This window comes from Pontibacter locisalis, from assembly GCF_042684605.1.
In the GTDB taxonomy this organism is placed as follows: domain Bacteria; phylum Bacteroidota; class Bacteroidia; order Cytophagales; family Hymenobacteraceae; genus Pontibacter; species Pontibacter locisalis.
In genome coordinates, this window is sequence record NZ_JBHULU010000012.1 from 59,904 (window position 1) to 114,001 (window position 54,098).

44 protein-coding genes and 1 tRNA gene are annotated in these 54,098 nt (G+C 44.0%); 15 read left to right on the top strand and 30 right to left on the bottom strand.

Translation table 11 applies throughout. From position 1 onward, the window contains the following. The coding region (locus ACFSRY_RS08320; protein ID WP_377505293.1) for a hypothetical protein at window positions 1-786 on the bottom strand (786 nt) is incomplete at its 3' end. 122 nt (window positions 787-908) lie between these two features. Between ACFSRY_RS08320 and ACFSRY_RS08325 the strand changes: the two genes are divergently transcribed. Both ACFSRY_RS08325 and chrA read left to right on the top strand, forming a co-directional pair. After that, window positions 909-1,892, top strand: a complete 984-nt coding sequence (locus tag ACFSRY_RS08325; protein ID WP_377505296.1) for an isopenicillin N synthase family dioxygenase — start codon at window positions 909-911, stop codon at window positions 1,890-1,892. A 67-nt stretch (window positions 1,893-1,959) separates the two neighbouring features. Next, window positions 1,960-3,132: a chromate efflux transporter gene (gene chrA / locus ACFSRY_RS08330; RefSeq protein WP_377505299.1), complete on the top strand. Its 1,173-nt coding sequence runs from the start codon at window positions 1,960-1,962 to the stop codon at window positions 3,130-3,132. 57 nt (window positions 3,133-3,189) lie between these two features. On the opposite strand, the gene rfbA is transcribed toward chrA, so the two are convergent. The 5 genes from rfbA to prmC form a co-directional block, all read right to left on the bottom strand. Further along, window positions 3,190-4,050: a glucose-1-phosphate thymidylyltransferase RfbA gene (gene rfbA / locus ACFSRY_RS08335; protein ID WP_377505302.1), complete on the bottom strand. Its 861-nt coding sequence runs from the start codon at window positions 4,048-4,050 to the stop codon at window positions 3,190-3,192. A 105-nt stretch (window positions 4,051-4,155) separates the two neighbouring features. After that, window positions 4,156-5,205 (bottom strand): dTDP-glucose 4,6-dehydratase, encoded by a 1,050-nt coding sequence (rfbB, locus tag ACFSRY_RS08340; protein ID WP_377505305.1) that lies wholly within the window; start codon window positions 5,203-5,205, stop codon window positions 4,156-4,158. Beyond that, window positions 5,202-6,245, bottom strand: a complete 1,044-nt coding sequence (gene galE / locus ACFSRY_RS08345; protein WP_377505308.1) for a UDP-glucose 4-epimerase GalE — start codon at window positions 6,243-6,245, stop codon at window positions 5,202-5,204. Before galE ends, rfbB begins: the two co-directional genes overlap by 4 nt. A 31-nt stretch (window positions 6,246-6,276) precedes the next feature. After that, window positions 6,277-6,861 (bottom strand): acyltransferase, encoded by a 585-nt coding sequence (locus tag ACFSRY_RS08350; protein WP_377505311.1) that lies wholly within the window; start codon window positions 6,859-6,861, stop codon window positions 6,277-6,279. 87 nt (window positions 6,862-6,948) lie between these two features. Further along, window positions 6,949-7,803, bottom strand: coding sequence for a peptide chain release factor N(5)-glutamine methyltransferase (gene prmC, locus ACFSRY_RS08355; RefSeq protein WP_377505314.1), 855 nt, complete (start codon window positions 7,801-7,803; stop codon window positions 6,949-6,951). Between the two features lie 168 nt (window positions 7,804-7,971). Between prmC and ribD the strand changes: the two genes are divergently transcribed. Together ribD and ACFSRY_RS08365 are read left to right on the top strand one after the other, a co-directional pair. Beyond that, window positions 7,972-9,009, top strand: a complete 1,038-nt coding sequence (gene ribD / locus ACFSRY_RS08360) for a bifunctional diaminohydroxyphosphoribosylaminopyrimidine deaminase/5-amino-6-(5-phosphoribosylamino)uracil reductase RibD (protein WP_377505318.1) — start codon at window positions 7,972-7,974, stop codon at window positions 9,007-9,009. A gap of 56 nt (window positions 9,010-9,065) precedes the next feature. After that, on the top strand, window positions 9,066-9,548 hold the full coding sequence (locus tag ACFSRY_RS08365; RefSeq protein ID WP_377505321.1) for a GAF domain-containing protein: 483 nt from the start codon (window positions 9,066-9,068) through the stop codon (window positions 9,546-9,548). Between the two features lie 139 nt (window positions 9,549-9,687). Here ACFSRY_RS08365 and ACFSRY_RS08370 read toward each other — a convergent pair whose 3' ends face one another. The 4 genes from ACFSRY_RS08370 to ACFSRY_RS08385 form a co-directional block, all read right to left on the bottom strand. Then, window positions 9,688-10,371, bottom strand: coding sequence for a phosphatidylserine decarboxylase family protein (locus tag ACFSRY_RS08370; protein ID WP_377505324.1), 684 nt, complete (start codon window positions 10,369-10,371; stop codon window positions 9,688-9,690). Between the two features lie 121 nt (window positions 10,372-10,492). Continuing rightward, window positions 10,493-11,767 carry a Glu/Leu/Phe/Val family dehydrogenase gene (locus ACFSRY_RS08375; RefSeq protein ID WP_377506189.1) on the bottom strand — a complete coding sequence of 425 codons (1,275 nt, stop codon included), beginning with the start codon at window positions 11,765-11,767 and terminating at the stop codon, window positions 10,493-10,495. Between the two features lie 96 nt (window positions 11,768-11,863). Further along, window positions 11,864-12,691 (bottom strand): phosphatidate cytidylyltransferase, encoded by an 828-nt coding sequence (locus ACFSRY_RS08380; protein ID WP_377505327.1) that lies wholly within the window; start codon window positions 12,689-12,691, stop codon window positions 11,864-11,866. A gap of 68 nt (window positions 12,692-12,759) precedes the next feature. Next, window positions 12,760-13,734, bottom strand: coding sequence for a CPBP family intramembrane glutamic endopeptidase (locus ACFSRY_RS08385; RefSeq protein ID WP_377505330.1), 975 nt, complete (start codon window positions 13,732-13,734; stop codon window positions 12,760-12,762). A gap of 53 nt (window positions 13,735-13,787) precedes the next feature. Between ACFSRY_RS08385 and dusB the strand changes: the two genes are divergently transcribed. Then, window positions 13,788-14,777: a tRNA dihydrouridine synthase DusB gene (gene dusB, locus ACFSRY_RS08390; RefSeq protein WP_377505333.1), complete on the top strand. Its 990-nt coding sequence runs from the start codon at window positions 13,788-13,790 to the stop codon at window positions 14,775-14,777. Window positions 14,778-14,839: 62 nt separating this feature from the next. Next, window positions 14,840-15,823, top strand: coding sequence for a DMT family transporter (locus ACFSRY_RS08395; RefSeq protein WP_377505337.1), 984 nt, complete (start codon window positions 14,840-14,842; stop codon window positions 15,821-15,823). A gap of 71 nt (window positions 15,824-15,894) precedes the next feature. Here ACFSRY_RS08395 and ACFSRY_RS08400 read toward each other — a convergent pair whose 3' ends face one another. After that, window positions 15,895-23,772 (bottom strand): T9SS type A sorting domain-containing protein, encoded by a 7,878-nt coding sequence (locus ACFSRY_RS08400; RefSeq protein ID WP_377505340.1) that lies wholly within the window; start codon window positions 23,770-23,772, stop codon window positions 15,895-15,897. Window positions 23,773-24,415: 643 nt separating this feature from the next. On the opposite strand from ACFSRY_RS08400, the gene ACFSRY_RS08405 reads away from it, so the two are divergent. Then, complete coding sequence (locus ACFSRY_RS08405) at window positions 24,416-26,344, top strand: Na+/H+ antiporter NhaC family protein (RefSeq protein WP_377505343.1); 1,929 nt, start codon at window positions 24,416-24,418, stop codon at window positions 26,342-26,344. Between the two features lie 40 nt (window positions 26,345-26,384). On the opposite strand, the gene ACFSRY_RS08410 is transcribed toward ACFSRY_RS08405, so the two are convergent. Both ACFSRY_RS08410 and ACFSRY_RS08415 read right to left on the bottom strand, forming a co-directional pair. Further along, entirely contained in the window at window positions 26,385-27,323 is a 939-nt protein-coding gene (locus ACFSRY_RS08410) for a GNAT family N-acetyltransferase (RefSeq protein ID WP_377505346.1), read from the bottom strand. A gap of 93 nt (window positions 27,324-27,416) precedes the next feature. After that, complete coding sequence (locus tag ACFSRY_RS08415; RefSeq protein WP_377505349.1) at window positions 27,417-28,592, bottom strand: sensor histidine kinase; 1,176 nt, start codon at window positions 28,590-28,592, stop codon at window positions 27,417-27,419. A 113-nt stretch (window positions 28,593-28,705) separates the two neighbouring features. Between ACFSRY_RS08415 and hemA the strand changes: the two genes are divergently transcribed. Beyond that, a complete protein-coding gene (gene hemA / locus ACFSRY_RS08420; protein WP_377505352.1) occupies window positions 28,706-29,980 on the top strand; it encodes a glutamyl-tRNA reductase in 1,275 nt (424 codons plus the stop codon). Between the two features lie 141 nt (window positions 29,981-30,121). Here the strand turns inward: hemA and ACFSRY_RS08425 are convergent, their stop codons facing one another. Beyond that, window positions 30,122-30,430, bottom strand: coding sequence for an ArsR/SmtB family transcription factor (locus tag ACFSRY_RS08425; RefSeq protein WP_187068257.1), 309 nt, complete (start codon window positions 30,428-30,430; stop codon window positions 30,122-30,124). Window positions 30,431-30,551: 121 nt separating this feature from the next. Between ACFSRY_RS08425 and ACFSRY_RS08430 the strand changes: the two genes are divergently transcribed. The 3 genes from ACFSRY_RS08430 to ACFSRY_RS08440 all read left to right on the top strand — a co-directional run bounded on the left by ACFSRY_RS08430 (window position 30,552) and on the right by ACFSRY_RS08440 (window position 34,095). After that, window positions 30,552-31,622, top strand: coding sequence for an anhydro-N-acetylmuramic acid kinase (locus ACFSRY_RS08430; protein ID WP_377505356.1), 1,071 nt, complete (start codon window positions 30,552-30,554; stop codon window positions 31,620-31,622). A gap of 66 nt (window positions 31,623-31,688) precedes the next feature. After that, window positions 31,689-32,915, top strand: coding sequence for a Glu/Leu/Phe/Val dehydrogenase dimerization domain-containing protein (locus ACFSRY_RS08435; protein ID WP_377505359.1), 1,227 nt, complete (start codon window positions 31,689-31,691; stop codon window positions 32,913-32,915). A gap of 10 nt (window positions 32,916-32,925) precedes the next feature. Beyond that, complete coding sequence (locus tag ACFSRY_RS08440; protein ID WP_377505362.1) at window positions 32,926-34,095, top strand: mechanosensitive ion channel family protein; 1,170 nt, start codon at window positions 32,926-32,928, stop codon at window positions 34,093-34,095. 348 nt (window positions 34,096-34,443) lie between these two features. Here ACFSRY_RS08440 and ACFSRY_RS08445 read toward each other — a convergent pair whose 3' ends face one another. Then, complete coding sequence (locus ACFSRY_RS08445; RefSeq protein WP_377505365.1) at window positions 34,444-36,960, bottom strand: AsmA-like C-terminal region-containing protein; 2,517 nt, start codon at window positions 36,958-36,960, stop codon at window positions 34,444-34,446. Window positions 36,961-37,147: 187 nt separating this feature from the next. Between ACFSRY_RS08445 and ACFSRY_RS08450 the strand changes: the two genes are divergently transcribed. Continuing rightward, a tRNA-Val gene (locus ACFSRY_RS08450) sits at window positions 37,148-37,222 on the top strand. Window positions 37,223-37,400: 178 nt separating this feature from the next. Here the strand turns inward: ACFSRY_RS08450 and coaE are convergent. From coaE to ACFSRY_RS08490, 8 genes are all read right to left on the bottom strand, one after another. Continuing rightward, window positions 37,401-38,000, bottom strand: coding sequence for a dephospho-CoA kinase (coaE, locus tag ACFSRY_RS08455; RefSeq protein WP_377505368.1), 600 nt, complete (start codon window positions 37,998-38,000; stop codon window positions 37,401-37,403). 4 nt (window positions 38,001-38,004) lie between these two features. Continuing rightward, on the bottom strand, window positions 38,005-38,883 hold the full coding sequence (locus ACFSRY_RS08460) for a hypothetical protein (RefSeq protein ID WP_377505371.1): 879 nt from the start codon (window positions 38,881-38,883) through the stop codon (window positions 38,005-38,007). Window positions 38,884-38,984: 101 nt separating this feature from the next. Further along, complete coding sequence (gene yajC, locus ACFSRY_RS08465) at window positions 38,985-39,293, bottom strand: preprotein translocase subunit YajC (protein WP_377505374.1); 309 nt, start codon at window positions 39,291-39,293, stop codon at window positions 38,985-38,987. A gap of 33 nt (window positions 39,294-39,326) precedes the next feature. Beyond that, window positions 39,327-39,863, bottom strand: a complete 537-nt coding sequence (locus tag ACFSRY_RS08470; protein WP_377505377.1) for a DUF1573 domain-containing protein — start codon at window positions 39,861-39,863, stop codon at window positions 39,327-39,329. An 18-nt stretch (window positions 39,864-39,881) separates the two neighbouring features. Beyond that, window positions 39,882-40,880: an isocitrate/isopropylmalate dehydrogenase family protein gene (locus ACFSRY_RS08475; RefSeq protein ID WP_377505380.1), complete on the bottom strand. Its 999-nt coding sequence runs from the start codon at window positions 40,878-40,880 to the stop codon at window positions 39,882-39,884. A 2-nt stretch (window positions 40,881-40,882) separates the two neighbouring features. Then, window positions 40,883-41,188 carry a YtxH domain-containing protein gene (locus tag ACFSRY_RS08480; protein ID WP_377505383.1) on the bottom strand — a complete coding sequence of 102 codons (306 nt, stop codon included), beginning with the start codon at window positions 41,186-41,188 and terminating at the stop codon, window positions 40,883-40,885. 85 nt (window positions 41,189-41,273) lie between these two features. Further along, the gene (nusB, locus tag ACFSRY_RS08485; RefSeq protein ID WP_377505386.1) at window positions 41,274-42,446 is read right to left on the bottom strand and encodes a transcription antitermination factor NusB; all 1,173 of its coding nucleotides are present in this window, start codon (window positions 42,444-42,446) and stop codon (window positions 41,274-41,276) included. 219 nt (window positions 42,447-42,665) lie between these two features. Beyond that, a complete protein-coding gene (locus ACFSRY_RS08490) occupies window positions 42,666-43,763 on the bottom strand; it encodes a Glu/Leu/Phe/Val family dehydrogenase (protein ID WP_377505389.1) in 1,098 nt (365 codons plus the stop codon). A gap of 151 nt (window positions 43,764-43,914) precedes the next feature. Here ACFSRY_RS08490 and ACFSRY_RS08495 point away from each other — a divergent pair, with 151 nt between their 5' ends. Together ACFSRY_RS08495 and ACFSRY_RS08500 are read left to right on the top strand one after the other, a co-directional pair. Further along, on the top strand, window positions 43,915-45,699 hold the full coding sequence (locus tag ACFSRY_RS08495; RefSeq protein ID WP_377505392.1) for an ABC transporter ATP-binding protein: 1,785 nt from the start codon (window positions 43,915-43,917) through the stop codon (window positions 45,697-45,699). Between the two features lie 135 nt (window positions 45,700-45,834). Further along, the gene (locus ACFSRY_RS08500) at window positions 45,835-46,245 is read left to right on the top strand and encodes a hypothetical protein (protein ID WP_377505395.1); all 411 of its coding nucleotides are present in this window, start codon (window positions 45,835-45,837) and stop codon (window positions 46,243-46,245) included. A 139-nt stretch (window positions 46,246-46,384) separates the two neighbouring features. Here ACFSRY_RS08500 and ACFSRY_RS08505 read toward each other — a convergent pair whose 3' ends face one another. From ACFSRY_RS08505 to ACFSRY_RS08535, 7 genes are all read right to left on the bottom strand, one after another. Next, window positions 46,385-46,996: a TetR/AcrR family transcriptional regulator gene (locus ACFSRY_RS08505; RefSeq protein WP_377505398.1), complete on the bottom strand. Its 612-nt coding sequence runs from the start codon at window positions 46,994-46,996 to the stop codon at window positions 46,385-46,387. A gap of 76 nt (window positions 46,997-47,072) precedes the next feature. After that, a complete protein-coding gene (locus tag ACFSRY_RS08510; RefSeq protein ID WP_377505401.1) occupies window positions 47,073-47,594 on the bottom strand; it encodes a GyrI-like domain-containing protein in 522 nt (173 codons plus the stop codon). Beyond that, on the bottom strand, window positions 47,591-49,360 hold the full coding sequence (locus tag ACFSRY_RS08515; protein ID WP_377505404.1) for an ABC transporter ATP-binding protein: 1,770 nt from the start codon (window positions 49,358-49,360) through the stop codon (window positions 47,591-47,593). The genes ACFSRY_RS08510 and ACFSRY_RS08515 overlap by 4 nt, the downstream gene beginning before the upstream one ends. 227 nt (window positions 49,361-49,587) lie before the next feature. Beyond that, window positions 49,588-50,871, bottom strand: coding sequence for a cystathionine gamma-synthase family protein (locus ACFSRY_RS08520; protein WP_377505407.1), 1,284 nt, complete (start codon window positions 50,869-50,871; stop codon window positions 49,588-49,590). 17 nt (window positions 50,872-50,888) lie between these two features. Continuing rightward, entirely contained in the window at window positions 50,889-51,641 is a 753-nt protein-coding gene (gene truA, locus ACFSRY_RS08525; RefSeq protein WP_377505410.1) for a tRNA pseudouridine(38-40) synthase TruA, read from the bottom strand. Between the two features lie 82 nt (window positions 51,642-51,723). Further along, a complete protein-coding gene (locus tag ACFSRY_RS08530) occupies window positions 51,724-52,140 on the bottom strand; it encodes a hypothetical protein (RefSeq protein WP_377505413.1) in 417 nt (138 codons plus the stop codon). Between the two features lie 151 nt (window positions 52,141-52,291). After that, entirely contained in the window at window positions 52,292-53,491 is a 1,200-nt protein-coding gene (locus tag ACFSRY_RS08535; RefSeq protein WP_377505416.1) for an acetyl-CoA C-acyltransferase, read from the bottom strand. Window positions 53,492-53,557: 66 nt separating this feature from the next. Here ACFSRY_RS08535 and ACFSRY_RS08540 point away from each other — a divergent pair, with 66 nt between their 5' ends. Continuing rightward, a complete protein-coding gene (locus ACFSRY_RS08540; RefSeq protein WP_377505419.1) occupies window positions 53,558-54,049 on the top strand; it encodes a DUF4293 domain-containing protein in 492 nt (163 codons plus the stop codon). Window positions 54,050-54,098: the final 49 nt, after the last annotated feature.

Here is a 54,098-nt window from a genome sequence, read left to right on the forward strand (position 1 = left end):
CAGGTTTCCTTCACTGTCCACAAGTTCCAACTTAATTGTGTTCTCACCCATTGGCAGACCCTCCATAATATAAGGCAGCCATCTGTCCAGCATAAACTCTGTACCATTAATAGTGGCACGCACTTTATTGCCGGTAGGAGAAAGTTCAGTATTAACAAGATAGAAGTCCAGCATCACTTGCTTAGTATCCTTGCCTACATACTCTCCTTTCGGGCGGCTGTAAAACATGTGCGGAGCATCCATGTTGAACTCCATTTTCTCAGATGGGTTTCCTGCCGTTACCATCCGTAGGTCATATGCATCTTTATGCTTCAGGCTTTCATGGTAAGACCTTGATAAGAATGAAAGAATTACGTGGTCGCCCTCCGCCAGTTCTTTGGTAAACTCAGTATTATAATGAGCGGTGTATGGTTCATTATCTACAATATTATGGATATGCTGCCCTTCCGAAGAATTTGCCATGTGTTCTGCATGTTCGGCGGGAGTCATTTTACTGAGCTCATAATTAGCTAGATCATAATCAAACTGAACAGGACCAGCCGCTACTTTACCACCTGCTTGTGGCGTGTTTAAAGTAAGCCTCGCATCTGGGAACTTTGGGGAGTCGTCAAAGCCGTAAACTTTGATTCCGTCCTTACTCATAACTTCCCCTGTAGGCATTGGCTCTTCGGCTCTTGCAGACTCAGCAGGTGTATCTGCTCCCATATCCTGTGCTTGGCGGGTAGAGTCGCAGGCTGTAGATCCAAAAACAAGGGCCGAGGCCAAAACTAAGTACGTTTTTTTCATGATTTAAATGTTTAGTTGCAATCCAGCTAATTTAGCGATTTTATTTTTTTCGTATATTGCACGCGTCGCGTGGGCCACTAAGACTACGTGAAGATTTCTAAAAAGTATACAGCTAGAATTATATGAGCGACATTTTGTTTGATGAGGTTCCTTCCCTGGACTTGGCTGATTTTACATCAGGAGATAAGGAAAGAAGAGCTCGATTTGTAAAGCAACTCGGCGACGCGTACCAAAACATAGGTTTTATCGCATTACGCAACCACGGTCTTAGCGACGACCTGACTGAAAAGCTATATGCTGCTACTAAAAAATTTTTCGCTTTGCCTGATGAGGTAAAGGAGAAGTATGAGCATCCTGAACTTGCAGGCCAGCGCGGCTATGTAGGCAAAGGAAAAGAAAAAGCAAAAGGCTTTAACACCGGTGACCTGAAAGAGTTCTACCACGTTGGTCAGGAGCTTAGCGACATCCCGGACAGTGATCCAATCAAAGAAGAGTATCCGGAGAACATATTCCCTGCTGAGGTTCCTGAATTTAAGGAAGTAACTTTGGAAGCTTACAGGAAACTTGAAGCTGCAGGAAAAGAAGTTTTACGCGCCATTGCTATTCACCTAGGCCTGGAGGAGAATTATTTCGACGAAAAGGTAAAGTATGGCAACAGCATTCTGCGCCCTATCCACTACTTCCCAATCGAAAACCCGGATAGCGTACCAGCTGATGCAGTACGTGCAGCAGAACATGGTGATATTAACCTGATCACTCTATTGATGGGTGCCAGTGCTGATGGTCTGCAGGTATTGCGCCGCGATGGCCAGTGGATTCCGATTACAGCTTTGCCAGAGCAGGTGGTGGTAAATGTTGGAGACATGCTTGCCCGCTTAACAAACAACAAGCTGAAGTCTACTATTCACCGGGTGGTTAACCCGCCGCGCGAGTTAATGCATACTTCACGTTTTTCTATTCCGTTCTTCATGCACCCTCGTTCCGAAATGGACCTTACCTGCCTGGAGAGCTGCATTGATGAAAAGAACCCAAAAGCATATCCTGATGCTACAGCAGGTGAATACCTGAATGAGCGCCTGGTGGAGCTTGGACTGAAAAAAGCATAAATACAAGCAAGAATAATAAAAAAGAGAGATAGCGTAAAAGCTGTCTCTCTTTTTTTATTTTTATGCCATGAGTTTGCGCTACTATATCTTTTTAAAAGACGTACTGATGTTGGCCTTAACAGCTTTTGGAGGCCCGCAAGCGCACATTGCTATGATGTTTAAACTCTTGGTAGATAAGCGCCGCTACCTCACAGAGAAAGAGCTGATAGAGTTAAACGCTCTTTGCTCCATTCTACCAGGCCCAACTTCTACGCAAACAATTACAGCAATCGGCTTTAAAATAGGAGGACCAAACCTGGCCTATCTTACTTTGCTGGTTTGGATTACTCCAGCGGCCACCATAATGGCCATAGCCGCACTAACTATTTCTTACTTACAGGACCAGGGAATTTCATTAAAGTTCCTAAACATTATTCAGCCGATGGCAGTCGGATTTGTTGCTTACGCTGCCTATATGATCAGCTCTAAGGTTGTGAACACAAAAACTGGCATTGTGCTGATGGTTATCTCTGCCATACTTGCCTATTTCTTCAGCTCACCTTGGGTATTTCCTCTGTTGCTTATAGCTGGCGGTGCTATCACGGCATTAAGATTCAGACAGCACCCCATGGAGAAGGACAAAAAAATAAAGATTGAGTGGGCAAACTTTATACTTTATGTAGGCGTGCTGATCACGGCAGCCGTTCTTGGTGGCGCTACCTCGTCTTTGCCTGTCAGGCTTTTTGAGAACTTCTACCGTAACGGTAGCCTTGTTTTTGGTGGAGGCCAGGTACTCATCCCGCTGCTTTACGCAGAATTTGTTGATTTCAAGCATTACCTGACCGGCGAAGAATTTTTGTCAGGTTATGCGATTGTGCAAGCGTTGCCCGGTCCTACTTTCTCGTTTGCTTCTTTCGTAGGCAATCTTGCCATGCGAAAGTTTGGAATTCCCGGACAGCTGCTCGGGTCCTTTGTAGCCACGGTTGGCATTTTCCTCCCAGGCACCTTCCTGATCTTCTTTGTAATTCGTTTTTGGGATGAACTGAAAAAGTATCGCGTTGTGCGTGCTTCGTTGGAGGGTATCAGTGCCGTAAGTTCGGGCATGGTAGTAGCGGCGGCTATTCTTCTCTACCACCCAATTGAGAACACGGTGCTGAACTTTGGCATTGTGGTTGTTACTTTCTGCCTGCTGATGTTCACTAAAATTCCACCTCCTATTCTTATCCTGACTGGCCTCTTACTTGGCTTTGTAGTTTATTAAAAAAGGTCAGCTAAATTGCTATAGCCGACCTTTTCTTGAATTCATTTCAGAGTTTCTTTACTTCAGCAGCCCGAGCAGGTACTCCCCGTATCCGCTCTTTCTCAGTGGCTCAGCGATCCGCTGCAGCTGCTCGGCCGAGATGTAGCCCATACGCCAGGCCACCTCCTCGATGCAGCCGATCTTCAGGCCCTGCCGCTCCTCGATCACCTGCACGAACGTGGCCGCCTGCATCAGCGACTGTATGGTACCCGTGTCGAGCCAGGCCGTGCCGCGGTCCAGGATGCCCACCTTCAGCTTGCCCCTCCTCAGGTACTCGCGGTTCACGTCCGTTATCTCGTACTCCCCCCTTGGGCTCGGCTCCAGGGCCTTTGCGATCTCCACCACCTCGTTGTCGTAGTAGTAGAGGCCAGGCACGGCGAAGTTGCTCTTGGGCTCCTTCGGCTTCTCCTCAATGGAGATCACGTTGCGGTCCCCGTCGAAGGCCACCACCCCGTAGCGCTCCGGGTCGTGCACGTGGTAGGCGTACACCACGCCCCCGTCCGGGTCGTTGTTGGCCTGCAGCAGCCTGCTCATCCCCGAGCCGTAGAAGATGTTGTCGCCCAGGATCAGGGCCACCTTGTCTGAGCCGATGAACTCCTCCCCGAGCACGAAGGCCTGCGCCAGCCCGTTGGGCACCTCCTGCACCTTGTAGCTGAACGAGCAGCCAATCTGGCTCCCGTCACCCAAAAGGCGCTCGAACATGGGCAGGTCGTGGGGCGTGGAGATGATCAGGATCTCCCGGATGCCGGAGAGCATGAGCGTGGCCAGCGGGTAGTAGATCATGGGCTTGTCGTAGACCGGCATGAGCTGCTTGCTCACCGCCAGCGTCAAAGGGTGAAGCCGGGTGCCGGAGCCCCCGGCAAGTATGATTCCTTTCATCAGGTTCGGGTATTCTTTACTGTGCACCAGCAGCATCACATCCAAAATATGGCGCAACGCTGCTGATACACAATTAATTTATAATTCGTAATTCATAATTGGCACCTATCGGTGCGTGTACTGCTGCTCGTAGTAGCTCTGGTAGTTGCCGGAGGTCACGTTGTCCAGCCACTCGCTGTTTGCCAAGTACCAGTCCACGGTCTTGCGTAAGCCCTCCTCGAAGGTCACCGACGGCTTCCAGCCCAGCTCGTCCATCAGCTTACTAGAGTCGATGGCGTAGCGCAGGTCGTGGCCGGCGCGGTCTTTCACAAAGGTGATCAGCTTTCTAGAGTGTCCCGGCTCTCTTCCCAGCTTCTCGTCCATCACGTCGCAGAGCAGCTCAATCAAATCAATGTTTTTCCACTCGTTCACGCCGCCTATGTTGTAGGTCTCCCCCACCTTGCCCTCATGAAAGATCATGTCGATGGCGCGGGCGTGGTCGATCACGTAGAGCCAGTCGCGCACGTTCTCGCCCTTGCCATACACCGGCACCGGCTTCTCATTCTTGATGTTGTGGATGGCCAGCGGAATGAGCTTCTCGGGGAAGTGGTTCGGCCCGTAGTTGTTGGAGCAGTTGGAGATCTTCACCGGCAGCCCATAAGTATGGTACCAGGCACGCACAAAGTGATCAGAGCTTGCCTTGGAGGCCGAGTACGGAGAGCGCGGGTCGTAGGGAGTCTCCTCTGTGAAGAGGCCGTCCTCGCCCAGCGAGCCGTACACCTCGTCGGTGGAGATGTGGTAGAACAGGCGGCTGCCCAAATCATCTGCCCAGTGCCTTTTGGCCGCGTGCAGCAGGTTCACCGTGCCGATCACGTTCGTCTGCACGAAGGCCAGCGGATCGGAGATGGAGCGATCCACGTGCGACTCGGCCGCCAGGTGGATCACTGCGTCAAACCCATGTTCAGAGAAGATCTCCTCCACGAAGGCCGCGTCAACGATGTCGCCCTTGAGGAAGGTGTAGTTCTCCCTGTCCTCGATGTCGGTCAGGTTGGCCAGGTTGCCGGCGTAGGTCAGCTTGTCGAGGTTGTAGACCTGGTAGTTCGGGTACTTTGTCACGAAAAGGCGCACCACGTGCGAGCCAATGAAGCCCGCCCCGCCCGTAATCAATATCTTCATGCTTTTGCTTTTGCTGTTTCTTCTTGAAGGGATAACTGCCAATCCCAGGCACTTTTCATAGCTTCTTCCAAGGTGCTGGTTGTCTTAAAGCCCAACACTTCGGTAGCCTTGGTGACATCGGCATATATTTTAGGCACGTCACCTGCACGGCGAGGCCCGATCTTATAATTCAATTTTTGCCCGGTAGCATGCTCAAAGGCATGTATGGCCTCTAAAACAGTATTCCCTGTACCAGTACCCACATTGTAGAACTCTATGCTCTCTGACTTGTTCTGCAACAGTCTTTCTACAGCCACCACGTGTGCTTTTGCTAAGTCTACTACATGCACATAGTCACGAATACAGGTACCATCCGAGGTATTATAGTCGTTTCCAAATACAGTAATCTGCTCCCGAATACCTGCGGCTGTTTGAGTGATAAAAGGCACCAGGTTGTTTGGCACCCCTAATGGCAGCTCCCCTATCTTGGCTGATGGATGTGCCCCGATTGGATTAAAGTAACGCAACGCAATGCTCTTCATGCGGCTGCCACTGCTGGCAAGGTCAGCAAGAATCTCCTCACACATTTTTTTAGTGTTACCATAAGGGGAATTCGCTTTCTGAACCGGTGTTTGCTCTGTTACCGGCAGCTCTTCTGGTATTCCATACACAGTGCAGGAAGACGAGAAAACAAGGTTAAAAACGTTAAATGCCTCCATCACTTGAAGCAGCGTCACCAGCGAACCAACATTGTTATGGTAGTACTTCAGCGGTTCATCCACAGACTCGCCAACTGCTTTATAGGCCGCAAAATGAATGACGCCTGCAATATTTTGCTCCTGCTCGAAAACACTTTTAAGAGCCCCGGCATCGGCACAGTCAATCTTATGGCATACTAAGTCCCGTCCGAGTATAGCTTTTATACCCTCCAGTGCGCTTTCCTTCGAATTGGAGAAGTTGTCGATGAGAACAGGTTCGAAACCTGCCTCTACCAACTCCACTACTGTATGCGAGCCAATGTATCCTGCTCCACCTGTTACTAATATCTTTCCTTTAGACAACGTTTTAAAGTTTGTTATAAGTTGATCAATGCTATTTACCTGTATCTTCTTTCAGTTTGCACTGCCCCTCAAGGAGCAAGTACAACTCTCCTGTTTCCGGACAAGTGGCCTCACCTTCATCACTGAACTCCAGTTTGTGTCCGTAGCGGCTAACCCACCCTTGCTGCACCGCCGGCACACCATAGGCTAATGCAAAGGCAGGTATGCTTTTGGTGATTAAAGCCCCTGCTCCTACCATGGCATATGGCCCGATTTCCACTCCACAAATAATTGTGGCGTTAGCACCTATACTTGCACCCTTTCTTACCGGTGTGGGCTTAAACTCACTTTTCCGATTAACGAAACTGCGGGGGTTAATCACGTTAGTAAAAACCATGGATGGCCCCAGAAACACGTCATCTTCACAAGTAACGCCTGTATAGATTGAAACATTATTCTGCACCTTCACATTCCGCCCCAGCACCACCTCCGGCGACACCACTACGTTCTGACCGATGTTACACTCATCGCCAATAACACAGCCACTCATGATATGTGCAAAATGCCATATTTTAGTTCCCTTTCCAATTCTGGCGCCCTCGTCGATTACAGCAGTATCATGTGCAAAATAGTCCATTGGCTTCAAAGGTGTACTTACAAAGGTACAAGTTTATAGTATAAGTAAGTCAGGATATAACAAATTCACTACACATGTAGCTGCACATTATTTTGTGGCTTCTACCATTCTATCCTTCCCAAAAAGATCCTGCACCACCTCAGCCTTACTGTATGCAAGCTCCAGCAGCAGTTTTGCCACCTGCGCCCCGTACTGTTCATTTATTTCAAAGTATAGCTTACCACCTTTCTTCAGTAGCTCCAGGCCAACAGCAGCAATGCGTTTGTAATATTTAAGAGGATCGGCATTAGGCACGAAAAGAGCGAGATGAGGTTCGTACTGCAATACATTTTCACGCATGTGCTGCTTCTCATCTTCCCGCACATAGGGGGGGTTGCTGGTAACAATATCCAGTGACTCCGGAGCTATACTTTTTAAAGGCTCAAACACATCATGCTGTAGCCACTCCACAGGCAGGTTTAACTTTGATGCATTGGCTTTAGCCACCTCCAGGGCACCTGCAGAAACCTCCAGCCCCATCACTTTCTCTGCCTCAAGATTAGCAGCCAACGCTAAAGGTATGCAGCCGCTTCCTGTGCAGATATCCAGTATGTGTAGTGAATTTTTACCCTTATGCTGCTTTATCACTCTGTCCACCAGTTCCTCCGTCTCCGGCCTAGGAATCAGCACCCGTTCATCAACCTGTAGTTCCAGACCATAGAAGTTAGCTACACCCAACACATACTGTACCGGCTCCTGTTTCTGCAGCCGCACAACAGCTTGTTTTATCTCTTCCTCCTGCGCCTGCGTTACCTGGTCATCCCGCTGCATACTTAGCTGTACCCGTGTTTTCTGCAGCACATGCTCCAGCACCAGCTGCGCAATGGCTCCGGCCTCCGGCTCCGGATAAACTTCGTTTATGTTCTCGCGGATAAAATACTGCAGTTCCTGGATAGTAGCCACGGTTATACTTTATTTAGATTTAGGTATCTTTGCAAAAGTAAAAATTTTACAGTTATGAGTCCTGCATTAAGTAGTACGAGCTGATGTTGACATTGTCTGAAAGACTCAGGTACAGCTTACGCTATTTAGTTTTATATCCATAACTTCTAACATTACATTTATCTCTTTGTGACCTCATCTGATGAACTGTACATGCGGCGTGCCCTGGAACTTGCCAGGCTGGGAAGCGGCTCTGTTAACCCGAACCCAATGGTAGGCTGCGTAGTAGTGCACCAGGGACAGATTATTGGGGAAGGATGGCATAAGCAGTATGGCGGACCTCACGCAGAGGTGAACGCCATTACCGCCGTACAGGACAAAAGCCTGCTGCCCAATAGTACCGTCTGTGTTACGCTTGAGCCTTGCTCCCACTTTGGCAAAACACCACCCTGCGCCGACCTGCTGATCAGTAGCGGAGTGAGGGACGTGGTTGTCTGTAACACGGATCCTAATCCGGTGGTAGCAGGCAGAGGCATTAAGAAACTATTTGAGGCCGGAGCTCAGGTAAAGGTTGGTGTACTGGAGGATGAAGGGCTGGAATTGAACAAACGTTTCTTTACCTTTCACAGCAAACAACGCCCTTTTATACTTCTGAAATGGGCTGAAACAGCCGACGGTTTTATAGCTGCCGCTAATTTTAAACAGGAGCAGATCAGCGGTAAACTGGCGCAGCGCCTTGTACACAAATGGCGCTCCGAGGAGCAGGCTATCATGGTCGGCAGTCGTACCGCTCTTTATGATAATCCGCGCCTGAACACGCGTTTGTGGGGTGGCAAAAATCCGTTGCGCCTGATAATTGACAAGCAACTGCTACTGCCCAAAGAGCTGCATTTGTTTGATAAAAGCCAGCCTACTATAGTGTATAATTTCCAAAAGCAGGAAGAGCAGGATAACCTACATTTTGTAAAGTTACAGGAGGAGGAACTGATGCTTCCGCAGATCATGCAGGACCTGCATCAGCGCAATGTTTTGTCTATAATGGTAGAAGGGGGTACTTTTCTGCTTGAGAGCCTGCTGCAGACAAACCTTTGGGATGAGGCAGTGGTTTTCAAAAGCAAGTATAAAACATTGGCATCTGGCATCAAAGCTCCTAACATGACCTTTGGCAGGTTAAATGAAGCTCAAACCTTAGGACCAGATAGGTTGCTGCACTACCTAAACGTTTAATAATCAATAATTCAAATAATTCAGTCATTCACTAATCACTTATTTAACATTCATCCATGGCCGAATCACTTTTAGTAGACCAGAACCTCAGCAAAGAGGAGAAGTATAAAGCGCTGCTTCCGCAGATCGAAGCATTGGTAACCGGAGAGTCAGATCTGATCGCTAACATCTCTAACATGGTAGCTGCTCTGAAACAAGGGTTGGGCTTCTTTTGGGTAGGCGTTTATTTTAATAAGGAAGGGCAGTTGGTTCTCGGACCTTTTCAGGGCCCTGTTGCCTGCACACGTATTCCATATCACAAAGGGGTATGCGGTGCCTGCTATACTCGTCAGGAGACAATCTTAGTTCCAGATGTAGAGGCTTTCCCTGGTCATATTGCCTGTAGCAGCGATTCGAAATCAGAAATAGTGCTACCAGCCATTAAAGATGGAGAAGTAAAACTGGTGCTCGATGTTGACAGCGATAAGCTTAATGATTTTGATGAAGTGGACCAGAAATACCTGGAGCAGTTGATGAAATTAATAGAAAGCTGGTATTAGTGATCAAACGAGGAAGCACCCTTTCCTACTCTTCTATATTCAGTTCAAACGCAACTCTTAGAAATTAAAACAGGAAGGCCGCTGCAATCTATTCTTGCAGCGGCCTTCCTGTTCTGTAAGTTATTTTTGCAGAAATCTCCTATCCGAAGAATGTTGGTGCCTCTGTCTTTAACTGGGCAATAACTGTTTGTCCGCCTTTTGTTTTCTGACCAAGCTCAACCTTTATCTCTGTATCAAGGGGCACGAAGATATCAACACGTGAACCGAACTTAATAAAGCCAAATTCCTCTCCCTGGCTTACCTCGTCACCGGTGTTCACATACCACACAATACGACGCGCCATAGCGCCGGCAATTTGCCTGAACAGAACCTCAGGACCGCCAGTGGACTCTACCACTACCGTGGTACGCTCATTCTGCGTGCTTGACTTCGGGTGCCAGGCTACAAAATAATTACCCGGATGATACTTAAAATACTTTACGATACCTGAAACCGGATTCCGTGTGATGTGCACATTGATCGGTGACATAAAGATAGAGATCTGCTTACGCTTATCTTTGAAATACTCTGGCTCTTCTACTTCCTCTATCACCACTACTTTACCATCGGCAGGCGCCACAAGCAAATCCTCGTGTAATAATAGATTACGATAAGGGCTTCGGAAGAACTGCAGGATCAGCAGGAAAAGTACTACGGAAACACCAGAGAAGATTCGGTTAAAGGTATTGTTTTCAGCGTTGAATTGGTAAAGCAGCAGGTTCAACACCAGTAAGATCAATAATGTAAAAAATAAAATTTTTCGTCCTTCTTTGTGAATTTTCATCTTGGTTATGTTTGCCCCAGGTACTTTTATAACTTATAATAGCTCATCCAGTTACGTGGATGAGCTATTATCCTGTGTCAAAATTATATAAAGTTTTGCTTATTCTTACAAAAATGTTCTCTTAGAAACCACCACGGTACTTATACGTCATGGCTACCTTATCAATAGCTACGATGTAAGCAGCGATACGCATAGGCACATTATATTTCTGAGATGCAGCATATACACGCTCAAAAGACTCATTCATAATACGCTCAGCACGCTCGTTCACGCGATCCAGCGTCCACTTAAAGCCCATACGGTTTTGCACCCACTCGAAGTATGATACGGTTACACCTCCAGAGTTTGCCAGGATATCCGGCACTACCATGATACCTTTTTCGTTGATGATGTTATCTGCTTTATAAGAAGTTGGTCCGTTTGCACCCTCCACAATCAGGCGAGCCTGGATTTTATCCACATTCTTAATGGTGATAACATCTTCTACAGCAGCCGGCACTAGTACATCAACTTTGGCAGTGAGCAGCTCATCCGGATCCATCTGCTCAGCACCTTTGTAACCTTCTAAGCGGCCATTATGGGCATTCTTGTATTCAATGGCTCCCTCAATGTCAATACCGTTATCATTCCAGTAAGCTCCGCTTACATCGCTGATACCAAGAATTTTAACACCACGCTCAGCCATAAGCTTAGCAGCCCATGAACCTACGTTACCAAAGCCCTGCACAACAGCAGTAGATTTAGCAGGGTCCATGCCCAACTTATCCATCGCAGCCATAGCCGAAACCATTACACCACGACCCGTTGCCTCCACACGACCAAGTGAACCACCAAGCACAAGCGGCTTACCAGTTACTACAGCGTGTACAGTTGAATTCTTTGTTTTAGAGTACTCGTCCATCAACCAGGCCATCTCACGGGGACCTGTACCCATGTCTGGTGCAGGAATATCCTGGTCAGGACCGAAAAGGTCTACCAGAGAAGCTGTGTAAGCTCTTGTTAGACGCTCGATCTCGCCGGCAGACATAGAATATGGGTCGCAGATGATACCACCTTTTGCACCACCATAAGGAATATCCACTACAGCGCATTTCCAGGTCATCCAGGCAGCTAGTGCCTTTACCTCATCAAGGAACACGTCCGGAGCATATCTGATACCACCTTTTGACGGGCCCAGTATAGTAGAGTGTACTACACGGTATCCCTCAAACACACGCACTTTGCCATCATCCATCGTAACAGGAACGTTTACGATCACCTGGCGAGCAGGAGACTTCAGGACGTTGTACGTTTCTTCATCCAGTCCCAGCACCTCAGCAGCAATATTGAAGCGCGACATCATCGACTCGAAAGGATTTTCTCTGTCCTTGATCGGTGCAGGCTCTTTGTATAACATCATCTACTATAAAATTTAGCGGTGAGTGATTATTAATTCAGGCGGTAAAGTTGAGAATTATCCACACAACCTCCTAAGGGGGCAATCAAAATTTTTTCAGAAGATTTTCAGGAAAGCTACGATAAACGGAATTGCCATTAAAAGGCTGTCAAAACGGTCCAATAACCCTCCGTGTCCGGGCAGTAATGTACCGGAGTCTTTAACCCCCAGGCTACGTTTCAACAATGATTCAGTTAAGTCGCCCAGAACACCAAAAACAGCGACAATTATGGCAACGCCTATCCACTGATACAGCTCCAGGTTTGTAAAAAAGAAAGAAAGTAGATAGCCCACTACAATAGCCAATAATGTGCCTCCCGCCCAGCCTTCCCATGTCTTACCTGGTGAGATACGCTTGAACAGCTTATTCTTTCCGAAATTCTTTCCAAAGATGTACCCTCCGGTATCAGAAGCCCAGATCAGGAGCATTACCCCCAAAATTGGCTGCCAGCTATACTCCTCATCTAAAAAGCCTATTGTGTGCAACAACCCAAAAGGAGCTGCCACATACATAACACCCAGAAATGTGAAGGCAATATTTGTGAACGGCTGGGGCTGCTTCCTGTAAAGCTCCAGTATGAATATCAGAAAAAGCACAGGCAATGAAAGAAAGAGTAACTCTGGTGGCATCATCTCTTTTTCTACCAAAAACATGGAGACGAAGAACAAGGCTCCTAAACTTATACCTGCACCACGGTGCGGTCTTATTCCCTGCACACGCACCAAAGCATAAAACTCATAAATTCCCAGTAGCGTGAGCCCCAAGAAGAGGAGAAAGTAAGTCCACTCTCCAAACACTATACTTCCTACAAATATGGCGGCGCCCAGCACCCCTACTATAACTCTTTGACTAAGATTACTGAGTGTGGATATTTTCTTACTCATGAAAAGGGTTTTGCCGGCTCAGCGACAGGTGTGGGTTTAGTTCAATTAAAAAAAGGCTACGATAGCCGCTAAACTTCGTCTTCCGTCCGGATACCAGACTCTGCCTCAGCAATACTTTCGGTTCGCACAGGCAGTGGCGTAAACTGCTGATACAGGAAGTAGAGAACACCTATGCTCAGGACAAGTGATAGCGCCACACTTACCCAGGGCATTGCTTCTGTACTTTCTACATCAAAATCTATTTGCCCGGTCTGCTGTAAGTAAAGCAGCAGTACCGTAAAACCATTGTTAACAAAGTGCGCTATTATCGGAACAATTATGCGACCAGACCAAAAGTAAAGATATCCGAAAAGAGCGCCAAAAATAGCACGGGGAACAAAGCCAAAGAACTGCATGTGAATGGCAGCAAACACGATCGCCGCCACCCAAATAGCCACATGCGTGTTACCTGTCCAGCGATGAATTTGCCGTTGTAGCACACCTCTGAACACTAGCTCTTCTCCAACAGCAGGAATAGCCGCAATAACTAAAAGACCTACCAATAATTTTGGCACTGTACTAAAGTCAGCGATCAGTTTGGTAAGCTCTGCCAGTTCATCCTCTTTCGCTCTGGCCCACCGGGTGAACTCTTCCATGAAAGCAGGCAGTTCCATGTTGGCGTTCCAATCGATGATGATCGAGTTCGCCGGCATGATCAGTATGATCAACAAACCGCTTAGAAGCACCAGACCTACCCCTGGCTTCACCTTCCAACTAAGGTAAGTATCCAGGTTATACCCAAAGGCTTTCAGCAAATACAACGGGGCAATCACAAAAGAAAAGAACTGTACTATCCCCTGGAACATCAGCATGGCACTAACGCCATTTGGATGTGCCGCAGGATTTTCTACAACCTCTACCAGTTCAAAAATACTGATTCCAAAGATCCAGTTAACAAGTAAACTATAGATAAAACTTGCTACAAAATAACCTGCTGTCATGAAAGCCAGCAGCAGTAAAATTACCCAAAATGGGTGTAGATCTTTGGATATGAAACCTTTCATAGAGTAGATTAGGTTTAATTGACGTAAATTTACGCTAAAATTTAAATTTTGCTTTGGTAAAGATAGCGAACATAGAATTAGGTGAGTTTCCGCTGCTGCTGGCACCCATGGAAGACGTGAGCGATCCGCCGTTCCGTAAAGTGTGCAAAGCCAACGGAGCTGACCTTATGTACACTGAATTCATTTCGTCTGAGGGTTTGATACGCGATGCCGCTAAAAGTGTGCAAAAACTTGACATTTTTGATTACGAGCGTCCTATAGGAATTCAGATTTTCGGATCTGATATAGAGTCTATGCGCGAGGCAGCTATTGTGTCTGCACAGGCTGGCCCAGACCTGATTGACATCAACTACGGTTGCCCGGTAAAAAACGTAGCTTGTAAGGGCGCAGGCGCAGCGTTGCTACGTGATATACCCAAGATGGTGAAGATGACCGAAGAAATTGTGAAAGCCACAAATCTGCCGGTTACAGTAAAAACGCGCCTCGGCTGGGACGAAAACACAAAGTACATTGTAGATACAGCCGAAAGGTTACAGGATATAGGTATCCAGGCGTTAAGCATACATGGCCGTACACGGGTGCAGATGTACAAAGGCGAAGCTGACTGGACCTTGATCGGAGAAGTTAAGAATAATCCGCGCATGAAGATCCCGATCTTCGGCAACGGCGATATTGATTCTCCGCAGAAGGCACTGGAGTATCGCAACAGGTATGGTGTGGATGGGATTATGATAGGCCGTGCCAGCATTGGATATCCCTGGATCTTTAATGAGATCAAACATTATATGGCAACCGGTGAGACTTTGCCGGGTCCTACCCTTGAAGAACGTGTGGAAGTGTGTCGCCAGCATTTTACTCATTCTTTGGAATGGAAGGGGGATAAGCTGGGTATATTCGAGATGCGCCGCCACTACACGAACTATTTCCGTGGTCTGCCGCACTTTAAACCGCTGCGAATGCGCCTGGTGCAGTCTGAGGATATTCAGGAGATCTATGACACCTTAGATGAGATAGCTCAGACCATGGCCTACGAAGAGGTTTAGATAAGCTAAAATCAAAGTACTACTTTTCCGATAATTTAAGAGTTGGGGATTGCACAATTTAGTTGAAGCCCCAACTCTTTTATATTTTCCCCTCCTCTGATCTTAATACATCTTTAACTTTTAGTTTTACAGCTATCAAAACAGCAACTCAACATAAGTCAGAAGCCGCAGCAACCAGTACACCAGCACTGGCCTGGTTTCTTATTATTATACTTGCCCTGATCTGGGGTACTTCCTTTATCCTTATCAAAAAGGGACTTATTGTTTATTCTTCGGGTGAGTTGGGAGCATTAAGAATTGCAATCGCTTTTCTAACGCTTTCCCCTTTCGCTGTAATGCATCTTCGGAAAGTGGAACCGCATCGTTGGAAATATCTGGCTGGCAGCGGTGTATTAGGGAACCTGCTACCGGCGTTCCTGTTCGCCTATGCTGAAACCCGCCTGGCAAGCGGACTTGCTGGTGTTCTTAACTCCCTGACCGCCTTATTTACTTTGCTGGTTGGGGCTATCTTCTTCAGCCAGTCTATTACCTGGATGCGAATGCTTGGTATTATCATAGGCATAGTGGGCACAGCTGTTCTTATTTTTTCCGGTAATGGCAGCGCCGACATGGACAATAAGTATTATGGCCTTTATATTGTAGTAGCCACTATTTGCTACGGCGGCAGCGTGAATATTATAAAGCATCGCCTGCAAGGAATGAAGCCGTTGGTAATGTCGAGCATGGCCCTGCTTACCGTTGCCCCTTTTGCTTTTGTTTATCTGTTTACCACAGATGTAGTGCAAAAACTGCAGTACACACCCGGCGCCTGGGAAGCATTGATGTACATTGCCATACTTGCCGTGTTTAGCACTGCAGTTGGGTTAGTGTTATTTAACAAGCTCATCCACATATCTACTACCCTTTTTGCCAGTTCCTCTACCTACCTGATTCCAATTGTAGCACTTATGTGGGGCGTGTTAGATGGAGAGACCATACAATTGTGGCACTACCTCGGAATGGTTGTTATTTTAATAGGAGTATTTATAGTAAACAGGGCGAAGTAAGTACTTGGCTTTATAAAAAGAATGGGGGCAGCTGTTAACAGCTGCCCCCATTCTTTTAGTTCTCCTATAAGTTATTCTCTTACAAGTTTTAGTCGGTGCGACTCTCCTCCTATACGAACAACTACAAAGTAGATGCCTGTTTGTTTGATACTGTTAGCTATGTTCAAGTCAAGTACAGATACTCCGGCTTTTAACTTGTGGGTCTGCTTTAACATCTTTTGCCCTGCAGTATTATAAATTTCCACCTGTGCATCTACTGCAGCTACTGCACTTATATTCAACTGCAGCTTATTCTGGAATGGGTTAGGATAAGCATATACAGAAATGTCTCTCACTACTTCAAAAGCAAGTGTGCGCGGCCCATAGTAAGTGGTTTTACCATCATAGTCTTGCTGCCTTAAGCGGTAGTACCGTGTTCCGGTTTTACCTTGTTCTGCATCCTTAAAGCTATACTTAGTAGCTGCACGCGTTGTGCCAGTACCTTTGCTTACAAATCCAATCTCTCTGTAATTAAATCCGTCTTCTGAAACCTCAACCCCAAAACCCTGATTCTCTTCCTCGGTAGCTGTTTCCCAGGTCAATTGCGCATCCAAACCATTTCGCTCAGCTTTAAAGTAGATCAACTCTACTGGAAGAGGATTTGGGCCGGTTGGTCTTCCTAATGTATAGCGGCCTAATCTGCTTATGTTACTAAGTGTTACTTCATTATTTGCACTGTTAGGAGTACTATAAATGAAAGTCTTCCATTCAGAATCACTCCAGAACAATTCAGAATAAAATCCTACTAATTCATTTTCTATAAACTCAGCGTCACCATCGTGATCTAAGTCTAATTCATGATCGAAATAGTTTAATACAACCTTACCAGTAAAATCATCATTCTCTCCAACTGGGTTTACAACAAAGCTTCTTAGTATACTTGCCCCGACCTGTCTTGTATTTGCAGGGGTCCCTGTTACTCTTACTACATTAATATCCTTACTAACTGAAGCGGATGGGTTAAGAGTTATACCTAAGCCACCAAAATCCTGGAGAGCAGTAGTAGTTTTAGTCGTTTCAACCGTTCCTGTAACATAGGCATTCTCTGCTTCACTGATAGTACCACTTGCCTGACTTAGAACAATTCTGTTCGATCCAGTTATTACTTCTATCACATTATCAGCCAAAGGTGAGACTGTATTTGTTGAAAGAACCAGCTGGTTTTTCACGTTTACAGTGGCACCTGTTCCTGTTATTGTCTTCTTGCCCTTTACAGAAAAGCGTAGATTATCATAATCTACAGCTGCCACTTTTTGAGCCCTATCACCGTTAAAATTAACAGTAGTAGTGTTAATGGCTAAGTTTGTAGCAGGTGTTGTAACTGTAAAATCTCCGGCTATGCCAGTTTCACCTGCTAATAGTGTCTTAATACCAGTGTTACTAAATGTTAAGTGATGGTAGTTTAGAGGCAATGCGTTTTGAGCCAAAGGACCATTATAATCAACAGTTGATGACAAGCTTGTTGCATCTACTGCAATTGCCTTACCTGCTTCTACAGTAAACGCTTCTGCTACTCCAACAATATCATCCAATGTCTTTGTGCCGCCAGTTGTAAGCGAGAGGCTTTTATAATCTATCCCCGCCACTTGCTGATTTGTTCCATTATATTCTATTGTTGCTGGGGCTATGACTCTATCCCTTATTACTGCTTTTTCTGCTGTCTTGTCTAACACAAAATTGCCGGCAATTTTAGTAGTACCAGTTAAACCCGCTTCAAACGTTTTAAACTCATTTGCACCTAGGCTATTCTCTAACCTTAAGTTTCCGTACTGCACATTCTTTATTTCTTGGGTACCGCCATAGTAAATTACATTACTAGCTGGTGTCAACGCTGTTACATCTACATCTGGTAAAGTTTTATCCCCTCCAATTTTTATTGTAGCTCCATCGACTACTGTTAGAATGGTTTCTACTGGCTTTATAACTGTTACTGGATTACCGTTTTCATCAGTTGTAGTCTCTTCAATATCTGGGTGAGCAACTATACTTTTATTTTTAAGATCAAGTGTGCCCTTTGCTACTGTTACACTTAAAACTTTGTTTATATCAGTCTCAAGATTTACAAACATTGGCTGTGTGTCTTTAAATACTTGTAACCTCCCTAAACTAAGCGGTGTTACTGGGTCAACTCCTGAAATTATACTTGAAGGACCTGCACCAATGAAAGTTATAAGCGAGTTTGCTGAATTAAATTCTAATCCATTGTGCACTAAATTGCTATAAATACTTACTGGCTTATTAATAGTTAATTTTGATGATGGGGCAACTGTAAGGTTTCCTAGCATTGTGGTACCTGAACCGCTTATATTAGAATTTGGTCCTTCCATCGTAAAGTTTGCTCCAATTCCAAATGGGACAGGATTTAAAGGATCGGGATTTATACTAATGATGTACCCTTGATTAATGATGTCACCTTTTATAAAAAAGTTTGTTCCTATCAAACCTTTACTAGCCACCTCTGGTATCGCATTTAATTTCCCCGTGCTCTCAATAACTAAGTTACCGTTTAACCTCCAGTCCTTTATTGCTAAAACGTAGTCAGGGCTTAATGTCGTTGTTGTTATACCCTTACTGTTAGATATAACTAAGTTATTCAGCGTTGGAGAAACATCTCCAAATAATAGAATCTGGCCAGTTCCTCCAAACTTTAATGTTCCTGTACTTGTAAAGCTTCCAAATCTAAAGGGATGAGCTTCGGGAGCATCTGCAAAAGGATAAGGGGTGGAAAAATCTAAAATTCCCGAACTTTCAAAGACTCCATAATTTAAAAAAGCGGAGTATAACTTGTGTGTATATGACCCTGCAAAGAATTTAGCACTAGGCATAATTGTAAAAATACCTGCTACTCCCCAACCAACACTAGCAGTTACACCTGCAGTATTACTTATGATAACATCTGCGAACTCTGGTGACCTTGTTGAATTTAGAGTTGGTGATACAACTCCAGCAAATTCTACTGTTGGGGCTTTTTCATTATATGGAATAATTGGAGCTAATAACTGAATTGTTTGTTTACGACCACCCAAGAATTTAGCTTTTCCATTACTGAACAACATTCCTGAATTTTTAAAATCACCTGCTATCTCAACATCAACTGAGGTTTCAAAAAATCCATTGGAAAATATACTTGCTTGTTTAAACTCTCTGTCTTTAGGGTTTGGTTCATCAGGTTTAGCATAAACATCTCCGTTACCTGTAATATCTATACTCCCGTTAATCACTAATTTTTCTGCACTGAAGTTATACATTGCAGCAACACTTATAATCATGTTGTTTACTGTTAACGTTTTACCTGTTATATTTTTCCTTGTACCGGTAAGTACCAATGGTTTCGCAAGTATTAGAGTACCTGTGGGCGACACTGCTTGATCATAAATACCTGGCGAGAAAACACCATCATTAACAAAATGTCCATGTAGTGTTAATGTCTGATTATTAATATCAAATGTTGCATCTTCTTTCAGAATCAAACTATCAAGTACAGAAGTTGCTCCATCTAAAGACTTTGACACAGTTTCACCTTGTAATAAAGCGAGTTTTCCATAAACTACTGGCTTAACTTTTTGGGCTATTGTTCCAGAATATAAGACTTTACTTGTACTAGCTAATGTATTTGTATTATAGTTGGCTGGAAAATTATCTGCTCCTTTTAACTCGAGCGAAGCTCCTGCTGCAACTTCGAATACTCCACCTGCTGCACTCCTGTTTGCTTTAACTGCTTCGCTAAGAAGTAACTTACCACTAGAAATTGTTAAGTTACCGTTTATAATAGCATCTGATGTTATTACTGTTGCGTATCCTGCAGGACCATTGTTTATGACTAAATTATTGAACACTGACCCAGTAAGACTTTGAGCGCCTGCTCCGATAAATCTTACTGTACCAGTTCCTGGAATAAATTTACCGGCAGTTGATCTGGTCCAGTCTCCTTTAACATCAATGTTAGCTATGTTTGCATTTAGAACTCCATCGATAATGATATTGCCATCTACTGTAAGCGTATTAGATTCCTGAAGCAACATTGTACCAGTGGTTATCAGCATATTCCCTCTCACTTCAGGACTGTTTGCTGTACTGTATTGAGCTACACCACCAGTTTTGTTTACTTCTAAATGATAATATGGCACATCCGCCACTGTTTGCGTGTTGCCACCTTCGTAGATAACTTTTCCGCCAACTCCACTATTAAACTTGTCTGAAGTACCACCGAAATTGTAATTTCCCCTAATTCTGAGAGTTCCAGTTCCTAATTCAATTTGAGCTTGGTTTTGAGTTACAGAGTTTACTGCTATTTCACCACTCGCTTTAAATATATTGATTTTCTGTTTGGCATCATCCATGATCAAGTTGCCGACAGTTAGTGCTTTATCTGCCGTAATAATCGCATGCACTGCAGAGGGATCAGAATCATTACTAATTGGAAGTAGATTACCTCTAACAAACAAAGAGCTGGTGGTATTGGCAAAGTTTAAGTCGATTTCAGTACGATGCTTGTACTGCATGATTTTAATCTTTGCATCAACATCTACTACTGGTTCAAAGAATTTTGTAGAAGTAGCGCCATTTAGTCCTGCCAGATTATCAGCAGGTGTAATAGAGCCAAACTCTGCTATATCTGAGATTGTTGGAGGAGTGATGGCATCCGACTCTACTCCTGCTGCATCAACTACACGCCAATTACCTGCTTTACTCCACAATGTATCTACATCTCCCTGCCACTTATAAAGTAGCGATTCATCAGATAATGTCCAGTAGTGCTCTAATCCGTTTGTTTGCTTTGTAGTTTCTACCCAGTTAAGCGTTATATCGTAGGCTGCTTTACCTGCTGATACCCAGTCGCCCTTACCATTTGGAGAATAAAAAGGTTTGATACCTTCTTCATCCAACTTTTCTACGTTACCATTCAACTCATCATCATCTGCATAGTGCATTCTGAAGACAGGTTCTGTGTAGGTATTTGCTGATGTACTAATTTTAAACAACCTGTTGATAGGAACACCTGCCGCAAAGCCTGTAACAGTCTGTTCTACTGTTGTTATTGCAACCGTATCAAGACCAGTTACAGTTGTAAATGACAACTGAACATCGGGCGCATTAAAACTATAAACAACTGTTGGTTTAAAACCTCCTGTAACAGACCTCTTAATAGTACCTTGTACCCAACCAAAGCCACTACGTTCTCCTGTTACGCGCACTTCTACTGGATTCGCTGCAAAAGGATCCAGTCCATCTACTATGGTTGTGATAGAACCTTTTGTTAAGTTGAGATCTGTGGTTGTGATATCATAATTTAATGATACAATGCTGGCAGAAGTTTTATCTACAGTAAGAGATTTAAACATTGTTTTGTTTAAAGGAATACCAGTAAATGAGGTGTTTCTTGTACCAGACAAAATTAAGCTGCTAGAAGCTGGATCTACGCTATTCTTCTCTGCATAGAAGTAGCCATAATTAATCCAGTCTCCTTCTAAAGTATGAGTCAAATTTGCGCCAGCATAAAAATTAGATCCGGTTTTTATAGTAATATCACCATTAACCTGTAAGTCATTATTTGCCAGTTTATTTCCCGCTTTGTCAAATACCAAGTGGTGGTAGGTAATAGGAGCAACTGTTTGAGCTATTGTACCATTATAAGTTACTGTGTTGGGTATGTTAGCAGTAACATTAAGCAGACCTGACACTGTGAGTGTACTGGCAACTCCCATGTTTGAGTTTGTCACCATTCTTCTGTCTGTACCTGATACTATCACATCAAATAAATTGTGAGTACCTGCGAATGTTGCCGTAGCACCTCTAAACTTGACAGTGCCAGCCGTAGCAGCTGTAAGATTATTTCCGCTTAGATCAGAATCTACATAGAAAGAAGAACTTGTTAATGTTGTATTATCTATTCGCAAGCCAAAAAAAGTAAGGCTTACAGGTGTAGCAGCATTGTTATTTATATTTTTACTGCCATCCCCTGCCATCGTAACTGTGCCGCCTGTTGCAACAAACGACCTGTCACTATTCACAGTAAAGTCCCCTTTAACAGTGAAAGAGGTTGTAGTAGTTGTACTACCATTTGCAATGAAGTCATTCAGCACAATACTATTCCCAGCTATCGTTTTAGCCGCACCTTCCATTGTCAGGCTGCCTACACTTTGTGAAAGTGTGCCCGCGCCAGTTGTGCTCAAGTTACCTTTTATAACCAGTGTCTGAGTGCCAGGAATTGTAATAGTGGTTCCTAAACCAGCTATTTCTAAATTATTAAATTCATTCTTTAAAGTCGAAGTTACGTTTGCTGTTCTGGAAATTGCTTTACTAGTTCCTATTAATCTAACAGTACTAGTGTTACCTGTAAAATCAGCATTATTAGTCCAGTTACCACCTACCACGTGCGTAAAACCTAAACCTCCATTAAAAGATGCTGATTCGCTTAAAGTCACGTTCCCATCAACCTGTATGGTATTCATGGCTGTAAAGGAAGCATCATTTAAGATATTGAGGTTTCCTGAAACTACCATTGCAGCATTTTGCATGGTTTTGTTTCCAACCGGTGCAGCGATAGTAGAACTAGGTCCGGTAAGATTTAAATGCCCATATTTAACTGATTTAATATTTTGGTTATCACCATAATATTCTGTCGTACTTGTAGGCCCTAAATCTATAGTAGTAAAGTCTAATGGGAAGTTATCAGTACCACTTAATCTGAATGTAGCATTGTTGGCTACATACATTGTCCCACCACCAGCTGTTCTGTTTAATGACCTATCTACAATATCAAGCGTACCAGCATCCACAAATAAGTCAGAAACAATGGTTGTTTGCACAAGCGGAGTTCCTGTAGGGGCTAACAGTATTTTTATGCCATTGCCACTAATGCGCAATCTACCATACTGTACAGATGAAAGAACATTCTGATCTCCTGATGTAAATAAATCAACTGTAGACCTGCCATAGTTAACCGTACCTAAAGGATCTATAGTAGGAAATATGGCATCACCTGAACTAGACCAAGCATAGTTGTCCTTATAGTCTACGGCTTTGACATATATAGTACCAGACTGTTCCACAACAAAAGTAGGGTTTGCTTTGAAAGCAACTTTGTGTTCCATCGGATCAAAAGTGCCTGATACATACATCTTTGGATTATCACTTGCTATAACTACATCAGGCTGTGTCTTATGCTTTCTGACTCTGTTTACTGGTATAAGGCTCATGCCACTCAACATCTTTACCGAGCCACTGATCTTAAGGTAACTGAAGCCCATGGAAGAGGATGGGAACTTAATAGTTTTACCTGTGCCCAAAAACTCTGTGTACGGCCAGATTTTACTTGTTGTATTACCCCAGGCATAACCAGGATTAGAGGAATATCCTGTTTCTTTATATACCCCACTGTTTATCGCATCTGTTTTTACTTCAAAGCTACCTCCATAATAAGCTGCTGAGCCATGGTTTTCAACTTCACCAAGAGTCCCAATAGTCACATCCCCACTAACGTTGAAGTCACTCGCACCTATAAGTAATTTACCAGCTTTTCCTACGCCAACAGTTAAAGATTTTATTGAAACAATAGAACCAGGAGCAATGTCTGGGTTATTATTAGAAGTGCTTGTAACAACACTAGTAAATCCATTGTCCCCAACTTGAGTACCATCATCACCTATTATAACATCATCAGTTGGGCCTGGAACACCAACAGGATACCAATTGGCAGCAGTATTCCAATCTGTTCCTGTTTGCTTTGAATTAGATCCACGCCAGTATTTCTGTGCCTGCACATCTGTATGCTGCAGGAGCATGAATAGCAGTGTCAAAACCAAACTAGTGAGACCAAACTTGGTAGCTTGTAAATGTGTAGAAGTTCTCATAGGCACTATAAAACTTATATCATTTGAAAAGTGTAATACTAAACCATTTTGTTGCAACTATAAATCATTTTAAACGTAGCAACAAAAAAATGTAATTATTCAAACATGCACCAAAACAAGCACCATTGCTTATTTTTATTTTTTTAATAAATATTATAAAATAAGCAATCTCACACTTTAGAAGTGTAAGTATGAGAAATCTGCTTTGGTACATTAAAGGCACATTTTTGAATCTTATAGAAGATATGAATACCTCTCAATGATTACAATATTTTTAGCATCTTAAGTGGGCAATATATTTTTGAATAAAAAAAATATTGCCCAAAATGAATATAGGCCTATAAATAATTCATAAAATCCTATGAAATCATGTTCCTTATTAAATCTACCTGCTTAAACCCTCAAACCAGTCTAAAATTTTGAATTAATCTTATACAATGTTTAAACATAGTATGCTTGCATAACAATAGTTATATATACAATAAATTCAATACTAAAGCTTTTATTATTGGAGAAAGAAGGTTTTTCTTCTTTTGAAGAGCACCAGTTGATAAAGGGAGTCAGTACGGGCGTAAGGGATTGTTTCTTAATGTTAGAAAATTTTGCTTACTTAAGGGTTTGTAAGTACTGATTCTGCTAATAAATGAAGCTACCTAAGATATTTTTGTGCCTTTTAACGCTACTTCTGTTGTCGCTAAATTTGCACGCACAGAATACGCCACAAAAAGGTTCTATTGACGAACTGAAGCTACAAGTTGTAAATGATACAGCATTTACCCTTAGTGCTACCGATGGACTTGGCAATCTGATCAAATATAGTGGCCCGTTACCGCTACGCATAAATGGCGAGCTTCAGGAAATAAGCTTTACTGAAGGGGAGGCACAATTCTCTTTGAAAGAAAAAGCGAACCTCGTGCAGGTTACTGCAAACCTGGAGACACATACTATTGCCCGCTTATACAGCATGGATGAAGAATCCCCTCTGGGTGTTTCTGAATTTCCAATGTGGCTTTCTATACTTCCTCCACTTATAGCCATCGTATTGGCCCTTATTTTCAGGGAAGTACTAATCGCACTGTTTGCAGGAATCTGGATCGGCGGCTTTGTTATCTATGGATTGTCCTTTAAATCAATTTTCACTGGGCTGTTGGCTGTAGGCGACACTTATCTGATGGAAGCGCTGACAGATGCTGATCACGTGTCTGTCATCCTATTTTCTATGATGATCGGTGGCATGGTTGCCATTATTTCAAAAAACGGAGGCATGGCTGGTGTAGTAAACTTACTCTCAAAATATGCCAGATCTGCCAAAAGCTCGCAGTTAGTTACGTGGGCATTGGGTGTGGCCATTTTCTTTGATGACTATGCAAATACCCTTATTGTTGGAAACACCATGCGGCCTGTTACCGATAAGCACCGCATTTCCCGTGAAAAACTCGCTTATTTAGTTGATAGCACTGCTGCACCCGTGGCAGCCATTGCATTTGTTACCACTTGGGTTGGTGCAGAGTTAGGATATATAAAAGATGCCGCCATATCGCTTGGCATCGAAGAAGGGGCTTACTCCCTATTCTTCCACTCTCTGGAGTACGCTTATTACCCAGTGCTAACCCTTGTTTTCATGCTAATGCTTATCCTGATGAACCGGGATTATGGCTCTATGCACCGTGCAGAGGTAAGAGCACGTGAAACCGGAGCGGTTACAGCCGCCGGCCTAGACCAAAGAGGACAGGAGAAACAGGAAATGGAAATGGCTGAGTTTGCGCCAATCGACCCTTCTCGCACAAGAGCTATAAATGCATTGCTCCCGGTATTGGTTGTTATTTTTGGTACCATAATCGGCTTATTGTATACAGGTTATAACCCTGAAGTATGGGAAGACAACAGTGTTGGCTTTATGCGCAAGCTTTCCATAACTATCGGTGACTCAAACTCCTATATAGCACTAATCTGGGCATCTCTTGGTGGCGTATTGGTTGCAGTTGCTTTAACTGTAAGTCAGCGTATCATGAGTTTAACCGAGACAATGGAATCCTTAATGGCTGGCTTCAAAACCATGCTTCCTGCCATATTGATCCTTGTGCTGGCTTGGTCTTTAGCAGCCGTTACCCAACAGCTTTATACTGCAGAATACCTTACGTCCCTTTTCTCAGGTAACATTTCACCTCAGTTCCTGCCTGAAATCACTTTCTTCCTGGCAGCAATTATTGCCTTCTCAACTGGCTCTAGTTGGGGTACCATGGCAATACTTTATCCGCTCATGCTACCTGCGGCTTGGTATGTGAGCCAGGCTGCCGGGCTAAGCATGGAGGAGACGATGCCTATTATATATAATGTGATATCTGTTGTATTGGCAGGTTCCGTGTTTGGCGACCATTGCTCCCCTATTTCTGATACGACTATTCTTAGCTCCCTCGCTTCTGGCTGTAATCACATTGATCACGTTAAAACGCAGCTGCCTTATGCTATCACGGTAGCATTGGTAGCCAATTTGATTTGCACAAATCTTTCTAGCTGGGGAGTTCACTGGCTATTAGTGTATGCTATCGGAGCAGCAGTGCTTTGGGGGGTGATAAAGCTCATAGGAAAGAAGAACACAGTAGAAGTTGTTTCTGCTAAAGTTGCTTAAGCTAAAAGGGCTACCCGGAAAACGAGTAGCCCTTTTAACTTTATAACTCTAGCTCATAAAAGTCGTGCACGACAGCCCGTGCTCCATAGCTCTCCTTATTAGCAAGAAGCTTTTCATTTAACAGTAAGCCGTGCTGCCCCATTGATGCTCCTAAATCAAAATAGAGCTTATGAGGGTACACTTCTTTCAACAGATAATCAATTAAAGCACTTAAAGCTCCTTTCACTTTCCCTCGCTCCGTGTAGCCAATGTACTGGCAATGAGCAACTGTTGCAGTTTCATAGATCAGAACTCCTGCGGCGATCTCTTCTTCCTCATCAGAGGCTACAAATAATTTGATATGTTCTGGGAACCTATTTGCAAGGAGCCTCACCTCTTCAGCTGTATGTACAGGAACGGCATTATACTTTATTAGCAGCAGTTCAGAAACTATTTGCATATATTTATCAAAGCTTAGGGAGCAGGCAAAGTGCCACGGCCTAGAACGCGATTTAACAACTTCCCATCTACGCTTTTTGCTGTACCCTAAAGCTTTTGAGGGTTCAATAACAGAGAGAAGGTCACGGCGTGTAACCTTGGCCTCACACCTAAACAACGCAAACAGATCTTCTTCAGCGGGTGCTCTATGATAAATGTGTGGAATAGATTTGTACTCTAATCTTCTCATACCCTGCTTTTGCAGGTACAGCTTCATTACCTCAAAGGCTTCTAGCATGGTACCTGATTTCATTCGTGCATCGGTTACAATACCTCCGTAAGTTAAACCAGCATGAGAGCACAGCACCTCCCCCTGCTCATTGGCAGGCATTAATCCTATAAGCCTGTCCTTTTTGAAAAACAGCAGCGAATGATCAGTGAAGCGTTCTGCATGGTATTCCATGTAATCCCGGAGTAGCAGGAATGTACCATTCTTTGACGCTTTAACAAAAGCATCCCATAAAACTCTATACTTCTCGTTATACCTTACAACTTCAATCACAGACTTGGCTTTCTACATTTTCAGAACGAATGAGAGGGATGCTACCTTGCCAGGCTCAGCTCCATCGCTTTATAAAAATCAACTACCTCTATTTTATCTATTCAGCACAATGCGGAACGTTGTTCCCTTGCCTACCTCTGACCATTTCACGAATAACTTTCCACGGTGGTAATTATCGATGATGCGCTTTGCCAGTGCCAATCCAAGGCCCCAGCCCCTTTTCTTAGTAGTAAAACCCGGCAGGAAAACAGACGCAACCTTACTTTTGGGTATCCCCTTCCCCGTATCGGTGATGTCAACGGCTATGTTTGCCTTCCCCAACAGGACCAACTGAATATTTATACTCCCGCGGCCTTCCATAGCATCTACTGCATTTTTGCAGATGTTTTCTATCACCCAATCAAACAGCGACACATTCACCTTTGCTGTTATCTCGGGAGGAAACGTACTTTCCACTGTAAAAGCCACTTTGCGGGAGATGCGGTTCTGAAGATAATTGATCGCATTCCGGGTAACCTCCAGTATGTTTTCATCGCGCAGCAAAGGTACGGAACCAATATTAGAGAAGCGCTCAGTGATGATCTCCAGGCGTCGCACGTCCTTACCCAACTCTTCTATTATGGGCTCATGCTCAAATTTAGGACTCGATTTTATATACTCATACCAAGCCATAAGAGAGGAAAGCGGCGTACCCAACTGGTGTGCTGTTTCTTTTGCCAGCCCCACCCACACCCGGTTCTGCTCCGCACGACGGGAGTAACTGAAAGCAAAATAGGCCATCAAGGCAAAGCAAGCTATTACAATTAGCTGCACATAAGGATAAAAACGAAGCTGCGACAACAAGGCCGAGTCTTTATAAAATACATAATTTTCAGATCCTTCAGCCCAAGGCACTACAATAGGAGCATGCTCCGACTTCATTTTCTCTATTTCTCGTTGTAATAGCTCAGCTTTTCGTTTTTCTGAAATGTTTTTGGGTAAATCTATGTTCTTAGAATCGAGGATATTTTCATTCTCATCAGTTAAAATAACAGGCACTGTCGTGTTGGCTGACAAGATTTCTTCTTCGATGAAGACAATATTGTCGTCGCTTGGCGCATTGATCATGTAGCGGAGACCTTTTGCATATAACTGCACCAGTTCCTGTTCACGTTCAGATAATTTGCTGACTAAAATATTTGTGTAAGTGATGGTGGCAGCTCCAATAATAAGCGCGACAATAACAACAACAAGCTTAATCCTGTTCTTCTGAGAGTAAATGGGTATCATGCAGTGTACACGTAAATTATTTTAAATTAGTATAAATTAAACATTAAGGGCAAGTAAGTTTCTTTTTAATAATATGAGCCTTAAATTTGCACCTTAGTAGAACACACGTTATTATGCTTCAGAATTTTAAAGCAATCAGCCTGTCTTACAAGAAAGCGCCGCTGGATATCAGGGAGTTGATTGCCTTAGATGAAATATCCTGCAGACAGTTTCTCCAAACGCTCAAGTCTTTTATCCAGGCTCCTGATGTGTTGGTTCTTTCTACCTGCAATCGTACAGAAGTATATTACAGTGCCGACACCGACTATAGCCAGGAAATTGTTAAGCTGCTTGGAATCACCAAAGGCATTGATAATATCTCAAAATACCTCGATTATTTTACCATCCTGAACGAGCACAATGATGCCGTGCAGCACCTGTTTGATGTAGCGATGGGTCTTGAGTCACAGGTAGTAGGAGACATGCAGATTTCAAATCAGGTGAAGGTGGCCTATCAATGGTCTGCCGATAACGAAACAGCTGGTCCTTTCCTGCACCGCCTGATGCACACGATCTTCTTCACAAACAAGCGCGTTGTACAGGAAACTTCTTTCCGGGATGGGGCTGCCTCTACTTCTTATGCAGCTATAGAACTGATAGATGAGCTAACCACTGATGTTATTGATCCTAGTATACTTGTGGTGGGACTTGGAGAGATTGGTGCTGATGTATGCCGTAACCTGAAAGGCTCAGGCTTCAAAAATATCAAGATTACAAACCGCACACAGGCTAAAGCCCAGGCTTTGGCTGAGGAGTGCGGCTTAGAGGTGCTCCCTTTTGAAGATATCGTGCGGGGCATGAAAGAGGCTGATGTTATCATCTCATCTGTAGCTCGCGAAACACCTTTCTTTACAAAGGAAATGGTAAAGCGCCTGAATGTGCTTTCCTTTAAGTTCTTCATCGACCTTTCGGTACCACGTAGCGTTGAGGCCGATATAGAAAGTATACCGGGTGTGTTAGTGTATAATATTGACACCATACAAAACAAAGCCTCCGAAGCATTGCAGCGCCGCATTAATTCTGTACCGCAGGTTCAGCAAATTATAAAGGAGTCTATTGATCAGTTTAACGACTGGTCTAAAGAAATGATGGTTTCTCCGACGATCAATCGTCTGAAGAATGCTTTGGAAATGATCCGGCAGGAGGAGATGGCCCGTTACATGAAAAAGCTAAGTCCTGAAGAAACGAAGCGCCTTGATAGTGTAACAAGATCTATGATGCAGAAAATCATAAAGCTACCTGTACTTCAGCTTAAAGCAGCCTGTAAGCGAGGCGAAGCTGAAACTCTGATAGATGTACTGAACGACCTGTTTGACCTTGAGAAACAATCGTCAGAAGTAGATCATTAATAATTGGTAAACAGCTGTATTTTCTTAGTGAATAAAAATACCAAAGGTCTTCGCATGCTTCTTTTCAGAAGGATTACGAGGACCTTTGGCATTCAACATTCTTGCAAATAGGCAAGCAAACCCCTGCCTGTAATTTTGCTTTTAGATGTCGATACAACATTCTTCAAGGCAATCGATCACATCAATTAGTTTAGGGATAGCGAGAGAGTAGTAGATTTTAGTACCTACTTTAAACGAGGACAAAACTCCCTTGTCCTTCAGTGTGATAAGGTGCTGAGAGGCGATGGCCTGCGGTAGATCTAAGTGCTTATAGATCTCAGTAACAGTCATTTTATCCTCTTTGCCCAGTAAATCGACAATAGCAAGCCTTTTTGGATGTGCCAATACCTTCAGCATGGCGGCCGCCTTATCTATTTTCTTGGATTCAACTCTTGACAACAAACTTTTCATAATTAAAATTTATACCTAACAGTTTCTACATACATTTAATCAATACAATTCATAATAAGGTATATACGACATTTACACTATTTTGCTGAGTTGCTTTCAGCGCAATTTTATATTTTCGCCTATGGATACTTATCATGTTATCGGGCTGATGTCCGGCACGTCGCTAGACGGTGTAGACATTGCACATTGTAGATTTACGTATAAAAAAGAAAATTGGATATATGAGATACTACATACTAATACATTAACATATACCAATACTTTAATTGACTCTCTCCGTGATGCGGAGACTACAACGGCACGCCAGCTAATTGGACTTCACCATGCTTACGGAAAATTCCTTGGCCAACAGGTCCGACAGTTTGTAACACAACACGGAATCGCACCGGATTTTGTTGCCTCCCATGGTCATACAATATTCCATCAACCAGATCAACACGTGTCTTTACAGATAGGGCATGGTGCCTATATCGCAGCAGAGGCACAATTACCTGTTGTCTGTGATTTCCGAACATTGGACATTGCCTTAGGTGGACAAGGCGCCCCTCTGGTCCCAATCGGAGACGAACTCCTTTTTAGGGACTATGATTACTGTATCAACTTGGGAGGTATTGCTAATGTTTCTTTTGCCATGAATAAACAAAGGCTGGCATTTGATATATGCGCCTGCAATATGTTATTAAACACAGTGGCAAATCAGGTTAACGAGGCATATGACGAAAATGGAAGGCTTGCCAGGGCCGGTGTAATGCAAAAGGAGCTTCTTGATGCTTTGAATGAGCCGCCGTACTTCACCGTACCACCGCCAAAATCCCTCGGTAAGGAATGGGTACTGGAGCATAGCCTTAAAACGCTCAACGAAAGTGCGGCTAGTGTTCAGGATAAGCTTAGCACTGTTTGCCATCACATCGCTTTCCAGATAAAACAGTCCCTCCCACTACTCCATCAGGGGCAACACCGGGTATTATTGACAGGAGGCGGTGCCTTCAATGGTTTTCTGGCAGAGTTAATTCAGCAATACCTGGGGCAACAGATTAGAGTAGAAGTACCTGCACCGGAATTAGTTTCCTTTAAAGAGGCCCTTATTTTTGCTTTCCTGGGGGTACTGCGTTGGCGCGGTGAGAATAACTGCCTGAAGAGTGTAACCGGCGCCTCGCAAGATAATATTGGGGGAGCTGTTTATGTGGGGTAAATCATTTCTGTATCCTCTCCTCTTATTTTATAACTTTGCGTGATTAAATAAATCAACTTCCGTTGCATGAAAGACCTTTTAGAGAAATTTGAGAATAAAAGACCTGAAATTGTTTTTGAGTGGAAAGATGCCGAAACAGAGGCTGAAGGTTGGGTAGTGATCAATTCGCTACGCGGCGGTGCTGCTGGCGGAGGCACCAGAATGCGCAAAGGCCTTGACAAGAGGGAAGTAGAGTCGCTTGCAAAAACAATGGAAGTGAAGTTCACGGTGTCTGGCCCAGGAATCGGCGGAGCTAAATCAGGAATTAACTTTGATCCTGCCGATCCTCGCAAGCGAGGGGTTCTGGAGCGATGGTATAAAGCAGTTATTCCACTTCTAAAGAATTACTATGGCACAGGAGGAGACCTGAACGTAGATGAGATTCACGAAGTAATTCCTATCACTGAGGATTATGGCCTGTGGCACCCACAGGAAGGGATTGTAAATGGCCACTTCCATGCCACTGAGCCACAAAAAATAAATAAAATTGGCCAACTGCGTCAAGGGGTTATAAAAGTTATTGAAGACCCTCACTACTCCCCATCCACTGCCCGCAAATATACTGTAGCAGATATGATTACAGGATTTGGGGTAGCAGAAGCAGTGCGGCACTACTATGATATCTGGGGAGGGCAGTTTGAAGGTAAGCGAGCTATTATACAAGGTTGGGGTAATGTTGGTGCCGCCGCAGCTTACTATCTCTCTTCTAAGGGAGTGAAAGTAGTAGGTATCATCGACAGAGCTGGAGGGTTGATAAAAGAAGAAGGCTTATCATTTCATGAAATCACCGAGCTATTCCTGAACCGCCAGGGAAATGCTCTTAACCCGGAAGGCTTACTATCCTTCGAGGAAGTTAATAAGCGTATCTGGTCTGTTCCTGCAGAAATATTCATACCTGCAGCAGCTTCACGTCTTGTAACACGGGCACAGGTAGAACAAATGATCAGCAGTGGCATGGAGGTTATCTCTAGCGGAGCGAATGTGCCTTTCCAGGACCCTGAAATATTCTTTGGTCCAACCGGGGAATTTGCAGATCAAAACCTTTCCGTTATCCCTGACTTCATTGCAAACTGCGGTATGGCAAGAGTTTTTGCTTACCTGATGGAGAGTGAGGTAGAGATTACCGATGAAGCCATTTTCTCTGACATTTCTACTGTTATCCGTGAGGCATTGATTAAGACGCACGACAAACACTCTCAGAAAACAGAAATTGCTAAAACTAGTTTTGAAATTGCACTGAGCCAGTTACTATAAATTTTCTATTATGAACTGGAGGGAGATATTAGAATATCAATTTCTGGGTAACACTGTAACTGAATACCTGATTTCAGCAGGTATCCTCTTATTTGGGTTCATCTTCAAAACAGTGCTGTCCAAAATTGTGTCCAGCATCTTATTTAAACTGGTGAAGCGCTTTTCTCATGAAGACAACTTACCAGAATTCAGGCGCCTGCTCATTAAGCCGCTCGAGGTATTATTGTTCCTCGTGTTTCTTTATCTGGCTTTTCAGGTGCTGGATTATCCTTTAGACCCAAGTGATCTCCGCAAGAACGACCCGTTCCTGAAAACGTTTATGTTTCGCACCTACCAGGTCTTCGTGATTGTAGCCTTGGGATGGGTAATCTTGCGTTTTGTAGATTTTATTGGACTGATCTTCAAGCATCGCGCCGAGAAAACTTCATCGAAGCTAGATGACCAACTGGTTCCTTTCTTCAAAGACTTCTCGAAGGTGATGGTGGTAATTTTTGCTTTCCTGATAATGTTGGGAGCTGTGTTTGATGTGAATGTAGCTGGTTTGGTGGCAGGACTTGGTGTGGGAGGTTTGGCTTTAGCCTTTGCCGCTAAAGAAAGCCTGGAAAACCTACTGGCCTCTTTCACTATTTTTCTAGATCAGCCTTTCGTGGTTGGAGATCTCGTGCAGGTAGGTGAATTAATTGGTGTAGTTGAGAAAATTGGCTTTCGAAGCACACGTATCAGAACCCTGGAGAAGAGCTTTGTAACGTTGCCTAACAAGCATATGATCGACAAGCCACTCGACAACCTGACGCTGCGCACATTCAGAAGGGCTAAGTTTGATATTAATCTTACCTACGACACCACCTCTGAGCAGATCCGCGCTATAACCCGGGATATACAGGAATTTATTGATAGCCACCCAAGGACAAATCAGGAGGGCCGAATCCGTTTTCTAAGTTTAGGAGCTCACTCCAAGGATATCATGATCCTTTACTTCGTAGACACTATGGATTGGAATGAGTTTATTGATATTAAAGAAGAAATAAACTTTAAAATAGTAGAAATTGTGGAAAGGCATGGGGCTGATTTTGCTTTTCCGACACAAACGTTGTATTTACAGCGCAACGCAATACCCCCAAAGAAATATTCTGCCTCAGGGGAGCACTCATATCTTGGGACCCAGACAGACCTAAAGTAGCTATAAACAAAAAAGCAGGAGAAGCTCCTGCTTTTTTTTCACCCTTATATCTTTAAATTTAATTTCTATCGGTTTTGCTTGCAACTAATTTTATATAATCTACAGTTACCAATCAACTCCTTCTTCTCTACATCAAGTTTTGATATTTTGTAGATTTGGTTTGTTTAACGGGCCACCACAGCTATAGTTACCTATACTTTATAACTTTTCCGCTACACAATACACTTTTTCATGTAAACACACTTTATTCTTAAGTGAATGAAAATTATAACCTTTCCTATACTAACATAACTCTTGCTTTAGCAACAGAAGATAGCTGATGTTAACGGAAAGATAACAAAAGATGTACTAATTAAAATCGAAATATTCCCCCTCCTGCAGCTCTACTTTCTTCTCTTTGTCTTTAGGCTTTTTGCCTTTCAGGAGTTCTTTGAGCTCCTGCCCTTCCTGCTTTAGATCAGTCTTTATTTTCTGACGTACCCGCTCATTATCGTAAGCTATTTTAAAATCACTCTCATTTCCTTTCAGCGTCAGAAATAAACTGCTGTTACCGGCGTCAGGGTCTTCGGCAACCACTCCGTAAACAGAGTCCTTATCAGGCCTGCGGTTGTTAAACAATGGCAACTTAATCTTGTAATCCATCTTCTGATCAAAGGTATGAGTACCTGAAACAGAGACAGTAGGAACAGCAGAAAGGCTGGAGCGAATATCCATCTCGGGAATATAAATAGTCCGTTGCTGAATCCAGAAACTATTATGCAGCTCTGCAAAGCGCATATTCTCTAGCTCAGATCGCTTTACAAATGCCGACATCTTTTGCATTGGAGCAAAGTTTATTAGCTGCCCGTTTCGTACAGTAGCCATAATTTCAGCTTGCAATAAGTCCGTCTTAGGATTCAGCTGGCTATCGAAATAAACATCTGAAACTATGTTTGCTGTGAGTTGGCCCCGGAGATGGCGGTCCATAATGAAATTTTGCTGGAAATTCTCAAACACGTAAAAGAGACTGTCTACGCTCATGTTGTTGAGTTTTGAAGCAGTGCTCACTTTAATATGATTCCGGTTACGTGCATCTAAGCTCCCTCTTACTGCAAAGTTCCCGCCGACAGCGCTAAAAGAGATATTGGGAGAGGAAACCACTTGGTTTTTCAAGGTTACTTCACCTTTTATATTTTTAGCCTTTAAACGGCGGAATTTTACTTTATCAATTGTGGCACTAAGGTCAAAGGCAACATTCGGGGATACAGTAAACCTGTAATCACCACTATTACCCTTACGCGCTGCCTCAGGCGTATTAAGTCTCTCGCTAAGCAGCTCGTCACAGTTCAGGTAATTGCTTTTAAAATCAGCTTCTACCAACAGACGCTGCTTCTCAAGCAGAAGCCAGGCCATTACATTCTTAAACATCCCGTTGATCACGAAGTCCGATTCGCCCAGCCTTCCCCTGAAATCTGACACTGCTACGTCATTCCTTTTGAACATAAAGTTCCCGTTAAGGCTGCCAAGCGGCATAGGGAGATCCTCTAACGCAAGCGACACATTATGTAAGGTTATGTCTCCGGAAGTGGACAAAGTACTGTATCCTGGCCGTGCTTTAAACTCATTCAGGTTACCTGAGAAAGCAATACGAACATCTGCCAGTCCACTACCACTACGCACTTGCTGTAGCTTTGCAAGCCCTAACACATATCCAACATCCAGCATACCTTGTACATCAAAGGCTATGTTCGGATTATTAAAATTGCTGTACTTCAGGTTTCCTTTAAATGGCCGCCCGTTAAGCACGCCTGTTAGGTTGTTCAGCTCCAGTGTTGAACTGGAAGCATTATGCCTGTCTCCATTAGTAAAACTTCCTGTAAGATTAATTTTATCTATCCGCTGTTTAACATCCGGATGGTAGAAGGAAGCATCTTTGGCTCCAAAACTAAAATTGATAGACGGATTTTCGGTTCCAGACGCACTACCTTTAACGGTCCCATTGAAGTAAATATCTCCCTCGCTGCGATACTGACTAAATTCCTCAGTTATGTTTTGTGGCAACAATGAAAGGAACGACTGTACATCTGTATTTTTCCCATTGAGTTTCAAATCAAGCGTAGTAGTGCCGGCATAGCCTATAGCCCCTTCTATTTCGTACGCAGCACCCTCTACTTGCACCACCGAAGGCTGTAGCTGCACAATCTGTTCCTGCCTGTTTATTTCCAGAGCCGTTGCTAGGTTTATTTTTTTGTTCTTGAAGTACTCACCAGACCCTATTCTTATGGTATGGATGGTGGCATCACCATTTGTAGTAACTGCCACTATCTCATTAGACACAGTTAATGCAGCTTGTAGGTAGTGAGCATCTACTTCATATGCCTGCTGTAGCTTCTGATCTATGTAGTGCACCACCACCTGGTCCAGTGTGATCTGCTCTAAATCAAAAGAAAACTCTTCATTAGCGGGTGCGGTAGAATCTGTTATAAAGACCTGATAGTTCACCTGCCCATCCGGCAATACCTTTACATATATTGCCCCCTCTTCCATAAAAAGTTGCTTTATAGTGTAATTACCAAGTAGGACATCAAAAATGCTGAAGGTGAAATACAGTCTTTTTGCATTGGCAAGAGACTCCTCGCTCTCCGGTAATGCCTCATGTACATTTACCTGCTCCAGTGAAACGGCTATTTGCGGGAACTTCTCAAAGAGTGATAGTGAAATTTGAGAAACCTCTACTTTGGTTTTTATGTGTTTATTGGCTTCAGCTACAAAAAGCTCGATTATTTTATCCTGATATGCATACACTAAACCCAATGCTACGCCCATGACAGCCACAAAACTGAATGCCACATAAAATAGCACTTTTTTAACACCTCTTTTCTTCACTGAGCGAAAGTTCAGATTTTTAGCACCTTATAAAACCTAAAGGTACTGTAGTAATAACATGCTTACAAGGGCAACGGAGGTTTGAAAAAATTTTTAACAATTTTTTTTCAAATGTTTTGCAGTTTCGAAAATAACCCCCATATTTGCATCATCAAACGGGGACAAAAGGTCACTGAAAAGAAAAAAAGGGGTGTTAGCTCAGCTGGTTCAGAGCACCTGCCTTACAAGCAGGGGGTCACTGGTTCGAATCCAGTACGCCCCACAAAAGGACAACTTAAAAGTTGTCCTTTTTTTATGTCTATACTTTTCTGCTTCTCCTGTTCTCTTTCCTCGTCTGGCGTTGACTAACCTTAAAACGCTACACTTCAGACAAAATTATAGCATGCCACTCTACCTTAAGTGGCTTAGTGTTTATCCCAATTGTAACCGGCTGCGACCTATTATTCTGAGGTCAATGAAAGGAAGTGGTCGTGAAGGGCAAGTACTTGCGGAATTACTAGCTGCTGATCATCGTTGAAGATGACATGATCAGCACGCGCCATTTTTTCCTCTTCGCTTAGCTGTCTTTCTATAATGGCACTAATATCAGCTTCAGTTCTATGTTTATCTCGGTGAAGAAGGCGCTTTATTCGGACATCCAATGGTGCAAACACTGCTATCATTTTGTCTATTTGCTTCCAAGCTTCCGACTCATACATTAATGCGGCTTCTTTGATCACATAAGGCTTATCAGCGTGCATGGCTACCCATTTGAAGAAGTCGTTGCGTACATGCGGGTGCACGAGGGCATTAAGCTGCTGCAGCCGCTGCGGATTATTGAATACGATCTTTGCCAGAAAGGTACGGTTCAATTCACCTTCCCCGGTGAATGCTTCCACGCCATATGCATCTATTAACTCCTGCTGTAGGCCCTCATCATGGCGCATTACCCACTTAGCACGGGCGTCAGAGTCATAAATTGGTACCCCAAGCAGTGCAAACATGCGACTTATGATAGTCTTACCTACACCTATACCACCTGTTATACCTATTTTAAGCATAGCTTTATTCTACTACAGCTTTTATACGGTCAGGCCACAAGGTTACATTTCTGACACCCACCGGCTTCTGCACCAATTCTGGCACCAGCGTTGAATCCTGCCGATTATAGTTTCTGTAATTAAGAACAACTTTGAAGTTGTCGCGGTTAAGCAGAGGTATTGAATCTTCCAGCAACTGGTAACGCACCAGCACATACTGCGGACGCAAACTTATCTCTCTTCCAGCCGGTTTGTTGATTACCTCCGGCACTAGTTGTCGCTCTTCCTGTACTAGATTTCTCACATTGAGGCTTACTTCAGCTTCTGCTACGGTTGCCTTTACCATGGCCTTATTATCATAGTTCAGGGGTACTTTAATTTTTGCAGGCTCTGTAATCTGCTGTTCCGGCAACTGTACGTAGAGCGGACTTGGCAGGCTGTCTACCATAGAGGAGGGCCCTGTAAAAGTAACAGAGTCAGGCTCTATTAAAACAGGACCAACTACTGCGTGCTTATCACCTGTTACCTTCTGGCTTGGGTCCAACCGCAAAGGTATGGTTCTGGACACCCTTTCGTCAAAGTTAAAGTACAGCGTATCCGTCACCACGAAGTTAAGCTGTAAGCCATCTAAAGCATTCACTAAAGCCGGCCGCAAAGCGGACCCGAGCAGGTAGTTATTCCGGGGAAGGTTCCGGATGTATACTTCAGCAGGTTGCACTTCTACTCTGAGAGATTTACGAAGCAGCTTCCAGCCTTTACCGGTAACATTTATGACAATCTCTTCTGGAAGAGGCTTTATAGGTATAAGTTCTGCTTCGTCGAATACGAACTTAACGGGGTAAGTAGTTTGTGTGGAGTAGCTTTTATTAAGAGCATTGAGGAGCCAGAATGTAGAAGCCGCCACAAAACAAAGCAGTACTACTCTCCAGTACTGCTTTGTTTGCGGTCGGAATGGCTTCGCAAACCATAAAACTATATTTCTGACTTTCTCAATTGGCAATGTTTCTAAACTTTTTGTGCCTTAGCAGTTGCTTCCATTGAAATAGCAGACTTATCAAAAGTTAATCTGATGCCTTTATCTACTTCAACTAACACAGTGTCATCCGCTACATCTATTAATCTGCCGTGTAAACCACCAATGGTGATCACGTGCATACCTTTAGTTAACTCGTCTCGGAATTTCTTCTGGTCACGCACTTTCTTCTGCTGTGGCCGAATCATGAAAAAGTAAAAAACAAGGATGATAGCACCGAACATCAGAAGCTGTGGCAGCATTCCTCCATCTGGTGCGGCTTGTAGAAAAATAGTTTGCATGGGTGTTAATTCTCTTAGCTGTACTTTGGAAGCTTAATTTCTTTTTACAGGTCCGTCTGCACCGGCTGTAGGAATGTTATTTGTCTCTACAGTACCTTTCAGGGTAACCTGCGTGATGTTAGGCACTGTGTTAGCGCGTACTGTTACCACCGGAGACTGCTGACCAACTTTTCCTTTGCTATCGAACTGCACCTTTATTTTACCAGTTTCACCTGGTGCGATAGGCTCCTTTGGAGACTCAGGAACAGTACAGCCACAAGAAGCAGATGCACTTTCGATAATAAGCGGAGACTTACCTGTGTTAGTAAACTCAAACGTATGCTCTACTACTTCTCCTTGCTTTACAGTACCAAAATCATAGGTAGTTTCAGCAAAAGAAATAACAGGCGCATCTGCCGGAGCGGCTACCTCTGTAGTAGTAGCTACATTCGGATTCTCTATTGGCTGAACAGCTGGTTGTGCAGCCATTTCTGTTTCAGTGATAACTTCGTCCTCACCTGTTTTATTATCGCAGCCTGCAGCAAATATAGCCACAGCAAAGCTCGCTGCTAAAATTAGGTTCTTTTTCATATTAAAAAATTGTTAGGGTTAAAGTTTAGAAATGATATTCTTAGCAAACTCCATGGTGTTAGCCTTACCCCCAAGGTCACCGGTACATTCTTCCGGGTTAGCCAGTGTTGCCTCCAGAGCTGCCTCGATACGGTTTGCCTCATCTTTCAGGTCCAGATGATGCAGCATCATAATGGCAGAGCGCAGTAAAGCTGTAGGGTTAGCAATTCCCTTACCTGCAATGTCAGGTGCTGAACCATGTACTGCCTCAAAGATAGCCATTTCATCACCTATATTGGCTCCAGCTACCACACCTAACCCACCAACAAGGCCGGCACAAAGGTCAGAAAGGATATCTCCAAACAGGTTTGTTGTAACAATCACGTCAAACTGCTCAGGCTTTATAACTAACTGCATGCACATGTTATCGATGATCTTGTCATCTGCCTGGATATGCGGATACTCCTTTGCAATCTCGTTGAACACGCCCAGAAACAGTGCACCTGCGCTTTTTAAGATATTTGCCTTATGTACGGCAGTTACCTTTTTACACTGATGCTTGTTAGCATACTCAAAAGCTGCACGAACAATTTTCTGGCAGCCTACCCGGGTAAGACGGGCCACTGAGTCTGATATCTGCAGACGCTCATCAAACATCTCCAATCCAGAATATAAACCTTCTGTGTTCTCGCGGAACAGAACGGAGTTAACGTTGTCAAAGCGGGTGTTTATGCCTTTTGTAGTTTTAGCCGGACGTACGTTGGAGTACAAATCAAACATCTGGCGCAACTGTACATTTACGCTCTTGAAGCCTTTTCCTACAGGTGTAGTGATTGGCCCTTTCAGCGCAACCCGGTTCTTGTTAAGAGAAGCTATCAACGTAGCTGGTATCAGCTCGCCAACAGTATCAAAAGTGGTCTGCCCTGCGTTTTCTTCTTCCCATGCTACAGGTACGTTGGCAGCTTCAAATATTGCTTTAACAGCATTTGTGATCTCAGGTCCTATCCCATCACCGGGAATCAGGGTTACTTGTCTCATGCTTATAGTTCTTTCCTACTATTAATTTCGTTAATCAATGAATCAACATCGCCAAGAAGTTTCTCTGCTTTGTCTTTTGCATCCTGTATCACACGCTGCCCTTCAGATTTAGCGCTGGACGGCAGGCTGTCTTCTTTAGCCATTAACTGTTCCAGCAGGTCAGAAAGCGTATCACGATACCTTTCCAGGCGATAGCTTAGCCAGCTACGGGTTTCTCTTCCTTTTTCCGGGGCGAACAGAATGCCAAAGGCTGCACCAACAGCGGCACCAGACACAAAGGCCAGAAAGTTGCTTGTCTTCTTACTCATAGTTTATATATTCTAATATACCAAAGGACAAATTTTTCTCCTTACTACGGCTATTTCGCATTAGCGGCCAAACCGGAACTATGGCTTACTTATTATCGATCAGGCCTCGGCCCGACTTACGTATATCTCCTTTACTTGTAAGCTCCTGTGCCATCTTGTCAAGCACACCATTAACAAACTGCTTACTTTTTGGCGTGCTGTAAAGTTTTGAGATCTCGATATACTCATTGATGGTTACTTTTACAGGGATGCTCCGGAAGATGTGCATTTCACAAAGGGCCATCTTGAGTATGATTTTGTCGAGAATGGCAACACGCTCTACATCCCAGTTCTTTACGCTGGCAGCGATCATAGCCTCATACTTTTCATCATCTTGCAGCGTCTGGTGATAAAGCTCTTCAAAAAAGGCCTTATCATCTTCCCAGTTTGCAGACAGGTCCAGCAGCACTGGTTCTTCCTCTGTCTCCTCGCCGAAGGTTTTTATTGTTTTATTCACAAGGCTCTTTACGATAGTTTTATTTTCTATCCAGTTCAGATCCTGCTCTTCAAACAAAGATTGTAAGTTTTTTTCTTTAAAGATAATGTTTTTGAAAATATGTTTCACTATCTCTGCGTCCTCCTCCGGTGTAGGATTAGGTGTCGCCAGGTAACTTAAAAAAGCCTCATCCTGCTTCAGTACATTTCTGTAAACAGAACGGATTTCACTGATGTCAGAACCCCAGCTGATATTGCGTCTGATGATGTTCTGCTTGTACGACTCATTGTTAAGCAGGCGGTGCACTACACGATTGTTCAAAAATTTCTTTACATCAGGACCCGTAGCGGCAGTAAATCGCTTTTCCTTCTTCTCTTCTTCCTCTTCTATAAGGCTCATAAGAACTTCCAGAATCTGCAGTGTACCCAAATAATGGTCATATATCCGCTCTACTGCATTCAGCATTAAGTTTCCATAATGCTTATAGTCTTTCTTGATGAGGTTTTTGTAGTAAGCGATGGCTCTGTTTACCGCATCAATAATTTCCTTATCTGTTTCTTCCGTTTCGAACTGGTCAGTTTCATACCATTCTTTAAAAAGAAGCTGTGCGATTTGTTTCTTGCCTTCAAGAAGCTTTTTATCCTGCACCTCCATTGAGTTCAGGTCTGGGGCAAAATCCTCGCTTATCTGGTCTAGCGCCAGCAGATAGTCTGAACCTTTGGCCTGCTGATAGGCATATATTGCTTGCATTGCCTTGATTCGTAGTGTTCTGCGGTTGAGCATAATCTTATTTTAAAGAACGTGTATTTATGTAATTCTACTTCAAGTGCTACGGCACTTATGGTTTCTGCTTATTTCTTTAAGGAGTTTACCTAAACTATAAGAAAGAATGCAAAGCAGCCTATTTATAGTTCCTTTTTCCGAGACTCCTTGTAAAGCAAAAGTGCCACAGGTTAATGCAGCACTTTTGTTTTTGGGACTATATCAATTCCTATTTTCCTGCTAGAAAGTAGAGCGAACTTTTCCGATGCTCTGGATACGCTTTTCAGCCATCTTCATTGCAGCGGCCTGATTGTGAATACCTTCTTTCTCTGCAAGTTCAAAGATATCTAAAGTGTAGCCGTAAATACGCTCAGTTTGTGCGTAAGCACTCTCGCGGTTATAGCCTACTAATTCAGAGTATACGTTGATCAAACCACCTGCATTGATCAGGAAGTCAGGAGCATAAACAATTCCTTTATCGATTAGAGCCGGTCCGTGTATCTTCTCATCACGCAACTGGTTGTTAGCACAACCAGCAATCACCTTACACTTTAAACGATCGATTGTATTGTCGTTAACAGTACCACCCAGCGCACATGGAGAGTAAATATCTACATCAAGATCATAGATCTCATCCATGCTTACTACCTTCGCACCGTACTTGTTAGATACTTCACGTAAACGATCTTCGTAAATATCAGTGATAAAGATCTGCGCGTTTTCTTTAGCCAACAGCTCAACCAAATAACCACCTACGTGGCCAACCCCCTGCACAGATATTTTCTTACCCTCTAGTGAGTCAGAACCAAAAGCTTTTTTTGCAGCAGCCTTCATACCCATGTAAGTACCATAAGCCGTAACCGGAGACGGGTCTCCACCTCCACCCATAGACTCAGGAAGACCTGCCACATGCTCTGTCTCCATATGAATGTACTCCATATCTTTGGTAGTCATCCCTACGTCTTCAGCAGTGATGTAAGCACCATTCAGGTTCTTAACAAAACGGCCGAATCTGCGAAGCAAAGCCTCATTCTTGTCTTTTTTGGCATCACCAATAATCACGGCTTTACCACCACCCAGATTTAAACCAGAGATGGCAGCCTTATAGGTCATACCTCTGGAAAGACGCAACACATCGTCAAGCGCCTCTGCCTCAGAAGCATAAGACCACATACGTGTACCACCCAGCGCAGGGCCCAGTACTGTGTTGTGTATGCCAATGATAGCCTTCAAGCCTGTTTCCTGGTCATGGCAGAAAACAACTTTCTCATGATTGTATTCTGATATCTGACCGAAGACTGACTTGTCCTTCAGTTCTACTTCTTTTAATTCGACCATTTAGGTAATTGATTAAGGGTTATTCTATCTTTGTGTAAATGAGGTAAGTTATGAGACCCCGTTTCGCGCCACAAAATTAATTCTTTTTTTGATTTATTCAATTTGTACTTTGTAAGTCCACGTAAAAGCCCTGAGGCTTTAATTATTTGCTGTGAAATCACTACGCTACTTAAATAAATATTTACTCAAGTATAAGTACAGGCTCTTCTGGGGAATTGTATTTACGATTATTTCTAACTACTTCCAGATACTTCCTGCCCAGGTGGTGCGGCATGCCTTTAACCTGATAAAGGAAGGGATAAACCTGCACGGTCTTTACGAAGGGCTTGAGCAGCAGGAGCTTGTTTATGATATTTTTGCAAGCAGTATCTTGGTGTATGGGCTAGTAATATTACTAATGGCCTTGTTGCGTGGGGTGTTTTTATTTTTTGTTCGCCAGACAATCATCGTCATGAGCCGCCTGATTGAAAACGACTTAAAGAACGAGATCTATGAGCATTACCAGAGCCTGCCACTAAGCTTCTACCGCAAAAACAACACCGGCGACTTAATGGCTCGTGTTTCAGAAGATGTGAGCCGGGTACGCATGTATGTAGGCCCGGCTATTATGTACGGGATTAACCTGGTTGTGCTGTTCCTGATGGTTATCCCCTACATGTTGTCTGTTAATGTTAAGCTGACGCTGTACACGCTGATTCCTCTTCCTATACTGGCCGTGAGCATTTACTATGTAAACAACATCATCCAGCGAAAATCAGACGAGATACAGAGAAGCCTTTCCGGAATAAACACCTTTGTACAGGAGGCGTTCTCCGGCATCAGGGTTCTGAAGTCATTTGTCCGGGAAAACGACTCCCACTCTAAGTTTACAACAGCCAGCAATACCTACAAAGACAAATCACTGGAGCTGAACTTCGTTAACTCCCTGTTCTTCCCGCTAGTGCTGTTCCTGGTTGGTCTCAGCACAATAATAACTATATACATTGGTGGCCAGGAGGTAATTAACGGCAGCATTACCACGGGTAATATTGCGGAGTTTATCATTTATGTGAACATGCTCACCTGGCCTGTTACCTCCTTAGGGTGGACGGCGAGCCTGGTTCAACGCGCAGCAGCATCGCAGGAGCGCATCAATGAGTTTCTACACACAAAGAATGATATTCTTACACGTGAAAATATCAGTAAACCTATCATGGGTGATATCCGCTTTGAGAATGTAGACTTTGTATACCCCGACACGCACATTCATGCGCTGAAACATGTTTCCTTTAACATAAACCACGGTGAAACACTGGCGATTATAGGCAACACCGGTTCAGGAAAAAGCACTATTGCCAACCTGCTCCCACGCATGTACGATACAACCGGAGGCAGAATTCTGATTGACGGTGTAGATGTACGCGACTATAACATCAAAAGCCTGCGCAGCCAGATAGGTTATGTGCCGCAGGATGTATTCCTCTTCTCTGATACAATCAGCAACAACATAGGCTTTGGTCTGCCAAGCATCACAGAGGAACAAATGGTGCAATCCACTAAAGATGCAGATGTATATGAGAATATTATTCGCTTCCCGGAAAAGTTTGAGACCAAGCTGGGAGAGCGTGGCATTACTTTATCCGGCGGCCAAAAACAGCGGGTATCTATTGCCCGCGCTTTGGTAAGGGAGCCAAGCATACTTATACTTGATGACTCACTGTCAGCCGTGGATACAAAGACTGAAAACGCGATCCTGAACAGCCTGCGCCGCATTATGGCTAACCGTACTTCCATTATTATATCTCATAGAGTATCCTCAGTAAAATTGGCAGACAGAATTTTAGTTCTGGATGACGGTGAGATCGTACAGCACGGCACACATGAGGAGCTGATTAATCAGGATGGGCTTTATAAAGTGCTTTACGAGCGCCAACTGCAATCAGAAGACATGGAGTAGCCTACCGGTTTTATTAAAGCATTGGCTAAATTTTAAGGTGCCGAGGCATGGCATTTACAGAATGTGGGATTTTTTTAGTACAGATTCTGTTATACCCTCGTATAGCAAATTTATTAACCCTTAAAAATTTTGTTTATGGCCATCGACTTACAGCAAATCGGTAAAAGATTCAGGTTTTACACCAACCTTAAAGAACTGGACATGGACCAACTCAAGGCCATGACCGGCAGTGATGAAGCCACACTGGCCAATATCATTTCTGGAAAGAATTATTTACTAGACGACCTCGTAGCCATAGTAAAAAACTTTAAGGAACTTAACCCTCAGTGGCTCATTTACGGCGAGGGCAGCATGTTTAAACCTATGAATGGCGATGGCACTTGTGACGACCATCACAAAGGGTGCCTTAAGAAAGACAAATCTGCTTACTTACAGCAAATGAAGGACATGCTCATTGAACTTGATGCAGCAGAAGTTGCCAAAGGGCATCATCCAGACGTTGAAGCCTTAAAAGCCAAATTAGATCAATACAGAGCAACACATTAATTGTGTTGCCTGCACTATAACTAAATCAGGTCTTATCCTAACTTAAAATATTCTGCCCCAACTGCTTCTTACTTGTAGAAGGGGCGGGGTGTTTACTGTACTTCGACATCTGTTCACACAATTCGGCTGGCCTGAACAGTTATCTATCAGGTGCAATACCGTTAAGGATCAGGTTAACTGTAAACAGCACGTCCCGCTCAATCTTCTCAAAGTCTATAGAAGATAGCTTATGAAAGTCTGCCCGCTGAAACTCATCAAATTGAATCAGGTCTTTAACCACCATAATAGAGTACCCTACCCGCTCCGCCTCACATGGCACAAATGTGCCATGCGCAATGCCCTCTTTTAAAACCGAGGCGTAGTAGTTTGCTTCCTTGGCTCTGGATTCCCGGAATAGTTCCTGGAAAAGCGTGCGCGTTTCTATAAGGACTCTTATAGAAATTGTGTGTTGGGTAACGATCTCCTGATAATACCGCAACGAGGAACGGATATAAAGCAGTAAACGCTTCTGAGGGTCTGGCTCCTGTTCGGCAATACGCTTGATGCGCAACAAGCTCTCCTTCCACTCCTGCGAAAACGCTTCAATAAAAAGAACTTCTTTACTTTTGTAATAATAGTATAAGGTGGGCTTTTTCAAGCCTATAGTATGCGCAATGTCGTCTAGGGTGGCTTTACTATAGCCCATCCTGCCAAAAACTGATTTTGCTGCTTCCAGAATCAGCTCTTTTTTAGCCTCTGCTTTTTTACCCACAATGTTGATGGTATGGTTTCAGGGCCGAGTATGGTCACCTTCCCAAATTTATAGTATAATTAAATACTTACAACTATTACTGCTGCTTTACCGGCACTTCTAAAACGCCTCTATCATCCTCGGGAAACCATTCAACATAAAACTCCTCCAGTTTCAGCTTCTCCTCTTTAGCAAAATCAAACGCGGCAGCATAAAGCTTTCTTGGCGACAGCACCACGTTCGCGTTTACCTCTACGTGCACAACCTTTCTGCCTCCGGGCACCGTGCGCAAAGTATACCCTGCAGGTAAGGCTACGTTGGAATCAGGCACAATTACTCCAATAAATGCCCTTAAGCTATCGCCGCTTTTGTCAGGGTCATTATAATAAATGTTACCCAACACACCTTCAAGCTCATTCTTGTCCAGCACTTCTGCAGCTCTCTGAAAAGCTTTTCCTAAGGCCTCATCATCCACTGAACCAATGAAAGGCTGCCCCGCCACATACATTTCTTCAGATGTTTTAACCTTTACATCCGGTGCTGTAAAGCCGCCGATATATGTATAAAGCACCAGCAGAATGATAGCTACGCCGGCCATGATGTATAAAAAGTTTTTCATAAGTCAATCATATTCTTGTACTGCATGTGGTACAGTTGAGCATAATAGCCATTGTGTTCCAGCAGCTCATCATGGTTACCCATTTCCTTAAGCTCTCCTTTATCTAACACAATAATCTTATCTGCTTTCTGTATCGTGGACAAGCGATGTGCAATTACAATAGAAGTACGGCCATGCATCAACTGGTCTATAGCATACTGTATCAGCTCTTCTGTTTCAGAATCTACGCTGGAGGTAGCTTCATCTAGTATGATAATCTCAGGGTTATACACCATAGCCCGCACAAAAGAGATCAGCTGCCTTTGTCCCACAGAAAGAGTGGCACCACGTTCCATTACCTTGTAGTGCAGCCCTCCTGGTAAGCGTTCTATAAACTTTCGCGCCCCAACAAGATCAGCAGCTTCCCATATCTGCTTTTCCGTAATATTTTTATTCCCAAGGCTGATGTTATCGGCGATAGTGCCGGAGAAAAGGAACACGTCCTGCAGCACTACACCAATATGATGGCGCAATACACTTAGATCATACTCTTTCAGATCATGGCCATCAATGATAATCTGCCCTTTATTTATCTCATAAAAACGATTCAGGAGGTTGATTACAGATGTTTTACCCGCCCCTGTCGCTCCTACAAAGGCAACTGTCTCACCTGCCTTCACATCGAATGACATATCCCGCAGCACCCACTCCTCATCATTGTAGGCAAACCACACATGCTCAAAGCGCACATTACCTTTTATCTTTTCGGGGGCGTAGCTGCCAGTATCTGAAATCATTTCTTTGCTATCAAGGAGGCGCATTAAACGTTCTGTACTCACAACGCCCAGCTGCAGCGTATTGAAACGGTCAGCAATCATGCGTATAGGCCGGAAAAACATCTGGATGTATAAGATAAAGGCCATCAACGTTCCCAGTGAAGTTTCATCTTCAATCACTCCGTGAGCACCGTACCATACCAGCAGGCCTAAGCCTGCCGCACCAATTATCTCTGCTACCGGAAAGTAAACGGAGTAATATAAAACTGAGCGGATATTAGCACGGGTGTGCTCTTTATTTATCTCCTTAAACTTATCCATCTCGCGCTCTTCGTTGTTGAAGATCTGCACGATACTCATACCCGTTATGTGCTCCTGCACAAAGGAATTCAGCCTCGCAACTGCTGTTCGTACCTCCTGAAACGTATCCTTGATCTTTTCCTTGAAGATATAGGTGCTGATAAGCATGATCGGGAAAGTGGAGAGACTCACCAGAGCCAGTTCCCAATCAATGTAGAACATGAAGCCTACAATAAATACCAACTGGAGGATATCGCCTATCATAGCTGCCAAGCCCTCGCTAAAAACATCCGAAAGTGTTTCCACATCAGACACGTTCCGGGTAACCAGTGTACCAATAGGAGTTCTGTCAAAGAACTTGAGCCGAAGATCCAGAATATGGCGGTAGAGTTTGATTCGGATATCACGCACCACGTGCTGCCCAAGCCAGCCCGCAAAGTAGGTATGCAGGTATTGCACAATGGCATGCACAACCAGCAACACGCCCAAGATCACGAACATCCTGTTGAGCCCCTCCCAGTCATTCTGCAGAATTTCATTATCTACAGTATACTGGATCAGGAAAGGGCGTACTGCAGCCAGTATAGCCGAAGCAAAGGTTAAGAAAACAATAAAGTAAAATATCCGCACGTACGGCTTCACAAACGTGAACAATCGCTTCAGCACGTCTGAGTCAAATACTTTACCGTTATTTTTTGGTTTGTCTTCCAAAGTAGATGCAAAGGTTTAGGTGGCAAAGATGCTAATACTTACTAAAACAGTCTCTTCTGTACGTACGCTAATCTTTAACCGGTTGTAAAGTTAATGGTTTTGAATCAGGATTTTCAGGAATAGAGGACGGACGAGATTCTTTTTGTTCTGCCCTTGCATTGAGTATAAAGAAGGCTGAGGCTATTATAGCCCCAGCCTTTAACACTAATACAGCTACTAAATGGAGCTTATACCTTAGCTAAGGCCTGCTCAATATCTGATATAATATCCTCCGGGTGCTCTACCCCAACTGATATTCTTACCATGCCCTCCCCTATACCCATTTTCGAGCGGTCGGCCAGGCAAATATCAGAGTGAGTCATGGAAGCAGGATGTTCAGCAAGTGATTCTGTGCCACCTAAACTTACAGCCAGCTTTATCAGCCTGAGGCTATTTAAAAACTTAAATGCTTCTTTCTCACCGCCATTTAGATCAAACGAGATCATTGAGCCCGCAGCTGTACACTGCTTTTCGTAAATGGCCTGCTGCTGTGGGTGATCCTGCAGATCGCCCAGGTAATAAATCTTCTCTACTTTCGGGTGCTGCTTTAGGTAGGCGGCCACGGTTTCTGCTCCGCGTGCCTGCGCTTCCATTCTTATTTTTAGCGTTTCCAGGCTTCGCATTAACATCCAGCCCGTCCAGGGGCTAGCCATAGACCCAGTGAAAGTACGCATCCCTTTTACAGCTTTCATGAGAGGCGCAGAACCAACACAGGCACCAGCAATCAAATCAGAATGCCCCCCGATATACTTTGTAGCAGAATACAAAACCAGATCTGCACCATGCTTAAGCGGGTGCGAAAAGATCGGTCCCAGAAAAGTATTATCTACAGCTACTACTACTTTTTTATCATCTGTAGAATGCTTTTTAGCCAGCGTAACACAAGCTTCAATATCTACCAAGTGATTAGTTGGATTGGCAGGAGTTTCAACGTAGATCATCGCCAGTTTATTAGCCACTCCCGATTTATCCAGTAATTCAGAAACTTCTTCTGAGGTAGCACTTGCCTGGAAGCCGATACTCCGAATGCCAAATTTTGGAAGAATATTTTTGATGTAGTAATCGGAACCGCCATAGATTGGCTCACTGTGAAGAATAACATCTCCGGGCTTAAGAAGTGCAAGCAAAGTAGTACTGATCGCAGCCATGCCACTGGCAAATACGGCTGCGTCTTCTGCTCCATCCCATAGCCGGAGGCGATTCTCCAATATCTCCAGGTCAGGATTGTTTAAGCGGCTGTAGATCAAGCCCAGTTGCTCCTCTGCATCTTTTTCACGCAGGCCGTAAGCAAGCTCAAAAAAAGCCTTTCCTTCTTCAGCGTTTTTAAAAACAAAAGTGGAGGTTTGATAGATTGGTGCTTTCACGGCCATTTCTGACCACTCCGGGTTGTACCCGTAACTCATCATTAAACTTTCAGGCCGCACGTGTTTACCGTTTAAATGCGGCCCAAGATGGTCTTCTTCCAATTGCATAGTTTTTATGTTTTTGTTTAGGTGATTCTTTGAAAAATCTGCTCCGGGTATTCTACTTTAGCTAAGAAAAGCCCTTCTGAGGGAGCTGCTGCACTTGACCTGCTTCTGTCCTTGCTGGCTATAACCTGCTCAAACTCCTGAACTGTTAGCTTTCCACGGCCAACATCTACCAAAGTACCAACAACCAAACGTACCATGCCTCTCAAAAACCTATTTGCCCTGACCGTAAAAAGTAGTACATCCCCTTTCTGTTGCCAAACAGCCTCATACATGTTACAGCGATAGTGTTTGGTGTCGCCTTTTACCTTACTGAAAGTTGTAAAGTCCTCATGCCTCAGGAGTTGTTCAGCCGCTTCATTCATCTTATCTGTATCCAAGGGTCGGCTGTGGTACCAGGCATGTTGCCGTTTGAAGGGATCTTTCCGGAGAGTGATGTAATAGTGGTAGGTACGGGCAAAGGCATAATAGCGGGCATGTGCCTCATCAGTTACAGAATATAAATTAGCTGCAGCGATATCTGCTGGTAAAATCCGGTTCAGGCGAAAGAGTATATGCTGCGGGTCTAGCTGCTGCTCTGAATCAAAATGGGCGAACTGCTGGCTGGCGTGAACGCCTGTATCAGTGCGTCCACTACCTGTAGTAGTTACTGATTCACGCAGCACTTTACTCAGGCAGTCATCCAGCACCTCCTGCACCGATAGGGCATTAGGCTGTACCTGCCATCCATGAAAACGAGTGCCATCATAGGCGATTTCTAAAAAGTACCGCATGTGGCAAAGGTATAAAAATATACCCGCACACGCTTGATGCATGTGCGGGTATATGATTAAGTGGCAATTTAGTTGTAACTGCTTAATTAGTACCTGTTCGCTTCCTGGTAGCTTCCTCTAAAATGATTTGTCCTAGGCTACGATTTTCTCTTCTGCGGCTCTCATCTCTTCGGCTTCGCTCCTCACGCGTTCTCTCCCAGCGCTCATCATCCCTTTTTCTTTCGTCTCTTCTGGCTTCTTCATCTCTGCGCCTGTTCCAGATGTCATCATCACGATCATCATCTTTATCGTGCTTCTTCATGCGCTTCCTATATTCTTTCTCCTCTTCTTTTTCCCTTTTCCATTCAGCATGAGCCCGATGCTTCTCATCAACAAAGGATGGCTTGCCTTTGGCTTTTCCTTTGCCTTTGCCGTTACCATTTCCGTGTCCATCGGCCATCACAGCCTGTCCTGTAAATGCAAAAGATAGCATCAAGGCGAGTGTAAGTAACTTTTTCATATGCTTGTTGTTTAGGTTCAGCTAACATAATGCAAAGCGGATGCCAAAACTCCTGCTGCTGACGAACATCTTAGTTTCTTACTGCCTGATTTAATAGAAAAAGGCCTCTCCAGTTAACCAAAGAGGCCTTTTTCTATTAATTAAAATATTTCTATACTTTCTCGTAGATCACCGCTACTCCCTGCCCAACGCCTACGCACATAGTGGCCAGACCATACCTGGCACTGGCGCTGCGTTTCATTTCGTGGAGCAATGTAGCGGAGATACGTGTACCGCTGGCACCCAGTGGGTGACCAATGGCAATAGAACCTCCGTTTACGTTTACTTTTGCCGGGTCCAGGCCAAGCTCGTTCATACATGCCACCGCCTGCGACGCAAACGCTTCGTTTAATTCAATCAGGTCGAGGTCGTTTATACTTAAGCCCGCACGTTTTAATGCTTTTTGTGTGGCTGGCACCGGGCCCATTCCCATATGTGCCGGATCTACCCCAGCTACAGCCGCAGAAACCACCCGTGCCATTGGCGTAAGGTTATACCGCTTCAGAATCTCCTCGCTTACTACAATAGAAACTGCAGCACCATCATTTATACCCGAAGAGTTACCAGCAGTTACCGACCCTCCTTTTTTAAAAGCAGGGCTAAGGCTAGCCAGCTTTTCTACCGATGAAAGGCGTGGGTGCTCATCTGTGTCAAAAACGATATTCTCACCTTTTCGCTGCGGGATATGTACCGGCACGATTTCGTCTCTGAATTTACCTGCTTCCGCGGCGGCTTTATACTTTACCTGTGAGCTATGGGCAAACTCATCCTGGGTTTCACGTGAAATGTTATAGCGATCTGCTACATTCTCGGCTGTCTCGCCCATAGCAAACGGGTAGTGCAGCTTCGATAGCTTCTCGTTAGCAAATCTCCAGCCGATGGTGGTATCGTAAATTTCAGGAGTACGGGAGTAGGCTGTTTCTGCCTTAGCCATTACAAAAGGAGCGCGTGTCATACTCTCAACGCCACCTGCCAGGTATACTTCTCCATCTCCAGAGCTAATAGCCCGGGAGGCATCAATGATTGACTGAAGACCGGAAGCACAAAGACGGTTCACGGTTACTCCACCTATTTCCTGTGGAAGCCCTGCCAGCAGCAACGCCATACGTGCCACATTTCTGTTATCCTCACCTGCCTGGTTAGCTGCGCCCATTACCACATCCTCAATTAAGGCTGGGTCTAAATTAGGATTACGGGCTACTATTTCCTTCATTACAAGGGCAGCCATGTCATCCGGACGAACCGAACTTAACGTACCGGCAAACTTACCAACCGGGGTTCTCAGGATATCTACAATATAAGCTGTGTACATCTATTTTTTGGTTTTACAGGTCTTTGTCTAATTTTGCATCTCATTGCAAGTTAAATTAACCCCTTTATGATACAAAGAATTCAATCCGTATTTCTGTTCCTGCTGGTGCTATCGATGGTTGCCATGCTGTTTTTACCACTATGGTCTAAAGTAGATGCTACCACTGGTGAGGAGGTAGTACTTACTGCCTGGAACATCAAATCATACGCAACAGAGGAGAATCTGGTGCCTGGTACCGTTCCGCAGCAAAACACCATGGCTATAGGCATGCTTGCGATAGCAGCGGCTGCAGTTGCTCTATATGAGATTTTCCAGTTTAAGAACCGCCTAAACCAGATGAAACTGGGCCTGCTGAACACGCTGATATTGGCAGCCTTGCTAGGTACTTCTTTCTATTACGCTGCCTATGTTGGTGCAGAACTGGTAAAAGCCGATAACAATGGTTCTTACGAGGCTGGCTTTTACATGCCGATGCTGGCCCTATTGCTTAACGCACTGGCTAACCGTTTCATCAAACGTGACGAGGACCTGGTAAGGTCAGTAGATAGACTGAGGTAATTTTTATAAGTAAACAAGCGAGAGTTGTTAACTCATAAACAGAGAAGAA

Bases quoted from the DNA above. Each gene is read 5' to 3' on its own strand.
- ACFSRY_RS08325 (WP_377505296.1), top strand. From the start codon at position 909: ATGAGCGACATTTTGTTTGATGAGGTTCCTTCCCTGGACTTGGCTGAT.
- chrA (WP_377505299.1), top strand. From the start codon at position 1,960: ATGAGTTTGCGCTACTATATCTTTTTAAAAGACGTACTGATGTTGGCC.
- rfbA (WP_377505302.1), bottom strand. From the start codon at position 4,050: ATGAAAGGAATCATACTTGCCGGGGGCTCCGGCACCCGGCTTCACCCT.
- rfbB (WP_377505305.1), bottom strand. From the start codon at position 5,205: ATGAAGATATTGATTACGGGCGGGGCGGGCTTCATTGGCTCGCACGTG.
- ACFSRY_RS08350 (WP_377505311.1), bottom strand. From the start codon at position 6,861: ATGGACTATTTTGCACATGATACTGCTGTAATCGACGAGGGCGCCAGA.
- ACFSRY_RS08365 (WP_377505321.1), top strand. From the start codon at position 9,066: ATGGCCGAATCACTTTTAGTAGACCAGAACCTCAGCAAAGAGGAGAAG.
- ACFSRY_RS08370 (WP_377505324.1), bottom strand. From the start codon at position 10,371: ATGAAAATTCACAAAGAAGGACGAAAAATTTTATTTTTTACATTATTG.
- ACFSRY_RS08375 (WP_377506189.1), bottom strand. From the start codon at position 11,767: ATGTTATACAAAGAGCCTGCACCGATCAAGGACAGAGAAAATCCTTTC.
- ACFSRY_RS08380 (WP_377505327.1), bottom strand. From the start codon at position 12,691: ATGAGTAAGAAAATATCCACACTCAGTAATCTTAGTCAAAGAGTTATA.
- ACFSRY_RS08385 (WP_377505330.1), bottom strand. From the start codon at position 13,734: ATGAAAGGTTTCATATCCAAAGATCTACACCCATTTTGGGTAATTTTA.
- ACFSRY_RS08415 (WP_377505349.1), bottom strand. From the start codon at position 28,592: ATGATACCCATTTACTCTCAGAAGAACAGGATTAAGCTTGTTGTTGTT.
- hemA (WP_377505352.1), top strand. From the start codon at position 28,706: ATGCTTCAGAATTTTAAAGCAATCAGCCTGTCTTACAAGAAAGCGCCG.
- ACFSRY_RS08425 (WP_187068257.1), bottom strand. From the start codon at position 30,430: ATGAAAAGTTTGTTGTCAAGAGTTGAATCCAAGAAAATAGATAAGGCG.
- ACFSRY_RS08430 (WP_377505356.1), top strand. From the start codon at position 30,552: ATGGATACTTATCATGTTATCGGGCTGATGTCCGGCACGTCGCTAGAC.
- ACFSRY_RS08435 (WP_377505359.1), top strand. From the start codon at position 31,689: ATGAAAGACCTTTTAGAGAAATTTGAGAATAAAAGACCTGAAATTGTT.
- ACFSRY_RS08440 (WP_377505362.1), top strand. From the start codon at position 32,926: ATGAACTGGAGGGAGATATTAGAATATCAATTTCTGGGTAACACTGTA.
- coaE (WP_377505368.1), bottom strand. From the start codon at position 38,000: ATGCTTAAAATAGGTATAACAGGTGGTATAGGTGTAGGTAAGACTATC.
- yajC (WP_377505374.1), bottom strand. From the start codon at position 39,293: ATGCAAACTATTTTTCTACAAGCCGCACCAGATGGAGGAATGCTGCCA.
- ACFSRY_RS08470 (WP_377505377.1), bottom strand. From the start codon at position 39,863: ATGAAAAAGAACCTAATTTTAGCAGCGAGCTTTGCTGTGGCTATATTT.
- ACFSRY_RS08475 (WP_377505380.1), bottom strand. From the start codon at position 40,880: ATGAGACAAGTAACCCTGATTCCCGGTGATGGGATAGGACCTGAGATC.
- ACFSRY_RS08480 (WP_377505383.1), bottom strand. From the start codon at position 41,188: ATGAGTAAGAAGACAAGCAACTTTCTGGCCTTTGTGTCTGGTGCCGCT.
- nusB (WP_377505386.1), bottom strand. From the start codon at position 42,446: ATGCTCAACCGCAGAACACTACGAATCAAGGCAATGCAAGCAATATAT.
- ACFSRY_RS08490 (WP_377505389.1), bottom strand. From the start codon at position 43,763: ATGGTCGAATTAAAAGAAGTAGAACTGAAGGACAAGTCAGTCTTCGGT.
- ACFSRY_RS08500 (WP_377505395.1), top strand. From the start codon at position 45,835: ATGGCCATCGACTTACAGCAAATCGGTAAAAGATTCAGGTTTTACACC.
- ACFSRY_RS08510 (WP_377505401.1), bottom strand. From the start codon at position 47,594: ATGAAAAACTTTTTATACATCATGGCCGGCGTAGCTATCATTCTGCTG.
- ACFSRY_RS08520 (WP_377505407.1), bottom strand. From the start codon at position 50,871: ATGCAATTGGAAGAAGACCATCTTGGGCCGCATTTAAACGGTAAACAC.
- truA (WP_377505410.1), bottom strand. From the start codon at position 51,641: ATGCGGTACTTTTTAGAAATCGCCTATGATGGCACTCGTTTTCATGGA.
- ACFSRY_RS08530 (WP_377505413.1), bottom strand. From the start codon at position 52,140: ATGAAAAAGTTACTTACACTCGCCTTGATGCTATCTTTTGCATTTACA.
- ACFSRY_RS08535 (WP_377505416.1), bottom strand. From the start codon at position 53,491: ATGTACACAGCTTATATTGTAGATATCCTGAGAACCCCGGTTGGTAAG.
- ACFSRY_RS08540 (WP_377505419.1), top strand. From the start codon at position 53,558: ATGATACAAAGAATTCAATCCGTATTTCTGTTCCTGCTGGTGCTATCG.